Here is a 56036-nt window from a genome sequence, read left to right on the forward strand (position 1 = left end):
GACGTGGGCGGCGCAAGCCAAAGTGGGCCAGTATCTCGGTGTCGGCGGCCCGCGCGGTTCGCTCGTGATACCCAAGGGCTTCGACTGGCATCTGCTGATCGGCGACGATACCGCGTTGCCCGCCATCGCCCGGCGTCTCGAAGAGCTGCCGGCCGGCACGCGCGTGGCGGCGGTGATCGAAGTGGCCGACCCATCGGCGCAGATCGAATTCACGACGCAGGCCGAGTTGCATCTCGTCTGGCGCTATCGCAGCGAAGCGGATGTGCGCGGCGAGGCCTTGCTGCAGGCGGTACGCGATACCTACCTGCCCGAGGACGGCGAAGGCTACGTATGGGCAGCCGGCGAATCCGCGACAATGCGTGCCGTGCGCTATCACCTGTGCACGGAACGCGGCGTCGAAAAATCACGCATTCGCGCGGCCAGCTACTGGAAACAGGGCGCCGAAGCGGTGCACGAAACGCTCGACGATTGAGTGTCGGCCGTCTGCGGGATCGCATGCGCCTTAAGGCGTGTGCGAACTTGCGGCGGCGCGGGCCGCGCAAGCGGCGTGCTTCCAAAAACAACAACAAGGAATCGATCGATGTACTCAATAAGCGCAAAGCACGAACGCCGCCTGCTGTGGCTGCTCGCGCTGACGCAGTTCACCATCATCATGGACTTCATGGTGATGATGCCGCTCGGCCCGCAGATCATGCACGCGTTCGCCATCACGCCGGCCGCGTTCGCGACGGCCGTGTCGGCGTATTCGTGGTGCTCGGGACTGTCGGGACTGTTCGCGGCGACCTATATCGACCGCTTCGACCGGCGCCGTCTGATGCTGACCATGTACGCGCTGTTCGCGCTGTCGAACCTGGCGTGCGCGCTGGCGAGCAGCTTTCCGTTGCTGCTGGCCGCACGCGCGTTCGCGGGCATCACGGGCGGCGTGTTGGGCTCGGTGATCATGGCGATCGTCGGCGACGTGATCCCGGTTCAGCGCCGTGGCGCCGCCACCGGCACGATCATGACCGCCTTCTCCCTCGCGGCGATCGCGGGCGTGCCGGCCGGCGTGATGCTCGGCGCGCACTTCGGCTGGGCCGCGCCGTTCTTCCTGCTGGTGGCGTTGTCGCTGCTCGTGTGGACGGCGGGACGGCAACTGGTGCCGTCGCTGGCGGAGCATCTGAGCCGCCGTCAGCCGCCGCTCGCGGAAGTGCTGCCGGATTTGTGGCGGCTCCTGAGCAACCCGCGGCATCTGAATGCGTTTGCGCTGACCTTCATGATGATGGTCGCGCACATGCTGGTGATTCCGTTCATTTCGCCGGTGCTGGTCGCCAATCATGGCGTGGCGCCCGAGCAATTGTCATGGCTCTACATGGCCGGTGGCGCGGCGACATTCTTTACTTCGCGCCGCGTGGGCAAGCTCGCTGACAAGTACGGCACGCGGCGCGTGTTCCGGATCGCGGCGGTGCTCGCGTTTGTGCCGGTGTTGTTCGTCACGCATCTGCCGAGTCTGCCGTTTTACGCGCTGGTGATGTTCTTCCCGGTTTTCATGGTGCTGATGTCCGGCCGGATGGTGCCGATGCAGGCACTGCTGACCACCGTGCCTGAGCCTGCCCGGCGCGGCGCTTTTCTCAGCGCGAATAGTGCGCTCCAGGCGTTGGGGACGGGATGCGGCGCGTGGATCGGCGGCTTGATGCTCAGCAGTTCGCCGAGCGGGCAGATCATGGGTTACGGGACGGTCGGCTGGGCCTCGGTTGCGGTGGCGCTGGCCGGCGTGTTCTGGGTTTCCCGCGTGCGCGGCGCGCAAGGCGATGCGCACGCGCCGGGGATGTTGCATGGCGAAGCGGTCGGCGAAAGTTGATTGAGTGTTTCGCGCGGCGCCCGCCCCACTTCACCCCTGCTGCGCGCCCAACGCAACCAGCGGATGCGCCTCGCTCTTCCACGGCGAAGCGAGGAAATGCCGGACGCGCTCCGGCCGCACCTCGGCGAGCGTGGCAGGCGCCCAGCGGGCTTTACGATCCTTGTCGATCAACTGGGCTCGCACGCCTTCACAGAAGTCGCCCTCTTCGATTACACGTTTGACGATACCCAGTTCCATGCGGAAGCACTCCGCCAAGGTCATCTGCCGGCCGCGCAAAAGCGCCTCACGCGTGACGTAAAGCATGGTGGGCGAATGACCCGTCAGCGCGTCGTAGGTGGACTGCAACCACTGCTTCACCTCGCGCGGCGGCTCGCGCTCCAGATCGTGCCGCACCGTCGCGACCATCCGCTCGACGCTCGAACGCCGGTCGAAATGCCGCAAGATCAGTTGCGTGAACGCAGCCAGCGGCGCGTGCGGAATGATGTTGCACGGCGGCTCGAACACGCCGCGCAAGGCGGCCATCAGATCGCCATCGAGCGGCATGCGCTGTAGACGCTCTTCGAAACTGGCGAGCCATTCGGCCGGCACGCACAGATCCGCCAGTTGCAGGCGCAACGCATCGGCGCCGGACAAGGTCGCGCCGGTCAGCCCGACATATAGCTCGAGTTCCGCCGGCATCACGCTCAGAAAGCGCGTCGCGCCGACGTCGGGCAGAAAGCCGATGCGCGTCTCCGGCATCGCGATCTTGCTGCGCTCGGTCACGATGCGCAGCCGCGCCCCTTGGCCGAGCCCCATGCCGCCGCCCATCGCGATGCCGTCGAGCAACGCGACCACCGGCTTCGGAAACGTGTGCAGCGCATAGTCGAGCCGGTATTCGTCGACGAAGAACGCCAGCCACCGGCAGTCGCCGTTCTTCGCGAGCCGCTGCACTTCGCGCACGTCGCCGCCGGCGCAGAAGCCCTTGGTGCCCGCGCCTTTCAGCACGAGCCCGACGATGCCGTCGTCGGTGCGGCAATGTTCGACCAGCACGGCAAGCTCGCGCACCATCGCGTGCGAAAGCGCATTGAGCGCGGCCGGACGGTTCAGCGTGATGATCGCCACGCGATTCACCACGCGAAACAGGATCTCGCGTTCCCCTTCGAGGTTCGTATCGCGTATGACGCTTTGCAATGCGCTCATCAACGCGTCTCCTGCTGCGAGGAGTCTGGCTGCGCGGTCTGCGTCACCTGCCAGCGCGGCGTGCGCTTTTCGAGGAACGCGTTGACGCCTTCGCGCTGATCGGCGCTGTCGAACAGATCGACAAAGCGCTCGCGTTCCAGCGCCAGCGCCGCCGCGCGCGGCACGCCGTTACGCCCCTGGTGAATCAGCGTCTTGCTGAAGCCGACCGCCTGCGGGCTCAACGTGGCGACGCGCGCCGCCATGGTCAGCGCGGCTTCGCGCGCCGCGCCCTTCTCCACCACTTCTTCGACCAGACCGATGCGCAACGCCGTCGCCGCATCGACGCGCTCGCCGGTAAGAATCATCCGCTTGGCCCAGCCTTCGCCGACCAGCCACGGCAGCGTCTGCGTGCCGCAACCACACGGCAGCAAGCCGACTGCCGTCTCGGGCAACGCCAGCAACGCATGCTGTTCAGCGATACGAATATCGCAAGCCAGCGCGCATTCGAGCCCGCCGCCCATCGCATAGCCGTTGATCGCCGCGATCACCACCGGCCGCGCGTTCTGCAAAGTCTCGAACGCCGCGCCGAAGCGCGCCGCCGCCGTGCGCGCGACTTCGCGGTTGCCGTCGGCGAAGGTGTTCAGGTCGGCACCCGCGCTGAAGAACTTGGGGCCGTCGCCGGTAATCACGATTGCCCGCACGCGCGCCTCGCCGTTCAAACGCTCGACGGTCTGCTGCAATTGCAACAAGCCTTCGGGCGTAAACGCGTTGGCAGGCGGCCGCTTGAGCGTGAGTTGCGCGACGGCGCCGTCGTGCGCGTAGTCGAGTTCGATCATGCCGCGCCTCCGTCCTTGCTGTCCTGACGATAGAGCTTGATGACCGCGGAAAAGTCGAGACGTCCTGCGCCTTTCGTGCTCATCGTCTGATAAAGCTGTTGAGCCAATGCCCCGAGATAGAGCGGTTGACGCGCGGATTTAGCGGCGTCGGTGGCGAGGCCCAGATCCTTGAGCATCAGATCCGTGCCGAAGCCGCCGGTGTAACCGCGCGTGGACGGCGCCGTCTCGATCACGCCGGGCATCGGGTTATACGTGTCCGAACTCCAGCAACGCCCCGTCGATGTATTGATGATGCCGCCCAGCACTTTCGCGTCGATGCCGAGCGCCTCGCCGAGCGACATGGCTTCGGCCACGCCCGCCATCGTGATGCCGAGCACGAGGTTGTTGCAGATCTTCGCGACCTGGCCCGTGCCGGTATCGCCGCAATGGACGATGTTCTTGCCCATCGCCGAGAGCACCGGCTTGACCTGCTCATACGCGCTCGCGCTGCCGCCGACCATGAAGGTCAGCGTGCCCGCCGCCGCGCCGCCGGTGCCACCGGACACAGGCGCATCGACGAAAGTGTTGCCGTGTTGCTGCGCGAGTTCGGCGAATGATTTCACGCTCGCGGGATCGATCGTGCTCGAATCGATGATGGTCACGCCCTTCGCGATGCCGGCGAAGATGCCATCGTCCGCGGTCAGCACGCTGCGCACATGGGCCGCGGCGGGCAGCATGGTGATCACGCATTCCGCGTCGGTCACCGCTGCTTTCGGCGAACCGGCGGCTTTCGCGCCCGCATCGACGAGCGCCTGCACGGCTTGCGCATTGAGGTCGAACACGTTGACCGCGTGGCCCGCCTTGAGCAGGTTGTGCGCCATCGGCGCGCCCATGTTGCCGAGTCCGATAAAGCCTATTTTCATGATGTCGTCTCCAGTCTCCAGAAACCGCGTGGACTCAGCGCAGGCTGATGGTCGTGTTGACGCCGTCGTTGACGGTGTCGTCGTCGAACCAGCGGGCGGTGACGGTCTTGGTCTGCGTGTAGAACTGCACGACCTGTTTACCATAGGGACCGAGATCGCCGAGCTTCGAGCCGCGCGAGCCGGTGAAGCTGAAGAACGGCACCGGCACCGGAATCGGAATGTTGATGCCGACCTGGCCGATATCGATCTCGCTCTGGAATTTGCGTGCCGCCGCGCCGCTCTGCGTGAAGAGGCCCACGCCGTTGCCGAACGGATTGCGGTTGACCAACGCAATTGCGTCATCGAGCGTGGCCGCGTTCAGCACCACCAGCACCGGGCCGAAAATTTCCTGACGGTAGATTTCCATCTCGGTGGTGACGTCGGTAAAGACCGTCGGGCCGATGAAATTGCCTTGCTCGTAGCCCGCAACCTTGACGCCGCGACCATCGAGCGCCAGCGTCGCGCCTTCTTTCTCGCCGGTTTCGATCAGGCCGAGAATCCGCTGCTTCGCCGCGCGCGAGACCACCGGGCCAATGTCCGTGTTCGGTTCGTTACCCGCGTTGACCTTGAGCGTCTTCGCCTTTGCCACCAGGTCCGGCAACCATTGCTGCGCGGCGCCCACCAGCACGACCACCGAGGTCGCCATGCAGCGCTGCCCGGCCGCGCCGAATCCCGCGCCGGCCAGCGCATTCAGCGTTTGCTCGCGGTTCGCATCGGGCAGCACGACGGCGTGATTTTTCGCGCCCATCATCGATTGCACGCGCTTGCCGTGCTCGCTGCCGAGGCGGTACACGTGCGTGCCCACGGCTGTCGAGCCGACGAACGAAATCGCCTTGACCAGCTCGTGCGTGCAAAGCGCGTCCACCACGTCCTTGCCGCCGTGCACGACGTTCAGCACGCCCTTCGGCACGCCGGCTTCGAGCGCGAGTTCGACCAGTTGCATGGTCGAGAGCGGATCCTGTTCCGACGGCTTCAGCACAAACGTATTGCCGCAGACGATCGCCATCGGGAACATCCACAGCGGGATCATCGCCGGGAAGTTGAACGGCGTGATGCCGGCGCACACGCCGATCGGCTGACGCAGCGTGTACGTATCCACACCGCCCGCCACGTTCTCCGCGAATTCACCCTGCTGCAACGTGCCGATCGAGCACGCATGTTCGACCACTTCGAGGCCGCGGAAGATATCGCCCTCGGCATCCGGAATCGTCTTGCCCTGTTCCGCGCTCAAGGTCTTCGCGATACGCGGCATATGCTCGCGAATCAGCGCCTGGTACTTCAGCATGATGCGCATGCGTGCGCCGATCGGCGTGTCCTTCCACGTCCTGAACGCGGCGTGGGCGGAACGGATCGCTTCGTTCACTTCATCGGCGGTGGCGAACGGTACGCGCGCCAACACCTCTTGCGTGGCCGGATTGACGATGTCGCGCCATTCGGTGGTCTTCGATTCGACGAACTCGCCGTTGATCAGCAACTTGACGGTGGCAACGGCAGCAATTGCGTTCATGCTCAAACTCCTCTGCAGTGGCCGCGAGGCGGCCGGACAGTGACTGGGAACAAAAAAGAATCAACGCAGATCCGGGAAATCTTCTTCCCAATACTCATCAGGCAGGCGCGCAGGCTCGGCCTCGCGTTCCATTTCGCGGCGCCGCAATTCGACGCGGCGAATCTTGCCGGAGATGGTCTTGGGCAATTCGCTGAATTGCAGGCGGCGAATCCGCTTGTACGGCGCGAGCTTTTCGCGCGAGAACGCGAACACGGCGCGCGCGAGTTCGGGGCCGGCTTCGTAGCCCTGGCGCACGGTGACGAACGCCTTGGGCACCGACAGACGCAGCGCGTCGGCGCTCGGCACCACGGCGGCCTCGCCGATCGCCTCGTGTTCGATCAGCACGCTTTCGAGTTCGAACGGACTCAGGCGGTAATCGGACGATTTGAAGACGTCGTCGGCGCGACCGACATAGACGTAGTAGCCGTCATCACGGCGCAGCGCGACGTCGGACGTGCGGTAGAAACCGTTGCGCATGGCCTGCGCGGTGGCGTTGGCGTTATTCGCGTAGCCGGTCATCAAACCGAGCGGCCGTTGGGCCAGCGGCAGCGCGATTTCGCCTTCGGTGACGGGCTGGTCGTCGGCATCGATGAGCTCGATTGTGTAGCCCGGCAGCGGACGCCCCATCGAACCGGCCACGACCGGCTGGCCCGGCGAATTGCCGATCTGGCAGGTGGTTTCGGTCTGGCCGAAACCGTCGCGAATCGTAATGCCCCACGCGTGCTTCACGCGCTCGATGACCTCGGGATTCAACGGCTCGCCGGCGCCGACGATTTCTCGCAACTTGACCGGATAGTCGGTCAGATGCTCCTGCACCAGCATGCGCCAGACAGTCGGCGGCGCGCACAGCGTGGTGATGTTGAAACGCACCAGCGCGTTCAGCGTGTCTTTCGGCACGAAGCGCGGGACGTTGAAAACGAACACGCAGGCCTGCGCGTTCCACGGCGCGAAGAAGCAACTCCACGCGTGCTTGGCCCAGCCCGGTGAGCTGATATTCCAATGGATGTCGTTCGGTTGCAGACCGATCCAGTACATCGTCGACAGATGGCCGACCGGATAGCTTTGATGCGTGTGTTCGACGAGCTTGGGCTTCGAGGTCGTGCCCGAGGTGAAGTACAGCAGCATCGGGTCGGTGGCCTGCGTGACGCCCTCGGGCGTGAATTGCGGCGATGCGTCATAGGCCGCGGCCAGGTCGATCCAGCCGTCGCGCGGCGTGCCCACTGACAGGCGCGTGAGCGGCGCTTCGAGCGCATCGAATTTGGCCAGCTCCGCGCTATCGACCACCGCGAAATTCGCGCCGCCGATCTGCACGCGATCGCGCACGTCGTCGGCGGAAAGCTGAGTGGTGGCGGGCAGCACGATCGCGCCGAGCTTCATGGCCGCGAGCATCACGTCCCACAGTTCGACGCGGTTCGGCAGCATCAGCAGCAGACGGTCGCCGCGGCCCACGCCCACGCCGCGCAGGAAATTCGCCATGCGCGCCGACCGCTCCGACATCTGCGCGTACGACAGGCGCAGGCCGTCGGTGGCGGGATCGTCGACGATCCACAGCGCTGGGTTGTCGTTATTGCGCGCGATTACGTCGAAGTAGTCGAGCGCCCAGTTGAACTCGCCTAATGCCGGCCACGCGAATTCGCGGTACGCGCGGTCGTAGTCGGTTCGATGGCGCAATAACAGGTCGCGCGCGTCGAAAAAGGCTTTCGCTGCAGTCATCGTCGTCTCCTGATCCCATCCAACATGGTTGCTGGTGGCGCGGTATGGACTCCGCTTTTTTGTCCCGCTGTTGCACTGCTTTCTACTCGGCGGGCAAGCTATTTTGCACTCAAAACCAGCCTCGCTTCTATTTACACATGCCGCGCGATCAGCATGCGCTGCACTTCGCTGGTCCCTTCGTAGATCTGCGTGATGCGCGCATCGCGGTAGTGGCGCTCCACCGCGTAGTCCTCCAGATAACCATAGCCGCCGTGAATCTGGATCGCGTTCGAACAAATTTCCTCGGCCAGTTCCGACGCGAACAGCTTGGCCTGCGACGCTTCCGACAAACACGGCTTGCCCGCCGTGCGCAGCCGCGCCGCGTGATGCACGAGCAGACGCGCGGCGTTCAGGCGCGTAGCCATGTCGGCGAGCATGTTGGCGATGGTCTGATGCTCTTTCAACGCCTTGCCGAACTGGATGCGTTCGTTCGCATAGAGACGCGCGGCATCGAACGCGGCTCGCGCGATGCCGACCGCCTGCGCGGCAATCCCGATGCGCCCGCCTTCGAGGTTCGACAGGGCGATGCGCAATCCTTCTCCCGGTTCGCCGAGCAGATTGGCTTCCGGCACGGCGCAGTCGTCGAGCGAAATCGGACAGGTGTCGGACGCGCGAATGCCGAGCTTGTGTTCCGGCTTGCCCACGTTGAAGCCCGGCGTATCGGTCGGCACGATGAAGGCCGACAGACCGCGTTTGCCGCGCTCGGGATCGGTGACGGCGAAGACGATCGCGAGATCGGCGCGCGAGCCGTTGGTCACGAACTGCTTGCTGCCATTGAGAATCCACTTGCCGTCGCGCAGCACGGCGCGGGTGCGCAGGTTATTCGCCTCGGAGCCGGCCTGCGGCTCGGTCAGGCAGAATGCGCCGATGCGGCGGCCGGTCGCGAGGTCCTGCAAATAGCGGTCTTTTTGTGCTTCCGTGCCGAAGTTGAGGACCGGCCCGCAGCCGACCGAGTTATGCACGCTCATCAGCGTGGCGCAGGCGGCGCAACCCGCGGCGATCTCTTCGAGCGCGAGCGCATAGGCTACGTAGTCCGTGTAGGAGCCGCCCCACTCCGCCGGCACGATCATGCCGAGAAAGCCGAGTTCACCCATCTGCTTGACGACTTCGGCGGGTAGTTGCGCGTCGCGGTCCCATTGACCCGCGTGCGGCGCGAGCCGCTCGGTGGCGAAGTCGCGAGCGGCGTCGCGGATCATCCGTTGTTCGTCGGTGTAGAAGCTGTCCATGGCGCTCGGTCCTGTGCTGTGCGTTTGATCGCGGCGGCTTCGCCGCCTCGCGTTCGTGTCTGTCGAGGCAAGCGGAGCGCGATCGGTTGAGGCCAAGTGTAGGCAAGCCGCTGGACACGTTCGATGCTCAGCCCGATCATTCTGACTGAGCGCATTTGCCATACTGGTACGATACGAGGCTCTATATATCCACGATTTCAGGCACTTGGCGAACCGCCACAAGGAAAACGTTGAGCGCTTTTGCCAGCTTGACTCTTAAGCCGGACACTCATGAAAAATGATAAAGGCACGATTTCCGTCAGCATGGTCGAGGAAGCGCTCGCGCTGGCGCGCTCGCGCGGCCTCGACGCGCTGCCGCTTGCCGAAGCCGCCGGCATCGCGGCGCCGATGCTGGCGTCGCCGAAAAGCCGGGTGTCGTCGGCGCAATACGGGGCGCTGTGGGCCGCGATTGCGCGCGCGCTGGACGACGAGTTTTTCGGCCAGGATTCGCATCGCATGAAAAGCGGCAGCTTCATCGCCATGACGCAAACCGCGCTGACCGCGCGCAACGGCGCCCAGGCGCTGGCGCGCGCGGTCGGTTTCATGCGGCTGGTGCTGGACGATCTCGGCGTACGGATCGAAACCGATGCGCAGCGCGTACGCCTGCGTTTCCTGGAAAACGCCGGCGCACCACCAACCATGTTCGCCTACGCAACCTACTTCATCCTCGTGTACGGGCTGTTGTGCTGGCTGGTCGGGCGGCGCATTCCGTTGCTCGAAGCGCGCTTTCGCTGCGCCGAGCCTCCCGCCGCCCATGAGTACCGGCTGATGTTCTGCGATCACATGAGCTTCGATCAGGCCGAGTCCTACGTCGACCTCGCGCCGGCGTTTCTCGACCTGCCCGTGATCCAGACGACCAAATCGGTCAAGCCCTTCCTGCGCGATGCGCCCGGCAGCTTCATCGTCAAGTACCGCAATCCCGGCTCGCTCGCGGCGCGCGTGCGCAAGATGCTGCGCGCCATGCCGATGCCCGGCTGGCCCGCCGCCGATCAGATGGCCGAACGCCTGCACGTCGCCGAGGCCACCATGCGGCGGCGTTTGAAACACGAAGGCTATACGTATCAGTCGATCAAGGACGACCTGCGGCGCGACATCGCGATCGGCGAACTGCAGGACACCGACCGCACCATCGCCGACATCGCGACGTCGGTCGGCTTTGCCGAACCGAGCGCGTTTCACCGCGCGTTTCGCAAGTGGACCGGCATGCGGCCGACCGACTACCGGCCGGCGCGTGCGGATTTCACGCGCCGGACGGAATCGGACTAAGCTGTAAGGAGCAGGCCAGCCTTCTTTTGGGGTATCGGCCCGCGCCAGTCGATACGCATCGGCACGGCGCGGCAGCCGTCAGCGATGAGCACGTATCCACGTCTCCCGTTCCGGCAGTCTGGCTCGCGCATGTCGCTTATCCGTGGCGATGTCGTGGGCCGGTTGATGCGCGGCATGACCGTGCTAGGCGTGCTTTTGGCATTTGGATTCGCGTCGTGCGAATCGAATGTTCCGCTTCGTGCCGCCGTGGCATCCAACAGCGTCGTGGTGATTCCGGTAAATGGGGCGATCAGTCCGGCCAGCGCCGACTTCATCGTGCGCAGCCTGCAGCGCGCCGCTGAAGATCGCGCGCAGCTCGCCGTGCTGCAACTCGATACGCCGGGCGGGCTCGACACGTCGATGCGGCAAATCATCAAGGCGATTCTTGCCTCGCCCGTCCCGGTCGCCACGTTCATTGCGCCGAGCGGCGCGCGCGCGGCGAGCGCCGGCACGTATATCGTCTATGCAAGCCACATCGCGGCGATGGCGCCGGGCACCAATCTCGGCGCTGCGACGCCGATCCAGATGGGCATCGGCGGCGCTGAACCGCCGGCGGGCGGTGGAGCGCCGGCGTTGCCCGGTATCGGCGGTGGCAGCAGCGGCTCGGCCAAACCCGCGGCATCCGCGCCCACCGATTCCGCCAGCGCCCTGCCGCTCGATACCCAATCGACAGAGCTGCGCAAGCAGGTCCACGACGCCGCCGCCTACATCCGCGGCCTCGCGCAGATGCGCGGGCGCAACGCCGACTGGGCCGAGCGCGCGGTTCGCGAGGCCGTGAGCCTATCGGCGGCGGACGCGCTCGCCCAGCACGTCGTCGATCTGAATGCGCGCGACGTGCCCGACCTGCTGCGCCAACTGGACGGCCGCACGGTCGTCACGAGCACGGGCAACGTCAAGCTCAACACGGCCAGCGCGCCGATCGTCACGCTCGAAGCCGACTGGCGCAGCCACTTCCTCGCCGTGATCACCGATCCGAACGTCGCGCTGATCCTGCTGATGATCGGCATGTACGGCCTGTTCTTCGAATTCGCCAATCCGGGCTTTGTGCTGCCCGGCGTGGTCGGCGCGATCAGCCTGCTGCTCGGCCTGTTCGCCATGCAGATGATGCCGATCAACTACGTCGGCCTCGGCCTGATCTTTCTCGGCATTGCCTTCCTGATCGGCGAGGCGTTTCTGCCGACCTTCGGTTCGCTCGGCTTCGGCGGCGTGGTCGCGTTTGTGATCGGCTCGCTGATGCTGATCGATACCGACGTGCCCGGCTACGGTATCCCTCTGCCGATGATCGCCGCCGTGTCCGTATTCAGCGTGGTGTTCGTGCTGGGGGTGTCGCGGCTCGCGTTGCGCGCGCGGCGCCGGCCGGTGGTGACGGGTTCGGAAGCAATGATCGGAAGTGTCGGCGTGGTGCTCGACGGCGGCCTCTCGCCAGCGGACGTCACAGCGGACGGCGCGCTGGGCGGCTGGGCACAAGTGCATGGGGAACGCTGGCGGGTGTCCAGCACGGCCCCGGTCGCGGCGGGCCATGCGGTGCGCGTCACCGCGCGGCGCGGCCTGACGTTGACCGTGGTGCCCGCGGAAGCACGACAACAAGGAGAAAGCTCATGATCGGTTTCACATTCGGCTTCAGCAGCATTCTGATTCTGCTGGTGGCCGCGCTGATTGCTTCATCGATACGGATTTTTCGGGAGTACGAACGCGGCGTCGTGTTCATGCTCGGGCGCTTCTGGAAGGTCAAGGGGCCGGGCCTCGTCCTCATCATTCCGATCGTGCAGCAGGCCGTGCGTATGGATCTGCGCACCGTCGTGTTCGACGTGCCGCCGCAAGACGTGATCACGCGCGACAACGTCTCGGTGAAGGTCAACGCGGTGGTGTATTTCCGCGTGGTCGATCCGGAGAAAGCGGTGATCCAGGTGGCGCGTTACTTCGAGGCGACCAGCCAGTTATCGCAGACGACCTTGCGCGCGGTGCTCGGCAAACACGAACTCGACGAACTGCTGGCGGATCGCGAACAACTGAACGCCGATATCCAGAAAGTGCTCGACGCCCAGACGGACGCGTGGGGCATCAAGGTGTCGATCGTGGAAATCAAGCATGTGGATATCAACGAAACGATGATCCGCGCGATTGCCCGTCAGGCCGAGGCCGAGCGCGAGCGGCGCGCCAAGGTGATTCACGCGGAAGGCGAATTGCAGGCCTCGCAGCACCTGCTGGAAGCGGCGCAGACGCTATCGCGCCAGCCCCAGGCGATGCAGTTGCGTTATCTGCAAACCCTCACGACGATTGCCGCCGACAAGAATTCGACGATCGTTTTCCCACTGCCGATCGACCTGCTGAGCGCCGTGCTGGACCGTTTCACCAAGCCGTCGCCACCCTGAGTCACAGGATCATTCAGCCCGGTTTGATTCACTGGGCGAAATGGTGCATTGCCTTCAATCGCCTTACTCGAAATGCATACCAAAACTAAAATGCCGGGGTCGTTTTTAACCGCTCCATAGGAGCTCGTCATGAAAATCGTTTCTTTAGTTGGACTCGGCGCGCTGTTGGCCGCCGTGAGTATGAGCACCGCGTTTGCGCAGTCTTCGGCGCGGCCTTACGATCCGTCGGCGCCGAAAACGCGCGCCCAGGTGAAGGCCGATCTGGCCGAATGGCGTGCCGCCGGCTACGATCCGCTCGACTGGATCGACTATCCGTGCAATGCGCAACGCGCGGGCCGCATCGTCGCGGCACGCCGGGCGCAGGAATCGGGCGGGACGATGACGCAGTAACACGAGCCACCGCACGGCGTGCGGGGCTGCCTGCGACTGCAACGGTCGCGGGCGAAGTTGGGCCCGCATGCCTTTTCCGCTTTCCGCTACATCGTAAATTCGCTTGCCGCGCCGCCCCGCGCGCTGGCAAGGTATCATCTCGCCCCTTCGACAACCCGCTGCCGGAATCCGAACCATGTCAATCTGGGTTGACGCCGACGCCTGTCCGGTCGTGATCAAGGACATGCTGTACCGTGCCGCGCGCCGCACCGGCATGACGCTGACGCTGGTCGCCAATTCGTTTCTGCGCGTGCCGCCCTCGCCGCTGATCCGCGCGATCCAGGTGCCGGCCGGTTTCGACGCCGCCGACGACCTCATCGCCGAACGTGTCGCCGCCGGCGATCTCGTGATTACCGCCGACATCCCGCTGGCTGCCGCCGTGCTGGCCAAAAACGCGCAGGCGCTCGATCCGCGCGGCAACTGGTACACGCCGGGCACGATCGAAGAACGGCTGCGCATGCGTTCGATGCTCGACCAGTTGCGCAGCAGCGGCGTCGATACCGGCGGCCCTTCGGCCTTCAGCCAACGCGACAGTAAGAGCTTCGCGGGCGAACTGGACCGCTGGCTGGCGCGTCAACGGCCGCAGCCTGATGCATCGGCGCCACAATCTCCCGACGAACCGCCCGTCGTATGAGCCTTTACACAGCCGCTCAGCCACACAATGCGGCACGCCGCCGCCAATCCTGACTACAATCCGCCCGTAACCCCAGCGCTCGCAGCCACGCCGACGCGGCGCCTTCACCGCCCCAATCACAACAAACGCTTTCTGAACGACGAGAGACCCGCCTCATGGACTCCATAAAACGCTACTTCGGCTTCGAAGCCGCCGGCACCAACCTGCGCACCGAAGTGCTCGCCGGACTGACCACCTTCCTGACGATGGCCTACATCATCTTCGTCAACCCGGCGATTCTCGGCGACGCCGGCATGCCGAAGGACGCGGTGTTCGTCGCGACCTGCATCGTGGCCGCCCTCGCCTCGCTGATCATGGGTCTCTACGCGAACTATCCGATCGCGCTCGCACCGGGCATGGGCCTGAACGCGTACTTCGCGTACACCGTCGTCAAAGGCATGGGGTTCACCTGGCAGGCCGCGCTCGGCGCGGTGTTCATTTCCGGCTGCCTGTTCCTGATCGTCACGCTGTTCCGCGTGCGTGAGGTGATCGTCAACGGCATTCCGCATTCAATACGCATTGCCATCACGGGCGGTATCGGCCTCTTTCTCGCGATCATTTCGCTGAAGTCGGCCGGCGTGGTGGTCGGCAGTCCCGCCACGCTCGTGACGCTCGGCGATCTGCACAACCCGCATGTGATTCTCGCGGTGATCGGCTTCTTCGCGATCGTCACGCTGGACCATCTGCGGGTGCGCGGCTCGATCCTGATCGGGATTGTCGGCGTGACGGTGCTGAGCTTTTTCTTCGGCGGCAATCAGTTCCACGGTATCGTCTCGGCGCCGCCGTCCATCTCGCCGACGCTGTTCCAGCTCGACATTCGCGGCGCGCTGTCGGGCGGCGTGCTGAACGTGATCCTCGTGTTCTTCCTCGTCGAGCTGTTCGATGCGACCGGCACGCTGATGGGCGTGGCCAACCGCGCCGGGCTGCTGGTGGAAGGCAAGATGCACCGCCTGAACCGCGCGCTGCTCGCCGACAGCACCGCCATTCTGGCCGGCTCGATGCTGGGTACTTCGTCGACCACCGCTTATATTGAAAGCGCGTCGGGCGTGCAAGCCGGCGGACGCACGGGCGTGACGGCCATCACCGTGGCCGTGCTGTTCCTCGCAGCGCTCTTTTTCGCACCGCTGGCAGGCGTGGTGCCCGGCTATGCGACGGCTCCGGCGCTGCTGTACGTGTCGTGCCTGATGCTGCGCGAAATGCTCGACCTGCCGTGGGACGACGCCACCGAAGTCGTGCCGGCCGCGCTCACCGCGCTGCTGATGCCCTTCACCTATTCGATCGCCAATGGCGTCGCGTTCGGCTTCATCTCGTACGCGGGCCTGAAGCTGTTGACGGGCCAGGCGCGCAAGGTGAAGCTGGTGGTGTGGATCATCGCGGCGATTTTCCTGTTCCGCTATTTCTATCTCGGCAGCGAGTAGGCGCGGCGCGGACGCTCGTCGGCCAAACCCGGATCTGAATCAACGGCGGTTTTGTTCGCGGTGCCCTTTCCGGTCGGGCACCGTTTATCATCTGACGATTGATAAAAACGATCGACCTGGACACGGGAGTCCCTACATGTCTTACAGCCGCACCTCGGACCGCTATACGGCGCCCGCCATTTTCTTTCACTGGGCGATGTTTCTGCTGATCGCGCTGGCTTACCTGGCGATCGAGATTCGCGGGCCCAAGGGCAGCGACAGTCGCGCGTTCTGGAGCAGCGTGCATTTCTGGTGCGGCACGCTGGTGCTGGGGCTAGCCTGTTTGCGTCTGCTCTGGCGATTGTGGGCCGGGGCGCCCGCCGAAGTCGACAGCAACCGGCTGCTCGCCTTTCTGGCGCGGGCCGCGCATCTCGCCTTGTATATTTTCATCTTCGTCCAACCGTTGCTCGGCATCCTGATGATTAACACCGGCGGACATCCGGTCACGCTGGCGTGGGTCAACATCGATTACACGCTGGTCGGCGCCGATCCCGTCGCGCGGCCGTTGCTCAAGACGGCGCATGAGTGGCTCGGCAATGCGTTCTACTGGGTGATCGGTTTGCACGCGTTGGCCGCGATCGCGCATCACGTGGTGTTCAAGGATCGGACGCTGCGACGGATGATTTGAGCGCGCTCGCGCTCAAGTTCGGACGCCGGCGGCACGGCTGGCCGCGGACGGTTTGAATGATCGATGCCGCGCGTGGGTTTCCTGGGCTTCTGCTTCTTGCGCGGCTTTCCTGCTTGCGGCGTTGACCGACCGGACGTCGGAAACGCCCTCAGTCAATTACGCCAGTTGGCTTCGTAGAAGCGCACATAGCCGCTTCTCAGCACGAGACATTGCGCTCTCGTTTCCGATATCAGGCGTCGCGTGGCCGCTTCGATCCTGGCGCGGTGCGTATCGAATGCGCCGACCATGTCCTCCAGACGCGGCGATGCGGCGCCGTAGTGGTCTTCCAGTGCCTCCGCCGTGATCATGCATTCCACCCTCTGCCCATCGACCATCGCCGGGAACGCCAAGGTGAGCTCGCGACCTGAATATTCAGGAGTTTCATTCGGGAATAGGATCTGCATGGGTGTTCACCTGGAAGGTAGGTGCTGCGCATGGTGAAGCCTGTTAGTGCGCACGCCGGTTGCGTCTGATCGCGTCGCTAGCGCCAACCTCCTTGTCCAATGCTGACGACGCGGGCTTGTCACCTGATTGCAGCGGCGGAATAGTTCGCGGCCCGCGGAGGTGATTTGATTCACTTTAGACGAGTTCGGGCGCGGCGCAAGTTTTCCTTTCCGTTTGCCTGATTTTGGTGCTGCGCGCGGTTTTTTGAGGCATAGCGCGCCGCGCGTCTCCGTTTTTTCCCTTCCGTGCGTGGCGCGATTCGTCCTGTAATATCAGTGTTCGACCGCAAGCGCAGTATGTTGCGCTGCGGCATCGAGCGGAGGGCAACGTACCCGCCGTGTCCGTTCCACCGGAGACAAGCCTTGACCCAACGGTCCGCCACGCCGCCCACTTTCGGTCGGCCCGATGTCATCGCGCAAGCTCACGCCCGCTCGCTCGAAATCGGCTTGCGCGCGTCGGAAACGCCGGACTTTCATCCGCTTCCGCGGCCGGCGCTGCGTGAGCTCGTCGATCGCAATCAATCGCTTTTTACGCATGCGCGTCCCGTCATGGAGACGCTGCATGCGCAGATCGTCGATACGCAAAGCATGGTGCTGCTCACCGACAATCACGGCGTGATCCTGCACAGTCTCGGCGACAGCGACTTCGTCGAAAAGGCCAATCGCGTCGCGCTGTGTCCGGGCGTGTCGTGGGCCGAAGCGGATCGCGGCACCAACGCGATCGGCACCGCGCTCGTCGATGGCCAGCCGACCGTCGTGCACGCGGGCGAACACTTCCTGCACGCCAACCGGATCCTCACCTGCTCATGCGCGCCGATCGCCGATCCGTTCGGGCGCACCATCGGCGCACTCGACGTGAGCGGCGACACGCGCGGCTTTCACAAGCACACGCTCGCGCTCGTCAGGATGTCGGCGCAGATGATCGAGAATCATCTGTTCTCCAATCAATTCGTCGACGCGATTCGCGTGCACTTTCACGCGCGCGCGGAATTCATCGGCACGCTGTTCGAAGGGCTCGCGGCGTTCGCGCCGGACGGCACGTTTCTGTCGGCCAATCGCAGCGCGCTGTTTCAATTTGGGCAGCCGCTCGCGGAGCTGCAACGACAACCCTTCGATGCGTTGTTCGGCGTGGCCTTCGCGAGGCTGCTGCAGCAGATTGCGCGCGCGCCCGGCGAGAGCATTCTGCTGACGCTGCCGAGCGGCGTGCGCGTGGTGGCGCGCGGCGAATATACGCCGCCGCGTTATGTCGGGCCGACGGAAAGCCTGGCCGGTACGGTGCGCGCGCCATTGTCCGGCGACGCGCGTCATGTGTCGCGCTGCATCGATCCCACGCCGCTAGCCACACTTGAAACGCTCGACACCGGCGACGCGCAAGTCGCCGCGATTCTGCGGCGCGTCGCCAAACTGCGTGGCCGCGATATTCCGATTCTCGTGCTCGGCAAGACCGGCACCGGCAAGGAGTGGCTGGCGCGTGCCATCCACCACGACTCGCCGCGCCGGGCCGCGCCCTTTATCGCGCTGAATTGCGCGTCGTTGCCGGATACGCTGATTGAAGCGGAGTTGTTCGGCTACGAAGACGGCGCGTTCACCGGCGCCAAGAAACGCGGCAGCGTCGGCAAGATCGTGCAGGCTGACGGCGGCACGCTGTTCCTCGACGAAATCGGCGACATGCCGCTCGCCCAGCAAATGCGCCTGATGCGCGTGCTGCAGGAGCGCAACGTCGTGCCGCTTGGCGGAACCCGGGCGATTCCGGTGGATTTGCGCATCGTCTGCGCGACCCACCGCAACCTGCGCGAGATGATCGAAGCCGGTACGTTCCGCGAAGATCTGTATTACCGGATCAATGGGCTTGTCGTGACCTTGCCGGCGCTGCGCGAGCGCACCGATCTTCGCGCGCTGGTCACGCGCATGCTGGAATTGCAACCGGATGGCGAACGCCTGCCGCGGCGCGTGTCCGCCGAAGTGCTCGAACGATTCGCGCAATGCCGCTGGCCGGGCAATCTGCGGCAACTGGCCAACGTGTTGCGCACCGCGAGCATCATGGCCGAAGGCGTGGAGCAGATCGAACTCGACGATTTGCCCGAGGACTTCTTGCAGGATTGCGTCGACGCCGCGGCTGAGCCATCCGTGCGGCCGCCGGCGGCGCGTGCGGGTTCAGAGTCCTGCGATGAGGTCCGCGCTGCGGCGCAAACGCAAGGGCAACCGGCGTCCAGCAAGATGGAGGCATGGCAGGCCACGCTGATTGCGCAAACGCTCGAACGGCTCGACGGCAATGTGTCGGCGGCGGCGCGCGAGCTGGGATTGGCGCGCAATACGGTGTACCGCTATTTGCGACGCAACGGCACGACCCATTGAAGAGGCAACGGAAGCGGCAACGGAAGCGGCAACGGAAGCGGCAACGTGTAAAGTGTGGCGCAACCCGTCACAGGCTCACACGATGTCCGACTCTACCCGCCCGCCTCTCGTTCGTGTCGAGCCGCTCGGCCACAGCTTCGAAGCGCCCGATTCGCTCACGATTCTCGAAGCTGCCGGCTTCGCGAATTTGCGTTTGCCGCGCTCGTGCCGTAATGGGACGTGCCGCACGTGCATCTGCCGTTTGATCAGCGGCACCGTCTCTTACACGATCGAATGGCCCGGACTGAGCCGGGAAGAGAAGGCGGAAGGCCTGATCCTGCCTTGCGTTGCGGTCGCAGAGACCGATCTGGTTATCGATGCGCCAGACGCCTCAGAAGCTTAAGCGTAAAACGCCGATTCCAAAATCATCCAGAATCCCGCGTTCTTCCGCCATCAGCGATGGAGCGTGGGCGACGATCTTTAAGTGGTTTCTGATCGCCCTCGCCCTCCACCCTTTCAGGCAGCAATTTGCGATAATCCGACACCGACCCAAACTCAATATACCGGTACGAAAACCAGGCAATAAGATAGGTAATGCTCAAATACGCAACGTACGTGGAAACCGAATAAGCCGAACTTCGGAAATGAGAAATAATAGGGGCATGCCACAGATAAATGCTGTAGCACATAAGCCCTGACATTTGCAGGGGCCAGATGCTCACCACACGCACGATCGGTTTGCAGCCGACGACCAGCGCATTGACCGTCAACAGCAAGCCGGCGTCGAACGGCATGCTGAAGAGCGCTGCAAGTGGTTCCGCGAACGTTCCGCGATACCACAGTGACCACAGCACAGACGACAATGCGAGAAGAGCGACTCCGCCCACGAGTTGAACCGCCGGTCGCCAAAGCATCAGGCGACGCGAGAACAACCATGCACCCAACATGCCGAGAACAAATTCATCAAGCCGGCCAAACAACGAATCCGAAACGAAATTCAGAACTCGTCGCGGATTAGTCGGGACGATGAGCTGACCTGCAAAACGAACACTCAGCGCCGTGATAATCACGATTACCAGTACTTTTCGCCAGCCGAACCGGTCGATCGCGATGACCACGGCTGGAAACAACAGCGAAAACCATAGTTCAACTCCAAGCGACCAAAGCGCCCAGTTGATTGAAGGGAAAAACGTCTCCCTGCTAAATACAAATGTCGCAAATGCGTACTGAACGAGCGCCCGGTATAGCGACGAATCGTTGAGCTGATATTGTGTCGTAAATAGCAACAGGATCAATGCTGAGGTGTAATACACCGGCAACAACCGGCGCGCTCGATGACCGTAGAAGCCGGTCAGCGATTGAAGTCCCGCAAACGAGCGCTGCCCGGTTGCGTACGGAAGGTACAGAACGAAACCTGACAGAAAGAAAAAAAGGTTCACCCCTAGCCAGCCACTGGATCCGAGCACGGTCAAAGGGGTGAGGGTGACGGATCCAGCCGCGTTGAAAAATGCCGAAAACGAGTGGTGAAATACCACTGCAATGATCGCCATTCCGCGCAGCCCGTTTAGAACGGGAATTCGTCTCATTTGCTTGCCGAGGGTAGGCAAACATCTTAACAGTAGTTTCCTGGCGCGTACTAAACGTAAGATTCCGGGGGAAACGGCAACATTCTGAAATTCTTCCGTGCGGGTACAGCCCATACTGCGTTGCCGCTAGCGCGTGCCCTTCCGTGGCTGGGTTCGATCACCGTCAGCGCTCGCATAGGATCGAAGCACCCGCCGCGGTCGCATTGCCGCCGCTCAGGTGACGCACGGCGCCCACGCTGCTCAGCGCCAGCCTTAACGCCCGTTACCCATCGCCCGGGCGATTTTCTTGTCGGTGTTGTACTGGCTTAGCGCATACACCGACCAGATCGCGGCCGGAATCCAGCCGATCAGCGTGATCTGCAGAATCAGACAGATGATGCCCGCGACCGGACGGCCAATCGTGAAGAACTGAAACCACGGCAGAATGATGGCAAGCAGTAGACGCATGCAGATTTCCCGTTGTTGATAATGGCTAGTTGATCGGTGCGAAGCGCGGCACCTCGGCGCCGTCGACCTCGACGAGTTCGAAAAATATCGAAGCCGGACGCGTCCAGATCGTACCATTGCTCGCTTTGTAGACGATCATCGTGACCGTGGGGTCGGACTCGAGCGTGGCCTCGCAAATCAGTTCGTAAATCCCGCCTTTGTAGTGCCGGTAACGCACCATTCTCATCCTCCCTGAATTGACCAATCTCGGCGGTTAAGCAACGGTCGAACCGTCAGCCGCCCTCTTTCATCTGCTTGAGAATCTTGTAGACGGTGGCGCGTCCCATCGTCAGCACGGCGGCCACGTAGTTCGCGGAACTGCGGCCGCGAAACGCGCCTTGTGCGTGCAGTGCCTCGACGATTTCCCGCTTGTGTTCGCGCGTGAGCGCATTGATGCCGATCTGCCGTTCGCGCAGCCACGTGTGCAGGTACGTGTTGATGCGGTCTTGCCAGTCGTCGCGGAACAGTTCTTCCGCGGGCGCGTCCGTCAGATTGCCGCCTTTGATGAACAGGTCGAGCGTGGAACGCACATCTTCGAACACCGCGATATTGAAGTTGATGCACAGCATGCCGGCCGGCTTGCCGTCGTCGTCGAACAGGATGTTGCTCACGCAACGCATGCGCCGGCCGTCCCAGTTGAGCTTTTCGTACGGGCCGATGGTCTGGCCGCGCGCCGCGTAATGGACTTCGTCCAGCACCGACGGGCCGCCGACTTCGAGCTTCGACAGGTTGTTCACGAGGTACGCGATGGTCTGATCGCGCAGATCGTGAATCACCACTTCGGCGCACGGATAGAAAAGCGCCGCGATGCCGTCGGCGATGGGAGCGTAGCGCTCGAGCAGCAGGTCTTTCACAGGAGACACGTTTGGGTTGCGCATGGGCAGTCGCAATGTTCGAAGGATGCGGCAACTCGCCATTGTAGCCACCCGGCCCGGCCACGGCGACCGCGGCGCCGGCCACGCCGTCAAAAAAGCGAACGCTGACGCCCCTCGTCACGCGGCGATTTTTGTCCGCTTGGCGAGCGATTTTTTTTCGTGCGATAAAAGACCCATCTATTTCACGGAGCAACAGATGGCCACGCTTGAAGCGTTTCGCGCCGTGCTCGATGACGACGGCACGCCGGAAATCATCCGCAATCACATCATTGATTCGTTGCAGTACACGCTGCGCAATCACGGACAGATCTTCACGTCGAAGGAAGTCGAATGGCTGGCCGGCTGGGATGACGCCCGCATTCCGCTGGCGGCGTCGCGCGAGTTGCAGAAGCGCGTCGCCGAAACTTCCCGCTGAAGCACGAGTCTGTTGATCGTCCAGCGCCCCGCGCCGTCACGGCGCAACCCCTCACCCGGCGTGCCGCTCATGCCCCGGCACGCCGTTCGCGACGAGCGCGTCGCTCGCAAAACCCCGCCGGCCGGGCGGTTTGTCCCTGCGTGGAACTTTTTGCTATCCAATTAGCCCCATTTAGTGCATCATATTGGAATAGCTGTATCCCGCATTTGCCGCATTCGCGTTACCAGGCAACAACCGGCTTGATCAGGCAACACCGGGCGGTCTAAAACCGGCGTCTGCGCACCACCCCCGACTGTTCGACCGCCGCCTGTCGGCGATCCCGTCACTCCGGCAATGCGCCGCATGCATTCGCCGTCGCGAGTTGTGCAGCTGAGTGTTCAGCTTTACGCGCCTGATGTCCGCGCGACATCAGCGTGTTTCTTCTCCATCGAATCCGCGATTTTTGCGCGGCTGCGCTCAAGCCCTTGCCATCGGGCCTGTGCCAATCTTTTTCCATGGCGGCGCGCCCCAAAGGTGCTGCGCTGCCCGGCCTGTCGTGCCGCGCGTAACACGCGTGACACGCCGGCCACGTATTACAGGACACGTGCTTCATGAATTCAGTTGTCAAGACGTACAAGGGTTATGAAATTCACCCGCTCGTCTATCCGCGCCGCCCGGCGGACGGTCAGACGAGCCGCAATCCGGACGCCGGCTACGACGCGTCGGTGCGCATTTGCCGAGTGGGCGCCAATCCGGCCGCCGACGGGCGTGTGTTCCGTCTGCAGTACCTGTTTCCGTTCGACGGCACGGGCAAGGCGCGCATTGCGTGCATGGCCCACGCCGAGCAATTGATCGACGGCCGTGTAGACGGCCAGTCCGTCGCCGATCTTTGAGCGGTACTATCAGCGCATAGGCTGATGCCGCAGGACAGCGGGCTCGAAAAGCCCGCTTTTGCCCCCATCTGATGTTGTGCTGCCCGGCGTGGGCGACCAACACCCCTTATCCCATCGACCAGGAGTTATGCATGGCGAAAGAAGAACTGCTTGAACTTGACGGTATCGTCGACGAAGTACTTCCGGACAGCCGTTACCGCGTGACGCTCGACAACGGCGTCGTGGTTGGCGCTTACGCGTCCGGACGCATGCGCAAGAACCACATCCGTATTCTCGCGGGCGACCGCGTGACGCTGGAACTGTCGGTCTACGATCTGACCAAAGGCCGGATCAATTTCCGTCACAAAGACGAGCGCGCCACCGGTGGCGGCGGTGCTCGCAACACGCAATTCCGTCGCCGTTAAGGCTGGCGGCACGCTGACCGCGCCCCGCCCGGTCCTGGCGTGATCCATTGCGATTAAGTTGTACGCGAAGCCATTCGCGCGCCTTCTCCGGCTCGACTCGCTGATCCATTGACTCGAGCCTGAGCGGCGCGCTGCGGCATCGCCTCGCTGCAGCCTGGTTTTCTTCAGCGCCTGGCGCTTTCTGTTGCCAGCGGGCGTTTCACCGCCTTCCTCGCTTCCTCCATACCCGCGCTTAAAGCCCGAACACCGTCCCGAGATCCTCTCCGGCGGCGCTCTTGCGCACCTGCTCGACTACTCGCTCCTCCAGTTCCGCCAGATGCTCGCGCATAGCCGCCAGTGCAACGTCGAGGTCACCGGCGTCGAGTGCGTCGATGATTTGCGTGTGTTCGTCCGCGGAGCAGGTTGAACCCTTCGAGGGGTCGAACAGCGCCTTATACAGCTCCGTCCTGGCGACCAGTTGCCCGACCAGCCCGAGCAACTCCGTGCCGCCCGCCAACTCCGTCAGCAGCACGTGGAACTGGCCGGCAAGACGCACGGACTCTTCGACGGCGCCCGCGCTCAAGGCCTTCTCCTCGCTGCGCACGTGCGCGCGCAAGCGCCGCTTGTGCGCAGCGCTCAACGCCCCGCACAAAGCCGCGACGATGCCCGCCTCGACGATCTGCCGCGCGCGATACACCTTGCGAATGTCCTCTTCCGACGGCGACGGCACGAACGCACCGCGATTCGCCTCCAGCACGAGCTTGCCCTCGAAGCCCAGCCGCGCCAGCACCTTGCGCAGCGCGCCGCGCGTGCAGCCGAACGCGGCGGCGAGATCGCGTTCGACGAGTTGCGCGCCCGGCCGCAGGCGCCCCTGCAACAGCGCGGCAGTGATAGCCGCATAAATACGCTCTTCGACGCTGATCGAATCGTCGTCGCGTACAGACTGAATGGGCGTTTCGGTGTCGGCAGACGACGAACGCCGGGGACGTGGAGCCATGAATGATCTAATCGGGAATGGAGCGATATCGGCAGGCATTCTAGCGCGGCGGACAGCCTGCGCCATCGTCTACGGTGCGGGGAAGCAGATGCCCGTGTGGTGCTCGCGTTGAATCTTCGCCGCGCGCGGACGATCGATGGACATCGCGAGCGCAGTCCGTTGAAGATAAAGCACTCGCGCTCAGCGCCTTGCATTTTCAATGGGAACGCCGAAGCGAAGCGCCGCGCGATGCTGCTGCGGCGGCACTTCGTGGTTTCGTTGAAGAGACGGAGGCTTCCGGCTTCGCAGCGGACTTTCTATCGGGGCGTCGACCGCACCGACGTGAAGGCCTCGAACCCGGTCGCCGGTCGCGCTTTTATTGTCCCGTGTTGAGCACAACCCTGAACCGCGCAGCGCCGCTCATCATCCGGTCGTAGGCATCGGCAGCTTTCGTTAGCGGGAATTCTTCGATCATCGGTTTGACGCCCGATAGCGCGCTGAAGGCGAGCGTGTCCTGAGAATCCGCCGACGTGCCCGACGGCCAGCCTTGCACCGAATTTCGCCCCATGATGAACTGCGCGATCGGCACCTCGACGGGCTCTTCGGACAGTCCAACCATGATCAGCTTGCCGTTCAATCCCAAGCCGCCCAGGACGGCGCTCATCGCTTTGCCGCTGGTAACGGTTGCCAGAATCACGCGAGCGCCGCCCAAAGCCTGCAATGCTTCTGCGACGTTCACCGCCGTGCTGTCGATGTAGTGATGGGCGCCAAGCTCTTTCGCCAGACTGGCCTTGTCCTGCCCGCGCGCGATGGCAACCGTGACAAATCCCATCTTTCGCGCGAACTGCACGCCGAGATGGCCGAGTCCGCCAATGCCCAGCACGGCAACCACATCCCCGGCACGCGCGCCGCTGTTGCGCAGCGCGTTGAATGTCGTGATGCCTGCGCACAGAAGCGGGGCGGCATCGACATCGGAAAGATCGTCCGGAATGCGCGCCAGTGCTTCGACCGGGGCCACCATGTACTCGGCATAGCCACCGTCGTAGCTGATGCCAGGCACGAGTGCGCGCTGACACAGAACAAAATCGCCTCGACGACAATGCTCGCACCGTCCGCAATGTCCGCCGTGCCAGCCGACACCGACGCGCTGCCCCGCCTGCCATCCCTCGACGCCCGCGCCGACCGTATCGATGACGCCCGCAATCTCGTGCCCGGGCACCCTCGGATATTCCAGGCCCGGCCACTGCCCTTCTTTTGTCAACACGTCACTATGGCAGATACCGCACGCCTGGATCTTGATGAGCACCTGTCCAGCACCGGGTTCCGGCACGTCCCGTTCGACGAGTTCCAGGGGTCCGCCAGCCTTGGCCACCTGCACTGCCTTCATCGTCCGCATCGCTTTCCTCCTTGTGAAAGAGACGAACGCGAGTCGACCGAACCCGGTTCGCAGATTTTGCCGCCGACGTCACCCTCCGGTCGAGCGCTCAGCTTACGCCATATTTACGGCCGCGCGACCCGCCCTCGCCAATCTGGCCATGAGCGTTTGACTCTGTTTCGAAGGGGTCTTGCAAGCGGGATCATGGTGGCGAATGGCGCATGAGGCAGGGGGCACCGGGCATGGCCGCCGTTGGAGAAAGCCGGTTTCCAGGTCTGCGAACCGCATCGGGTTCCAGCCTGTGGCCGTGGGAACGAGCATTCAAGCGGATCACCAAGGGGGCGGATGCATTGAAGCGATGAGCTCAGCCCCCGGCCCTCTTCGCGCTGTGGCCATACTTTTTTAGCGCCTCGATGACTCGCTCGCAATGGTCACCCTGCACTTCGATCACGCCGTCCTTGACCGTTCCGCCAGAACCGCAGACCGTGCGTAACTGCTTGCCTAGCAAGGTCAAGGCAAGAGGATCGAGCGCCAGCCCTTTAACCAGCGTCACGCTCTTCCCGCCCCGGCCCTTGGTCTCGCGAGTCACTCGCACCACGCCATCACCCACCGCTCGTGTTCTGGCCAGCGTCTTGCAGACACATTGCGCGAGCACCTGGCCGCATTCGGGACACATCCGCCCGCCATCGGTGGAATAAACAAGGCCGCCTTTTGAACTACTCTTCATGATTGGCTTACTCAAAGACACTTAAGTCGGGAATCACGACGAGTTTAGCAGGGGCGCCTTGCAGCTCTTACCCAAGTCCGGTCCCATGCCGAACTTTCGACGCCGGCGCATAGGGCACTAAACGCGCCTTCGGGCCCCGCTCTTCGCGCATGCAATAGAGCCCAGTCGGTGCGTGGGTCGCCAATGCAGTAGAAATAGCCGCGAATCCGGTGACAGCCGTCCTTGCCGCCCGCTTTAAATGATGAGCGCGCCCGGCTCGGCTCACCGGGCCACGGGCATCGCGAATTCCGCACCTTTGGCGATGCTGTCGGGCCAACGCTGCATGACGCTCTTGTAGTGCGTGTAAAAGCGCACGGCTTCCTCGCCGTACGCGTGATGATCGCCGAACAGCGATCGCTTCCAGCCCCCGAACGAATGCCACGCCGGCGGCACCGGACTCGGCACGTTGATGCCCACCATGCCGATGTGAATCTGCCGGGAGAATGCGCGCGCCGCGCCGCCGTCGGATGTAAAAAGCGATACGCAGTTCCCCAGTTCGTGCGCGTTGACGAGTGCTATCGCATTCGCGAGATCAGGCACGCGGACAACCGACAGCACCGGCCCGAAAATCTCTTCCCGATAGATGCTCATATCAGCCTTTACGTCGTCAAAGAGCGAGCCGCCGAGAAAGAAACCCTCTTCGTGGCCGGGCACGCTATGGCCGCGGCCATCGACGACGAGCCTGGCACCTGCCGCGACGCCGGCGTCGATATAGCCCAGCACCTTGGCGCGATGCGCGGCGCTGATGAGCGGCCCCATGTCCAGATCGGGCTCCATGCCGCCGCCAATCCTGAGCGAGCGCACGCGCGGCGCGAGACGCTCGATCAGCTCATCGCCGATACGCCCTACCGCCACCGCGACCGAGGTCGCCATGCAGCGCTCGCCGGCCGAGCCATATGACGAGGCGATCAGCGCATCGACCGCTTGATCGAGATCGGCGTCGGGCATGACGACCAGATGGTTTTTCGCACTACCCAACGCCTGCACGCGCTTACCGCGCTTTGCGCTTTCGCTGTAGATGTATTCCGCGACCGGCGTCGAGCCGACGACCGATATCGCGGCCACGTCGGGGTGCTCGATCAGCGCATCGACGACGGCCTTGTCGCCATGCACGACATTGAACACGCCTTTGGGAAAGCCCGCCTCGATGAACAGCTCGGCAAGCCGGATCGATGCCGACGGCGTGCGCTCCGAGGGCTTGAGCACGAACGTGTTGCCGCACGCTGCTGCCATCACGAACATCCAGCACGGCACCACCATCGGGAAATTGAATGGCGTGACGCCTGCCGCCACGCCGAGCGGCTGACGTAGATTCCAGTTGTCGATGCCGCCGCTGATCTGATCGGTGAAATCGGTCTTGAGCAGGTTCGGAATCCCACATGCGAATTCGACGATTTCGATACCGCGCACGACTTCACCCTTCGCGTCCGAAAACAGCTTGCCGTGGTCGCGCGTAATGAGCTCGGCGAGTTCGTCCGAATGCGCCTCGAGCAGTTCCTTGAACTTGAACATCAAACGCGCGCGCTTGAGCGGCGAGGTTTCGCTCCAGGCCGGGAACGCGGCTTTCGCAGCGGCGACGGCGGCGTCGACTTCGGCTGCGCTTGCGACCGGCACGCGGGCCGCCACCCGGCCTTGCGCCGGATCGAATACCTCGCCAAACCGCCCGCTCGCGCCAGCGGCGCGTCGGCCGTCGATGAAATGACTCAGCTCGCGCACTGCGCCCTGATTTGCTTCGCTCATGTGTACTCCTATGGCGGAATGCGAGCGCTGCCAGCGCCACGCCTCCCGATGTCTTCGAACATCGGTTGTCCGGCTTCAATGCCGATCGGGCCGACGGCTCCAATAGAGGGCAATGTAGGCGCATTGATTCGGATTTCGAACACCCGCACCCGACAAACAGTCTTGCGCAGCAGGAACAAATCGGAATTTAGCGGGAAGGCTGGGCAGGCCGGAGTGAACGGTGACGTTCTGTGCAGCGTAGCCGCGGGACTCGCTGAATGGTGGGCTCAGACCCAACAGCTGAAGAGGCTATGTCGGACTACGACCGACCGCTCAAGGGGACCAGGAAGCGAGCATCGCATCCTCGCGAGGACGCTTCTGGTTTTGCGTTACTGGCACATTCGTTGCAACTGAATGAGCGTGAACCCGAACTGTTCACAAGTCGCCAACAGGCGATTCCTCACGAACGATGTGCAACAGCATGGAGAAACGTCATGAACACCCTTACCGTTAAAGACATCAACGATTGTGTGCCGATGGACAGCGAGGCAATGGCCAAAGTGTCCGGGGGCGCTGGACGCAAGACCGTTAATGAGGCCATTGCCGACACGATCCGTTTGTTGAACGGGATTCGTGACGGCTCAACCACCGTTGGGGATCACGGTGGAATCACCGTGGAACACGGACCAGACTGATTACGCTCGCCCCTGCGCGTCGCAGCTCGTCTGGCCGACGCGCACACGTTGCCCTACACGGCCCCCCCGCTATTTGTTCCCGTCTCTCATGAAGCCCAAGAGCTGGTCATGCTTGAGCGCCAATTGACGGCACCGAGTTGAGCGCTCGCCGGCCTGCATCACGTCGCGTCTTCGAGAAAGTCCGTAATGGCGTCACGTCCCGGGGTGAGGCCCTTCAATTGAAGAACGGCACCCGCATTGCCCCGGTGATAAGTGCCATGCAGGCACACATGCAGAATGATTTCGCCTCGCCGCATGCGGGCGGGCTTTCCGCTAGTGAAGACGAAATCGACGGGCTGCTCGAAGTCGCTCTCCGTCAAACTGTCCACGTACTCCGCATACCAGTCGTCGACCTTTCGCGCACTGCTCGCCAGCGCCTGGAGTTCCGGCATGCTCTCCGATCGCGGCGCCTGAAACGTGTGCGACAGTCCCTGCAGATGATGCTGAAAGATTCTGTCGACCACATGGATATGATCGAGGATGCGGAGCATGATCGAGGATTCCTCACTGCTCAGCCGGTCGAAATTCTGGCTGACAGCATCGTAGAGGCCGCGATCGGCCCACTGTTTGACGGCAACAAGTTTTGAGTACGGCTGATAGATCATAAGACGTCTCCTTTCAGCGTCGAGGGTTACGATTCGCGTTCGATCCGGCGTGGCTTGTGCGTTGCTATTCGATTCGCGAGATGCATAATACGAGCGAAAACCCGTACTTACCTACTCGCATTTGGAGCGCGAGAAATGGCGCGAAAACCGCTCACGAAACCCCGGAAACACGCGTCTCAAGGCAGATCGCGCGTGACCGTCGATGCTTTGATCGAAGCAACCGCTCGCATTCTGGTCAGGGACGGGTTCGACAAAGCCAGCACCAACCGTATCGCCGAAAGAGCGGGCGTGAGTGTTGGTTCGCTCTACCAATATTTCCCCGGCAAAGAAGCGCTCGTGAGCGCCGTCATGGAGCGCCATAGCCAGGAAGTCATGCAGGTCGTCCGTGGCGCGCTGGCAGCGGCGGCGGCACTGCCGACGGAGCAAGCGGTGCGCACGCTCGTCGCCGCATCGATCGAGGCGCATCGCATCGATCCGGAGCTGCATCGCGTGCTCTCGGAACAGACTTCACGCACAGGGCGGCTTGAAAACACGGCGCTGCTGAACGGGGAAACCTATGCGCTGTTCAGGGCCTTCCTCGAGGCGCACCGCGATGATTTTCGCGCACTCGACCTCGAGCTTGCGGCGTTTGTGTGCGTGACATCCATCGAGGCGCTGACGCACACGGCGGTCGTGCATCAACCTGAAAGTCTCTCGGACGAAGCGTTTGCAGCGCTCATCGACGAGGCCACGCGGCTCATAGTCCGGTATCTGCAGTAGTCGCCGTGATTGGCGGGAGAGCAGCGAGCACTCGCGGAGAGTTTCCCGCGAGTGCGTGTCTCTTTTCCGGCTAACGCATCGCCTTTCCTTCGCTCACTCATTCACCAGGAACCAAGGCCCGAGCGACTGTCTGTCCGTCCGACGCACGACGCCTCACAGGTTGCCCGGATGTCGTCATGCCCCGCACCGTGAGCGGCGCAAACTGAACCTGCGCGAGCAGTTCCGCGAACACATATTGCGCTCGGCACGCAACGTCGAGAACTGCCCCCTATGCCATGTGCTATACCCGACATTATGATAATGGTTAACCATTTTTTGTTATTATGGTTGACCAAAACCGAGCCTCGCACGGTCTTTTCAGGCTGCCCATCCCTCGCCACCAGGACCATTGTGAATTCGCCCTCCAGCGCCAGCCGGCCCCGTACTCCCGCCCACCACGCCGCCACGGCGCTGAAGTGGCAGGACGTCGTGTGGCTGGCTGCGATCGTCGCGATCGGCATCAATCTGCGCCCGCTGCTCACTTCGATCAGCCCTTTGATGACGACGATCCGCGACGCGACCGGTCTCAGTTTCTACGGCGCGTCGCTGCTGACCAGCCTGCCGGTCGTCGCGATGGGCATCGGCGCATTCGGCGCGGGCGCGCTGACCCGTACGATCGGCGAAACACGCGGTGTCGCGCTCGGCTTGCTGGCCATCGCGCTGGCCTGCGCGGCGCGGTGGACGGCGTCGAGCGGCGCGGCACTGCTCGCCACGGCGTTGCTCGCGGGCGTGGGCGTCGCGGCAATCCAGGCGCTGCTGCCCGCCGTGATGAAGCAGCGCTTTCATGCGCGCGTGCCGCTCGCGATGGGCGTGTTCTCCGCGTCCATCATGGGCGGCGGCGGGTTGGGCGCGAGTTTGAGTCCGTGGGTAAGTCGCGCGACGCAGTCGTGGCATGCGGGACTCGCGGTGTGGGCGATTCCGGCTTGCATCGCGCTGGCCTGCTGGTGGGCATTGAACCGGCAGGCTTCCGAGAGCGGCGTCACGGCAAAGGTTGCTGCCGCCAACACCGTTACCTTTTCACTCTGGCGCACGCGGCGCGCGTGGACGCTCGGGCTCTTCTTCGGCATCGTCAACGGCGGCTATACGAGTCTCGTCGCATGGTTGCCCGCGTTTTATCAGCAGCGCGGCGTAAGCGTCGCGGCAAGCGGTTCGCTGCTGGCAGGCATGACGGTGTTCCAGGCCACCGCGGCCCTGTTGCTGCCGCTCGCCGCGGCGTCGTTCCGGGATCGGCGGCCGTGGCTCACGCTCGGCCTCGCGGCGCAACTGTTCGGATTGCTTGGTTTGGTCGTCTGGCCCGACGCCGCGCCCTTGCTGTGGGTCGGTGTCGCAGGCGCGGGACTGGGCGGAACTTTCTCGCTGACGCTCGTGACCGCCATGGATCATTCGGCCGACCATCGCGTGGCCGGCAAGCTCGTCGCGTTCACCCAGGGCGTCGGCTTCATCGTGGCGGCTATCGCACCGGTCGTGGCCGGCCTCGTGCGCGCCTGGAGCGGAAGCTTCGGCGTCGCGTGGATCATGCTGGCCGGCTGCGTCGTGGCGATGATCGCGGTGAGTTTTCTGTTCTCGCCTCGCAGTTATAGCGCGTGGCGTCGATGAAGTAAGCGGCGCCGCCATGCGCCGCTTCGGTGCATCAGCCTCGCGTGCCCCGCGCAGGTGCAGCCGCGGCGGTCCATCCAGCCGCTAAGTCCGTGATTGCTTTCGTTTCACCTTCGCGCGTGTCGCCTGGCATAGCCGTTGCTTTATCCAAGGCTAGCCGTCGATAAAACCCCACTCCATGCTGCGCGTTCTCCTCGTAACCGACACCGATAAGCCCATCGGCGACCTCCGCGACGCCCTTGCCCGCCTCGGCTGCGAGATGCTGGCGGGCACCGCCACGCCGCAAGCGCTGCATCGCGTGGTGCAGTGCGAGCGGCCGGACGTCATCATCATCGATACGGAATCGCCGTCGCGCGATACGCTCGAACAGCTCGCCGTGATGAACGCCACGGCGCCGCGTCCGGTGCTGATGTTCAGCCACGACGCCAACCAGCAGTTGATCCGCGACGCCGTCAGCGCGGGCGTCACGGCCTATCTCGTCGAAGGACTTGCGACCGAGCGTCTCGCGCCCATCCTCGAAGTGGCGCTCGCGCGTTTTGCGCAGGAATCGCAGCTGCGCGAACGTCTCGCGCAAGTCGAAAACGAACTTGCCGAACGCAAGCTGATCGATCGCGCCAAGCGCATCCTGATGGATCAGCAGAAAATCACCGAACACGCCGCCTACGCCAACCTGCGCAAACGCGCGATGAACCAGGGCGTCAAACTCGCCGAGGTCGCGCGCGCCATCATCGCGGCGGCTGACTCGCTCAAATGAAGCGCCGTCCATGAACTCTCCTACTTCACTCGCCACCACGTCCACCTCGGGGCAACTCGAGAAGACCCATTTACGGCTCGGCTTCGTGGCGCTTTCGGACGCCGCGCCGCTCGTCGCCGCCAAGCTGCTCGAATTCGGCCATGCGCATGGCCTGACGCTGGAGTTGTCCCGTCAGCCGTCATGGGCCGCCGTGCGCGACAAACTGCTGTCGGGCGATCTGGATGCGGCCCACGCGCTCTACGGACTCGTCTACGGCGTGCAACTCGGCCTGGGCGGACCGCAAACGGATATGGCCGTGCTGATGGTGCTCAACCGCAACGGCCAGGCCATCACACTGTCGAACCGTCTCGCCGATGCGCTCGCCGAACACGGCACGCTGCCCAAGGCGCTCGCGACGCTCGGCCGCAAGCCGGTCTTCGCGCAGACTTTCCCGACCGGCACGCACGCGATGTGGCTGTACTACTGGCTCGCGTCGCACGGCGTGGACCCGTTGCGCGGGATCGAAAGCGTGGCGATTCCGCCGCCGCAAATGGTCGCGGCGCTCGCCGAAGACAAACTCGACGGCCTGTGTGTCGGCGAGCCCTGGAACGCGCAGGCCGAAGCGCAAGGTGTCGGCAGAACGATCGCTTATACGAGCGACGTGTGGCCCGATCATCCCGACAAAGTGCTGGCGTGCCGGCGCGATTTTGTCGGCGCGAATCCGAATACCGCGCGCGCGCTCGTGCAGACCATGCTCGAAGCGTGCCGCTGGCTCGACGGCGCGGGACATCGCGAGGAAATTGCGCGTTGGCTTGCGCGGCCCGAGTATGTCGGCATCGACGAGACGTTGATCGCGGCGCGCCTGGGCGACCAGATTGCCGCTTCCGCGCCCGGCGGACTACCCATGCGCTTCTTCGACAACGGCGCGGTGAATTACCCGCAAGCGTTCGAAGGCGCGTGGTTCCTGACGCAGTTCGAACGCTGGGGCATGATCGACGCGCGTGCGGATTATGCGGACATTGCCGCGCGGATCAACCAGACGCAGCTGTATCGCGAAGCGGCCACCGCTGTGAACGTGGCGGTGCCGGACGAAAGCGCTTCTCAGGTTTTGATCGACGGCGAAACGTGGAGCAGCGGCACTTCACCCACTGCGTATGCGCGGCGCTTTCCGATTCGCTGCTGAGTTGCTGAGTTGCTCGCCAACGTCACACCGTTTTCAACGGCGGAAACAACACGCTGACGACCAACCCGCCACCGTACGCATCGGTGAGCGCCACCTGTGCGCCGTGCACGCGCGCGATTTCCCGCACGATCGACAAACCCAGGCCGCTACCCTCGACCGCCTGCGTCGCTTCGCTGCGATAGAAGCGTTCGAACACCGCGTCGCGTTCGCCGGCGGCAATGCCCGGCCCGTTGTCGATCACCTGCAGCAACGCTTGTTCTCTTTCGCGCGCGACCCGCACGGTGATCACCGCGCCGTCGCCGGAATAACGGATGGCGTTGTCGATCAGATTGCCGACCAGTTCCGCGAGCAGATCGAGCTGGCCCATCACGTCGACACGCACGTCCTGTTCGAAACCGAGATCGATGCCGCGCGAGCGCGCCACCGGCGACCAGTCGAGCGTCACGCTGCGCGCCACCTTATGCAGCGGCACCGCCGCATGCTTGACCGTGTAGCCGCTGTCCGCATCGAGCCGCGACAGCGAGAGCAACTGCTGCACGATGCGCACCGCCTGCTGCACGGCGCGATTCAACCTCCGCAAATGCACCCCTTGCCGGCGATTGCCACCCGCACTTTCCTCCGCGACGTCGATATCGCGCAACGCCAGTTCGGACTCCGCCTGAATCACCGCGAGCGGCGTTTTCAACTGATGCGCGGCGTCGTTGAAAAAGCGCCGGCGCGACGACTGCATCAACTGCGTGCGGCCGATGTACTGATTGATCGAATCGACCAGCGGCGCCACTTCGCTCGGCAGACCGACGGTGTCGAGCGGCGTCGGATCGTCCTCGGCGCGCGCCGCCACTTTCGCCGACAGGCGGTTCAACGGCCGCAAGCCGCGCGCCACGCCCAACCAGACGATGCCGAGCGCGAGCACCACCAACAACCCTTCCTGTTGCAGCGATCCGGTCAGAATCTCGCGCGCCAACGCCTGACGCTGCTCGATCGTTTCGCCGACTCGCACCAGCACCACGCGCGTCTGCGCGGTCGGCACGTCGTGCACGGGCAGCCTGAGCATGGCGATGCGCAACGGACGGCCGCGAAACACGTCGTCGTAAAACCGCACGCTGTAGGGCTCGCCCGGCACCTTGCCGGGGTCCGGCAAGTCGGGATAGCCCGTCACGACGCGGCCGCCTTCCTCGCGAATCTGATAGTAGATGTTGCCGCCGCCGTTCGATTCGAACATCTCCAGCGCGAGGTACGGCAGATCGACTTCGATCTCGCCGTCGCGCAAACGGATGCCGTCGCGGATCGAGCGCAGCGAAAATTCGAGCGTGCGATCGAAGGCCGCGTGCGCCGCGTTCATCGCACGCTGATACGTGAGCCATGCGTCCAACGCGAGCAGCAGAAGCAGCGGCAGCAACAACCACAGCGCAATCCGTACGCGCAGATTCGGCCGCGTCATGCGCTTTTTGCTTCCAGCAGATAGCCGAGCCCGCGCAGCGTGACGATGCCCACCGAACTGTATTCGAGCTTCTTGCGCAAGCGGTGCACATAGATTTCGATGGCGTCCGCATTCACCGATTCGTCGAGCCCGAAGATCTTCTCCGACAGCGTGTCCTTGTTGATCGCGCGGCCGTTGCGCAGGATCAGCACCTCGAGCACCGAGCGCTCGCGCGGCGTCAACGCGAGCGCTTCGCCGTCGAGCGTGAAGCCGCGATCCACGCTGTCGTAAAGCAGCGTGCCGCATTGCGCATGCAACGGCTCCTGGCCGTGACTGCGGCGCAAGAGCGCACGCGCGCGCGCTTCGAGTTCGGTGAGCGCGAACGGCTTGGCGAGGTAGTCGTCGGCGCCGAGATCGAGACCGCGCACGCGCTCTTCCACCGAACCGTGCGCGGTCAGCATCAACACCGGCACTGCGTTGCGGCGCGCGCGCAAACGGCGCAGCACTTCGAGGCCATCGAGCTTCGGCAAACCGATATCGAGAATCACCAGCGCGTAGTCCTGCGTGCGCAAGACGTGGTCGGCGGACTCGCCGTCATGCATGCAGTCGACGGTGAGTTTCGCGCCGGTCAGCGCGTCGGTGAGCGAGCGGGAAAGGATCGGATTGTCTTCAACAAGGAGCACACGCATAGAACAGAATCCCAGGGAAATCCATGAGGTGAATTCGACCATTGTGACGCATTTCCTTCGAAAACTGAAAGCGTTCAGAAAGCATCAATCTCTTACCATTCGCCTACACAAAACCAACACGAAGTTTTCTGGAGGAAGACGTGCAAAACGCTTTGAAGGTTCTCGCAGCCGCTATCGCATTCGCCGCAAATTCAGCGTGGGCGGCCATTCCAGCCGGTTACCCAAGTGATTACCAGGCCACGGTCGACGGCGCGAAAAAGGAAGGCAAGCTGATCGTCTACTCGGTCACGGACACCGCACTCGTGCGCCCGCTCATCAAGGATTTTGAAAGCCTGTACGGCGTCAAGGTCGAGTACAACGACATGAACAGCACCGAGCTGTACAACCGCTACATCAGCGAAAACGCAGCCAGCAGCACCAGCGCCGACGTGCTGTGGAGCTCGGCCATGGACCTGCAGGTCAAGCTCGTCAACGACGGCCTGATGGCCACTTACGAATCGCCCGAAGCGAAGCAGTTGCCGCAATGGGCGCAGTACCAGAAGCAGGCTTACGGCACCACCTACGAGCCGCTCGCGATCGTCTACAACAAGCGCCTCGTGCCGGCCGGCGACGTGCCGCAAACGCGCGCAGATCTGATCAAACTGCTGCAAGCCAAGCCCGAGCAGTTCAAAGGCCGGGTCACCACTTACGACATCGAAAAGTCCGGCGTCGGTTTCAACTATCTGACCCAGGACGCGCGCGTCAATCCGCAGGTGACGTGGGATCTCGTCAAGGCCATGGGCGCCACCGGCCCGAAGCTGCAATCGAGCACCGGCGCGATGATGGAGCGCATTTCTTCCGGTGAGAACCTGATCGGCTACAACATTCTCGGCTCATACGCGCTGACCAAGGCGAAGAAAGATCCGTCGATCGGTTATGTCTATCCGAAGGACTACACGCTGGTGGTCAGCCGGCTCGTGACGATTTCGAAGAAAGCACAAAGCCCGAACGCCGCGAAGCTGTGGGTGGACTACCTGCTCTCGCAACGCGGCCAGACGCTACTGGCGAATCAGGCGAGCCTGTTCTCGATTCGCGCCGACGTGGAAGGCGAAACGTCGATGGCCGGCCTCACGAAGCAACTCGGCGATTCGCTCAAACCGATCCCGATCGGCGCAGGCCTGCTGGTCTATCTCGATCAGTCGAAGCGCCTCGAATTCCTCAAGCAATGGCAACAGTCGATCAAGCGCTAGCCCGTCGCGTTTGACTCGCAAGCGGCCGCACTGATACGCGCGGCCGCCGGCCCTTCCTTCCATACCTGTCGATATGCGGCCTGCGTGCCGCAGGGGGACCCTCATGCTTTCCACTAGCGCAACCGGACGCCGCGCCGCACCGCCGCACGCGACAGACGGCGGCTCCATCGGCGCGCTGCCGCGCGGCGGACTGCAGCCGTTCATGGGCTTGCTGCGCTGGCTCGTCATCGCGGTGCTGACCGTGGCGGTGGCGCTGCCGCTCGGCTTCATCCTGCTGCAGAGCGTGCTGAGCGCGCCGTTCTTCGACGCGAAACGCACGTTCGGCCTCACCGGCTTCGAATTCATTTTCAGCGATCCGGACTTCTGGTCCGCGCTGAAAAACTCTTTTGTCATCGCGGCCGGGATGCTGTTCATCTCGATTCCGCTCGGCGGCATTCTCGCGTTCCTGATGGTGCGCACCGACCTGCCCGGCCGCCGCTGGCTCGAACCGCTGCTGCTCACGCCCGTGTTCGTCTCGCCGATGGTGCTCGCCTTCGGCTACGTAGTCGCGGCCGGCCCGGTCGGCTTTTACTCGGTGTGGTGGATGGAACTGTTCGGCACCGCCGAAGCGCCGTGGACCGTCTACTCGGTGTTCGCCATCACCGTGATCGTCGGCCTCACACATGTGCCGCACGTGTACCTGTATTCGTCGGCGGCGCTGCGCAATCTCGGCTCGGACGTGGAAGAAGCGGCGCGTGTCGCCGGCGCGCGGCCGTTTCGCGTCGCGCTCGACGTCAGCCTGCCGATGACGCTGCCCGCGCTGCTGTTCGCCGGCGTGCTGGTGTTCTTCCTCGGCTTCGAAGTATTCGGCCTGCCGCTCGTGCTCGGCGATCCCGAAGGGCACCTCGTGCTGGCCACGTATCTCTACAAGCTCACCAACAAGCTCGGCGTGCCCTCGTATCACCTGATGGCCGCGGTCGCGATGTGCATCGTCGCGATCACGTTCCCGCTCGTGTTGCTGCAACGCCGGCTGCTGAAGAGCGCGAACCGCTTCGTCACGGTCAAGGGAAAAGCGGGACGTCAGACCGTGCTGCCGCTCGGCGCGTGGCGCTGGGTCGCGCTTGCGATCGTCGCGCTGTGGCTGCTGCTGACGGTGTTCGTGCCGATCTCCGGCATCACATTGCGCGCATTCGTCACCAACTGGGGGCAAGGCGTGCATCTCGCCGAAGTCCTCACGCTCGCCAACTTCACCGAACTGTTCGAGCAGGACAACCTGGTGCGCGCGATCCTGAACACGCTCGGCATCGGCGTGATCGGCGGGGCGCTGGCGGTGGGCTTCTATTCGCTGGTGGCATTCGCCGGCCATCGCCGCAACGACTGGGCCACGCGCCTGCTCGATTATCTCGTGCTGCTGCCGCGCGCGGTGCCGGGCCTGCTCGCCGGTCTTGCGTTCCTGTGGATCTTCCTCTTCGTGCCCGGCCTGAAGGAACTGAAGAACTCCATGTGGAGCATCTGGATCGCGTACACGGTCGTGTGGCTCGCGTACGGCATGCGTCTGATTCAGAGCGCGCTGCTGCAAGTCGGCCCCGAACTCGAAGAAGCAGGACGCAGCGTCGGCGGCACGCGCGCACGCGTCAGCCTCGATGTGACGCTGCCGCTCGTGCGCTTCGGGTTGCTCGCGGCGTGGCTGCTGATCTTCATGATCTTCGAGCGCGAGTACTCGACCGCCGTCTATCTGCTCTCGCCCGGCACGGAAGTCATCGGCGCGCTGCTGGTGTCGCTGTGGGCGACCGGCGCGGTCGATCAGGTCGCCGCGCTTTCTGTCATCAACATCGCGATGGTCGGCGCCGGACTTGGCGTCGCGCTGCGCTTCGGAGTGAAATTGCATGGATAAGCTCTCGGTCGACAACCTCTTTCTCAGCTATGGCGACAACCCGATTCTCAAAGGCGTGTCGTTCGAGCTGAATCCCGGCGAAGTGGTCTGCCTGCTGGGCGCGTCGGGCAGCGGCAAGACCACGCTGCTGCGCGCGGTGGCCGGTCTCGAACAACCGTCGTCGGGTCGCATCGAACTGGACGGCAAAGCGTTTTTCGACGGCGCCGCGCATGTCGATCTGCCGGTCGAGCAGCGCTCGCTAGGGCTCGTGTTCCAGTCGTATGCGCTGTGGCCGCATCGCACGGTGGCCGAGAACGTCGGCTACGGATTGAAGCTGCGGCGCGTTTCCGCCGCCGAACAGAAAAAACGTGTGCAGGCCGCGCTGGACCAGCTCGGCCTCGGCCACCTTGCCGCGCGTTATCCGTATCAGCTTTCCGGCGGCCAGCAACAGCGTGTGGCGATTGCGCGGGCGCTCGTCTACAACCCGCCGGTGATTCTGCTCGACGAACCGCTTTCCAATCTCGACGCGAAGCTGCGCGAAGAAGCCCGCGCCTGGCTGCGCGAGCTGATCGTGTCATTGGGCCTCTCGGCGTTGTGCGTGACGCACGACCAGACCGAAGCGATGGCGATGTCCGACCGCATCCTGTTGCTGCGCAACGGCCGCATCGAACAGGAAGGTACGCCGGCCGAACTGTACGGCGCGCCCCGCTCGCTCTACACCGCCGAATTCATGGGCAGCAACAACCGCATCGAGGCGCGCGTGGCCGCGGTCGACGGCGAACGCGTGACGCTTGCCGGCGACGGCTGGCAACTGCAGGCACAAGCGCGCGAAGCGCTCGTCGCCGGACAGCATGCGCAAGCCGTGATCCGCCTCGAACGCGTGCAGGTCGCCGACGGTCCCGGCGCGAACCGGCTCGAAGCCGAGCTCGTCACGTCGATGTATCTCGGCGACCGCTGGGAATACCTGTTCCATTGTGGCGACCTGCGGCTGCGCGCCTTCGGCCACGTGCCGCGCGCGGCCGGCCGTCACTGGATCGAATTTCCCGCCAACGACTGCTGGGCGTTCGCTCAGGCGAGTTGAAGCACGGCACCGAATCCCCAACCGAAGCAAAAAAGACCAACCATAGGAGACTATTGATGAAGTGGAGCATGAAGAAGGCGACTGTCAGCGTCACTTGCGCCGGGCTCGCCGGGTTTGCAGCGGGCGCGCACGCGCAGTCGAGCGTGACTTTGTACGGCATCGTCGACGCGGGTGTCGAATACGTGAACCATGCAAGCAAGGACGGCGGCGCCACGCGCCTCGTCTCGGGCGGCAAGAACACATCGCGCTGGGGATTGCGCGGCGTCGAAGATCTCGGCGGCGGACTGAAGGCGGTGTTCCAGTTGGAAAGCGGCATCAACATCGCCAACGGCCAGTTCGACGATGGCCCGGGCGCGATCTTCGACCGCCGCGCGACCATCGGCCTGAAAAACCGCTTCGGGCAAATCACGCTCGGCCGCAATTTCACGACCACCTACGATTACATGCTGCCGTTCGATCCAATGGGTTACGCGCCGAACTACTCGTGGGCGACGTCATCCACGGCGACGGGCGGACGTAAAGACGGTCTGTTCTCGCGCTCAGCCAACGCGGTACGTTACGACGGCACCTACGCCGGCTTCAAGTTCGGTGCGATGTATGGCTTCGGCAATGTGCCCGGCAGCATGAAGTCGAGTTCGAAGTACGACTTCGGTCTCGGCTACGAGAACGGTCCGTTCGCGGCTGTCGCGACCTTCGACCGGCAGAACGGCGCGAACGACAGCGTTACGCCAGCCGATACCACCAACTACATTCAGGGCATTCACGCGGGCTTGAGTTACGACTTCGGCTCCGTGAAGGCGATGGCGGGCTACCGGAACTACCGGCGCACGTTCCACACCAGCGCGCCGACGCTGCGCAGCGACATGTACTGGATCGGTGGTCAGTACGACGTGACGCCGTTCATCTCGCTGTTTGGCGCGGTCTACCATCAGGACATCAAGGACGGGAGCGACGCCGATCCGACGCTGTTCTCGCTGCGCGCGCAGTACGCGCTGTCGAAACGCACGGTGCTGTATATGGCAGGCGGTTATGCGATGGCCAAGCACGGCAATGCAGTGAGTCTGTCACGCGATCTGATCGGCGCGGCGGATACGCAAGCGGGCGTCACGGCGGGTATTCAGCATCGGTTCTGATTAAGCCCGGTTGGCCGCGCGATGCTTCAAACGACACGAGGCGCGTGGGCTGTTCATTGCCCGCGCGCCTCGTAGAACGCCTCGCCGCGCAACGTAGCGCGGCGAGCGTCGCCGGTCAGAAATTGAAGTTGTCGATATTGCTCGAATCGAACGTGGTCGGCGGTCCGAGAATGATTTCGCCTTGCGGTCCGATGGTGCGTTTTCCGAGCTTGCCGGCGTCGAACGATTCGCCTTCCTTACCGCTGATCGTGCCCGACGACAGCGCCGCCGCGGCATACGCGGCGAGGTAGCCGAGTTGACCCGGATCCCACAACTGGAACGCCTTCACGGTGCCGTTCTTCACGAATGCGCGCATCTGGTTCGGCGTGCCGAGACCCGTCACCGCCACCTTGCCTTTGCTCGACGAGGTCGAGATATAACGCGCGGCGGCGGCAATGCCGACCGTGGTCGGCGCGACGATCGCCTTCAGGTTCGGATACGCCTGCAACAAGCCCTGCGTTTCGGTGAACGATTTCTGATCGTCGTCGTTGCCGTAGGCGATCTTCACGAGCTTGATCTTCGAATACTCGGGCTTTTTCAGTTCCTCCTGCATCCACTTGATCCAGGTGTTCTGATTGGTCGCATTGGGCGTGGCCGACAGCACCGCGAACTCGCCCTCACCACCCATCAGCTTCGCGACCAGTTGAACCTGGCCGCGGCCGATGCCTTCCGCGTTCGCCTGATTGACGAACAGTTGCCGGCCCTCGGGTGCCGTGTCCGAGTCAAAGGTCACGACCTTGATGCCTTGCGACATCGCTTTCTTCAGATACGGCACCACCGCATTGGCGTCGTTGGCGGCGATCACGATCGCGTCCTGCCGCTGCGTGATCAGCGTATTGATGTACTGCACTTGCGACGACGCGCCCGCGTCCGACGGTCCCACCGCTTTGCCCACGCCGCCGAATTCCTTGATCGCGGCCATGCCGCCTTCGTCGGCGATCACTTCGTAGGGATTGTTGATCTGCTTCGGCACGAATGCGATTTTCAGCCCGCTTTTCAGGCCCGCGGCGGACGCGGCGCAACTGATCGCGATCAGCGCGACGCAGAGCGCCGCGGTGCCGGTGTGACGTAGAGGTTTGAACATGGAGTGTCTCCTGCCTTGTTGTTTGGACGTGCTGTTGTCCGGGTTATCGGTTGTTGGACTTTCTCTTCGAGAGACGCAGGCCTTGCTAGAAACGTTAGACGGAAGAAGCGGACTTCGCAATGAAACGCCGGTCGCGCGCCGCGCGCCAGCGCGCAACCAGATTCGGTATCAGCACCGATGCCAGCAGCAGCACGCCGGTGACGATGGTGAGCGTTTCGCTGGACACGTCGTCGAGCGTCAGCGCATTTTTCAGCACGCCGATGATCAGCAGCGACAGCAGCACGCCGATCATCGAACCGCGTCCGCCAAAAATACTCACGCCGCCGAACAGCACCGCCGCGATCACCGACAACTCGAAGCCTTCGCCGTTGTCGCCGCGCGCGCTGGTAAAGCGCAGGGTATAGACAATGCCCGCCAGCGCGCTCATCGCGCCGGACAGCACGAACAGACGCAAGCGGATCTTCGCCACTTCGATACCGGAGAACGCCGCGGCGGTCGGATTCGCGCCGATCGCGTAGAGACTGCGGCCGAACGCGGTGGATTGCAACAGCACGGTGAACACCAGCGCGCCGACGATCACGATGGCAAACGGCAACGGGATGAAACTCCCGCCGAGCGTGTCCATACCGAACGCTGTATAAGCGGGCGGGAAGTCCGCCACCGCCTGGTCGCCGAGCAACACGTAGGCGAGGCCGCGAAACAGCGCCAACGTGCCGATCGTGACCGCAAGCGAAGGCAGATTGAGCTTGACGATCACGAGGCCATTCAGCAAACCGGCCAACGCGCCGGCAACCAGCACCAGCACCATCACGAGCGGCATCGGCAAGCCCATGTGCCACAGCACGCCCATCAACGCGCTGGATGCGCCCAGCACCGAGGCCACCGACAGATCGATTTCTGCGGCGACGATGATCAGCGTCATCGGCAGCGCCATCAAGGCGATCTCGGTCAGATCGGCCAGTACGTTGCTCAGATTCGCGCCGGTCAGAAACACCGGCGACAGCAAGCGTCCGAGCGCGAGCGAGAGAATCAGCACGATCACCAGCAACACTTCCCATTGCAGCGGCGTTTCGCGTTTGCGCGTGAGCAGCGCGGAATCGGGTTTAGCCATGATCGCGTTTCCTCATCATGCGTTTGGCGACGGAGCGGGCCAGCAAGGTATCGGCGGTAATCGCGGCGACGATCAGCGCGCCTTCGATGGCCTGCTCCCAGAACGGCGATACGTGCAGCACCACCAGCGCGATGCTGATCACGCCGAGCACGAGCGCACCGAGCGTCGCGCCGAGAATCGTGCCGACGCCGCCGGTGATCGCGACGCTGCCCACCACGGCGGCGGCCACCACCTGCAGTTCGATGCCCTTCGCGGTACTCGCGTCCACGGTGCCGAAGCGGGCCAGCCACAACGCGCCCGCAAAACCGGCAATCGCGCCGGACAACAGGAAACCCGCCATCACGCGACGCTCGACATTCACGCCGGCCAGACGCGCCGCCTCCGGATTCGAGCCGATCGCGTAGTGTTCGCGACCGCCGCGAAACTGCTTCAGATAGACGGCAAGACCGATCAGCACGACGATCGCGATCAGCGCGAGCGTCGGGATGCCGAGCAAGGTGCCGGTGGCAAGACGGGAAAACGCATCGGGCAAGCTGGTGGCGTTGATCTGGCCGCCGTGCACCCACGCGTAGTCCGCGCCGCGAAAAATGTACAGCGTGGATAGCGTCGCGACGAGCGACGGCACGCGCCCTACCGCGACGAGCAGCGCGTTGATGGTGCCCGCCACCAGTCCGATGGCAAGCCCCGCTCCCAACGCGACGATCACCGGCATATGCGGAAATGCGACATACAGACTGCCGACCGCATAGGCGCTGATGCCGACCGTCGAGCCGACCGACAGATCGATATGCCGCATCAGGATCACGACGGTCATGCCGGCTGTCAGCAAGCTGATAATCGACACGTTCAGCAGCACGTCGCGCAGATTCTGCAGATTCAGGAATTGCGGCTTCGCGAGCCCGGTGCCCACGATCAACAGAATCAGCACGACGAAGAGCGTCGTCTCGCGACTCTTCGCGATGCTCGCGGCAAAGCCGCCCGGCGAACTCGCCGCGCGCTTCGGGACCGGCGCCTGCACCGGTGCGGGATGGGTGGAAGAATGGCGCATCATGCGGCGTGTCCCAGCGGTGGAAGCGGTTGGCCGGGTTGGCCGACGGGTTGGCCCAATGCCGCGCCCATGATGCGTTCCTCGTCGGCGTCGGCGCGCGCTATATCCGCGCTGATACGCCCCTCGTGCATCACCAGCACGCGGTCGGCCATGCCGAGGACTTCCGGCAATTCGCTCGAAATCATCAGCACCGCCATGCCATCGCGCACCAGTTCGGCGAGCGCGCTATACACCTCGGCCTTGGCGCCGACGTCGATGCCGCGCGTGGGTTCGTCGATGATCAGCACTTTCGGCCCGGTGGCCAGCCATTTGCCGAGCACGACCTTCTGCTGATTGCCGCCCGACAATGTGCCGACCGGCGCGTTCGGGTCGCCCGCTTTGAGACGCAGACGCGTGCCCCATTGATTGGCGAGTTGCGTCTCGCTGCGCGTCGAGATGAGGCCGTGTTTGACGAGCCGGCCGAGCACCGTCATCGAGGCGTTGCGCGCGATGCTCAATTCCAGCGCGAGCCCCTGCTGCCGGCGATCCTCCGGCACCAGCGCGAGTCCGGCGCGCACCGCGGCGGCGGGCCGGCCCGCCGTCAGACGCTCGCCGGCAATCCAGATTTCGCCCGAGTCGAGCGGATCGATGCCGAAGATAGCCCGCGCGACTTCGCTGCGCCCCGCGCCGACCAGTCCCGCCAGCGCGACGATTTCGCCCGCGCGCACGTCGAAGGAAATGTCTTTGAATACGCCGATGCGCGTGAGGCCGCGCACCGACAGCCGCACTTCGCCGGGCGGCCGGTCGGCCTTGGGATAGAAGGTTTCCAGATCGCGGCCGACCATTTTGGCGACGATCGATTCGGTGTTGAGATCGGCAGTGAGGCCGTCGAATACTTTCGCGCCATCGCGCATGATCGTCACGCGTTGTGTCAGCGTGAATACTTCGTCAAGACGGTGCGTGATGAAGAGGATCGCCACGTCACGCTCGCGCAACTTGCGCACGATGGCAAAGAGCCGTTCCACTTCGGGCAGCGACAATGCCGCCGTGGGCTCGTCCATGATCAGCACGTTGGCGTTCAGCGACAACGCCTTGGCTATTTCGATCACCTGCTGATCGGCAATCGACAAACCGCGCACCAGTTGATCGGCGCGCAGATCGACACCGAGCGACGCCAGCAAGCCGTCTACTTCGCGGCGCATCGCGTCGTACTGAATCCGGCCGATGCGGTCGACCGGCTGCCGTCCCATGAAGATGTTCTCCGCGATCGACAGATCGAAGAACAGCGTCGGTTCCTGGTAGATGACCGCGAGCCCGGCGTCGCGCGCTTCGGCGGGCGTCGCGAAGCGGCGCGCCTCGCCGTCCACCAGCAGCTCGCCTGTGTCCGGTTGATGCACGCCCGCGAGAATCTTCACGACCGTCGATTTGCCCGCGCCGTTTTCACCGAGCAAGGCATGCACTTCGCCGGGCCAGAGCGCGAGATCGCCATCGGATAGCGCGCGAACCCGCCCGAACGATTTACTCGCATGCCGCAATTCGAGCCTCGGCACAGCGGATGTGGGTTGCTGCACTGCGTGTCTCCTTCTTTTTCGTGTTCCAATCTTTCAAATGCGGTAGCAACGTTCGGCATTACCGCAAAACAGTGCTTCCTTTTCGGCGATGCTCGCGCCCTCGACAATCGACGCATACGCATGCCACAAATCCGCGTAAGAGCCGAACAGCCGGTCGACCGGAAAGTTCGAGGCGAACATCGCGCGTTCGACGCCGAACGTATCGATGGTTTCGAGCACGTAGGGCCGCAGGCTTTCAACCGTCCACCGATGATCGAACATCGCGAGCCCACTGATTTTCACCGCAACGTTGCGGCAGCCTGCGAGCAGGCGCATGCCGTCGCACCATGCGCGATAGCCGGCCACGCTGTTGCGGTCGACGAACATGCCCGCATGGTTGATCACGAACTGCGTGTCGCCGTGCGCTCGCGTCAACGCCGCCGCCTCTTCCATCTGCGACGGATACAGTTGCAGATCGAACGACATGTCGTAACGGCGCAGCAAGGCGAAGTGCTCGCGCCATTGCGGCTCGCGCATGAAATGGCGGCCGACGTAATCGAACAGTTTGTTCTCGTGCACGTTCAGAATCTGCCGGATGCCACGGGTATTGGCGAACGACGCATGCGCTTCGAGCAACGCCGGCGCATTCGGCGCGGACAGATCCACTGCGGCGACGATCGCGTTCGGCATGCCGCGCGATTCCTTGCGATCCGCAATGGACTGCAGCCAGCGCGTTTCTTCGACCGGATCGGCGGGATCGTGATTCGCTTCGACGTGCACGAGTTTCAGCACGTCGATATCGCCCGCTTCGCCCAATAGATCGTCGAGCAGGTAATCGTGCTTCAGATCACGCGCGTCCCCCACGAACGACACGCCCGGGTTTTCCAGCCACGGATAGCGATGCGTTTTCAAATCCCACAAATGGATATGCGAATCGACCACCTGCATGCGACACCCTCCGTCCGGTGAAGATCGTTTCGAGGTTTGAGATCCAGTCGAATCGGATCAGCTCAGCGAATTCAAATGAAAGACCGGTTCGAGCGGCTGCTGCACCGGCGTGTGATCCGGGGCCGTCTGCATGATGTCGGCCATGTAATCCCACCATTTGCGCATCACGTCGAGTTGCGGCAGTTCGTCCATGGTGTGGTGGGTGTTTCGCGTCAACACGGCGAAAAGATGATCCGAGTCCGGATCGAAGAAAATCCGATAGTCGCGCACACCGGCGTTGTGCAATGCATCAACCAGCTCGGGCCAGATTTGCGCGTGACGTCGTTCGTATTCCTCGCGCATGCCGGGGTTGAGCACCATCCGGAAAGCGATTGTTTCCATTGCGGCCTGTCTCCCGTCGTATCCGGGCGCTTTTCCAGCGAAACGTGGAAGCGTCTGGAACGACTATAATTCCTGCGTCGATAGCATCTCAATCCGTTGTTGGGATTGGGCGATCCACAAACCGAATCGCACCCGCCCCATGAGCCAACACTCAGCAACCGTCGCACTCGTCAACCGGCTCAAGTTCAAGCACCTCGCGCTGCTCGTCGCACTCGACGACGCGCGCAATCTCCATCAGGCCGCCGAGGCCGTCAACGTGGCCCAGCCGAGCGCGAGCCGCATGCTCGGCGATATTGAAGAAGCGTTCGGCTTTCTGCTGTTCGAGCGCAACGCGCGCGGCATGACGCCCACGCCGCTCGGCGTCGTGACGCTGGCTTATGCGCGGCGCGCGCTGGCCGAGCTGACCCGTTTCGCCGAAGACCTCGACGTGAAACGCCGTGGCGGTCATGGGCAATTGACAGTCGGCGCGATCATGGGCGCCGCGCCCGATCTGCTGGCCATGGCGGTCGCCGCGCTGAAAACCGAAAGCCCGCTGCTGAACGTGCGCATTCTCGGCGAAACCAGCGACCAGGTCGTGCAATTGCTGCATCGCCGCGAAGTCGACCTGGCGCTCGGACGCCTGACCAGTCCGCTGCAACACAACGATTTCAGTTTCGAGCCGCTCGCGCGCGAGACTTTGCTGCTGGTGGTGCGTTCGGTGCATCCGCTCGCGCAGCGCGCGCGCCTCAGCTTGCGTGAACTGATCGACTGGCCGTGGGTGGCGCAACCCGTCACCAGTCCGGCGCGCGTGCTGTTTGAAGAGGAACTCGCGCGCGCGGGACTTGCGACGCCAGTGAACCTGACCGAATGCGCATCGATCTTCGCCACGCTGCAATTGCTCGAGAATTACGACGCGGTCGCGATGCTGCCCGAGTCGGTCGTGCGCGATCATTTGCGCGGCAAGCTGCTGGTCGCGCTGCCGCTCGAAATCGGCAAGAGCCTCGCCGGCTTCGGTATTCTCACGCGCAAGGAAGAACCGCTCGCTGAACCGGCGTTGCGCTTCATCGACCTGTTGCGCGGTTTCTCGCGCAAGCTCAAGCGCGACGACACCGCCGCCTCCTTGATCGCGTCTTCGGCTCCCGTGAACTGAAATCGGCATCGCCGCGTTACTGCAGGTTGACGAAGAGACCGCCGTCCACCAGCAACGCCGCGCCTGTCACATAGCGCGCACGGTCGGAAGCGAGGAACGTCACGCAATCGGCGACATCTTCCGGGCGGCCCAGTCTGCCGAGCGGAATGCGTTTTTCGAAGTAGGCTTTTTTGGCTTCGTCGGCGAGGTCTTCGGCGTTCAGATCGGTTGCGATGGTGCCCGGCATCACCGAGTTGCAGCGAATGCCGTACGGGCCCAATGCCACCGCGCAGGATTGCATCAGCGAATGCACGCCCGCCTTGGTCGGCGTGTAATGGGTTTGCATGCCGCCGCCCACCAGCGCGCTAATCGAACTCGTCGCCACGATCGCGCCGCCCGTGCCCTGCAACTTCATCTGTTGCGCGGCGGCTTGCGTGACGTAGAACGCGCCGTTCAGATTGACCGCCACCGTCGACTCCAACACTTCAGGCGGCATGTCGAGAAACGCGTGGAACGGACAGATACCGGCGTTGCTGGCGAGCACATCGACTTTGCCGAAAGCTTCGACCGTATGGCGCACCAACTGCTGACCAGTTTCGCGCGCGGCGACGTTGCCCTCGATTGCAATCACGCGCCGCCCCAGCGCCTCGATTTCGCCGATCACTTCCGCGACGGCGGAGCGGCGTCCATATGATGCGTCGTTATCGCCCCAGTAGTTGATCGCCACGTCCGCGCCTTCGGTTGCGCACGCAACCGCTATCGCGCGGCCGATGCCGCGCGAGCCGCCGGTGACGATCACGACCTTGTCCTTGAGCAGCACGTCATTCTCCTTTTATGTTTCGACCTTGCGACGGGTTACGCGCAATCACCGCGGATAAGGCCGCACCAACGCACATTCCGGATTCAGCCTCACGCCGAAACCCGGCGTGTCCGGCACCTTCATGCGTCCATTCACCGGCACCGGTTCGTCGAGCAACAGCGGCGTGAACATCGGCACGACCTCGTCGGCTTTCGGCGCCATCATCAGAAACTCGGCGAACGGCGAGTTATGCCGCGTGACCACGAAGTGATAGCTATACACCGATGAACCGTGCGGCACCACCATCACATTGTGCGCATCGGCGAGCGCGGAGATCTTGATCAGTTCGGTGATGCCGCCGCACCAGCCGACATCCGGCTGAATCAGATCGCAGCATTGCATCTCCAGCAGCATGCGAAAGCCCCAGCGCGTCGCTTCGTGTTCGCCGGTCGACACCATCATGCCGCGTGGCACGTTGCGGCGCAGTTCGGCGTAACCCCAGTAGTCGTCGGGTGGCAGGCACTCTTCGATCCATTTCAGGCCGTATTCGTGCGCTGCTTGCGCGAGCCGCGTTGCATACGGCACGTCGAGGCTCATCCAGCAGTCGTACATCAGCCAGAAGTCGTCGCCGACACGGCTGCGCATGTCCGCGAGCTTCTCCAGATTCTGCTTGAGGCCCGCTTCGCCTTCGGCCGGACCGTGCTGCAACGGCAGCTTACCGCCGATGAAGCCCATCTCCTTCGCGAGATCGGGCCGCGCGCCGGTGGCATAGAACACGAGTTCGTCGCGCACCGGACCGCCCAATAGCTGATACACCGGTTCCTTGCGTACTTTCGCGAGCAGATCCCACAACGCGAGATCGACGCCCGAGATCGTATTCAGCACCACGCCTTTGCGGCCGTAGTACAAAGTGGAGAAGTACATCTGATCCCACATCTTCTCGATGTCGGTCACGAGTTGGCCTTCGAGAAAACGCGCCAGATGTTTCTCGACGATGAACGCGCCGATCTCGCCGCCCGTGGTCACCGCGAAACCGACGGTGCCGTCGCTCGCTTCGATCTCCACCACCAGCGTGCCGAGCACATTGATACCGAACGACTGGCGGCTCTGGCGATACTCGGGATAACGCGCCATCGGCGTGGAAATGTGATCGTCGATCCAGTGTCCGCCGGGTTGGTCGTGATAATCCGCACCGCCGCCGCGGACGATGAAGGCACGCACGTGCCGGATGGTAGGCATGGCCATGAATGGGGCTCCGTTATGAGTGCGTCGAGCGAGCGCCTAGCGGGCGCGATGCAGTAAGGTTTCGAAAGTGGTGTGCGGCTGGGCGGGATCGCGGCGCAACAGCGTGCCGATCAGCAGCGCGGCGAGCAGGCTCGACACGCCGAGCACGACCAGTCCCGCCGACGTCGACGAAAACGCGCGTTCCGCCGCGGTGCGCAAGCTTGGCGCAATGAAGCCGCCGAGTCCGCCGAGCGAATTGATCAGTGCGATGCCGCCGGCCGCGGCAGCGCCTGTGAGGTAACGCGTGGGGAAGGTCCAGAACAGCGGCTGCGCCGCGATGAAACCGCTCGCCGCGCAACACAGCGCGAGCAGGCCGAGCAGCGGACTATGCACGAGTCCCGACACGCCGATGCCCAGCCCCGCGACGATCAGCAACGCCACCGCCCAGCGCCGATGCTCACCCGTGCGATCCGCGCGGCGCGGCACATACCAGGTCACGGCCAACGCGCACAACCACGGCAACGCGGCGACGAGTCCCACACGCAAACCGACCGTCGTGCCAAGGAATGCGGCCACCTGTTGCGGCAAATAGAAGATCACGCCGTACACGCTCATCTGGATCAGCAGATAGATCGCCGACAGCAGCAACACGCGACGGTCCACCAGCGCCGCGAGAATGCGATGCGGACCGTGCGCGGACGCAAGCAGCGCGTCGTCGTCGAGAGCCGCGCGCAAGCTGGCGCGCTCTTGTGGTTCGAGCCAACGGGCGTCTTCGGGACGATTGTCGAGATACCAGAAGGCCCACACGCCCACCACCGAAGCCAGTGCGCCTTCCACCAGAAAGAGCCATTGCCAGCCGGTCAGGCCAAGTGCACCGTGCAATTCGAGCAGCGAGCCCGACAACGGGCTGCCGAAAATAAACGCCAGCGGCGCGCCGAAATAGAACACGCCCACCGCGCGCGCCCTGGACGATTGCGGAAACCAGTGCGTCAGGTAATAGATCACGCCGGGAAAGAAACCTGCCTCGGCGACACCGAGCAGAAACCGCAGCGTGTAGAAGGCCGTCGGCGTATGAGCGAGGCACATGGCCGCCGACACGAGCCCCCATGTCACCATGATCCGGCACATCCACACACGCGCGCCGACCCGATGCAACAGCAGATTGCTCGGGACTTCGAACAATGCATAGCCGACGAAAAACACACCCGCGCCGAATGCAAACGCCGCATTCGACAGACCGGTATCGTGCTGCAAGGCCTTCTGCGCGAAACCGATATTGGCGCGATCGAGAAACGCCAGCACGTACATCAGCAGCAGAAACGGCAGCAGCCGGCGCATTACCTTGCTGTTGATCGCCTCGAGTGAAACGGGCGCATGCGGGTCCATGTCGTCTCCTTCGCAGAGCGCGCGGGCGGCGGCTCTGCGTTTTCCTGTCTTGTGTACCGCTACCGAGGTCAGGCATCGCGTGATGCGGCGGCCCCTCAGTACGTTGCGCGACCGCCAGACAGGTCGAATACCGAACCGGTGCTGAACGCGCAGTCCTCGGACGAGAGCCACAGAATCAGCGACGCCGCTTCTTCCGGCAACAGGAAACGGTTCATCGGAATCTTCGAGAGCATGTAGTCGATGTGTTGCTGCGACATTGAATCGAAGATCTCGGTTTTGGCCGCGGCCGGCGTGACGGCATTGACGAGAATGTTCTTCGTCGCAAGCTCTTTACCGAGCGATTTGGTCAGGCCGATGAGGCCCGCCTTCGAGGCGCTGTAGTGCGAGGCGTTCGGGTTGCCTTCCTTGCCGGCCACCGACGCGATATTGACGATCCGGCCATAGCCCTGCTTCAGCATTTGCGGCACGACCGCGCGGCAGGTGAGATATGGGCCGATCAGGTTCACGTCGATCACGCGGCGCCAGACGTCGGGCTCCAGCTCCCACGTGGCGCCGTTGCCGCCGGTGATGCCGGCGCAGTTGATCAGCACGTCGATCGCGCCGTGATCGGCGACCGTTTGCGCCACGGCTTGCGCGACGACGGCTTCCTGTGTGAGTTCGACGGTGACTGCCGTGACTTTGCCCAGTTCGCTGAGCTCGCGCTGGCTGCGCGCGAGGCGTTCGGCGTCCACGTCCCATAGGGCGACGGACGCGCCCGAGTTCAGCGCCCGTTGCGCCACCGCGTAGCCGATGCCACGCGCGCCGCCGGTAATGGCGACTACGCGCCCCTCCAGATCGATTCGATTCATCGCTGTCTCCTGTGGCAGGCCTGAGCGGCGTGCCTTCGTGTTGTTGTATGCCGGCTGGTGTGCTGTCAGTGCTGCTTGTGCTGACGGTTCAGTCAATATACGAGCGCTGCGATGCACTAACAATTCGAGTATTGGAGGGGGTGATAACAAAAGTGGATCGCGAAGCGCGGGGCAAACCCTGGTAGTAAACCGCCCTGGTTGCTCGTAAATCAAACCTGTCCTGGCGATATTTTGCAATTACAACTGCCAGACTCCACGGGCGCAAGGTTGGCGTTCGCAAATAGATATGGCCTGGCAACCGTCTGTCCGTTGCCTGGCATGACGTGTACGACATCAATGCTTGAGTCATTTCACTCATTCAACGACATCAACGTCGCGTCGAAATTCTTACAAGTCCGAGGTCTATGGCTGCAGCTTATCAACCCGAAAACTGCCGCCTTATAAATCAATCACCTACCGGTCCCGTATGCAATTGAATCTGTCCCACACAATCGGCTTTCGCAAACGAATCTGTCCTCTGTCACATGAACCTAACACCATGATTTTTTAACTGATTCCACAAATCAAGGCGAAGTGCGCTGGCAGTTTCCTGACGGGCTTCTGCTACCCACCGATTCCGAGTGTGGCAAAAGGTTTTTCAGCGCTTTTGAGGGTTTGCGGTGTCGCCCACGTCAACTTCGGCACCAACTCCCGCTTCCAAGTTGCCACGATTGAAATCGGCAGAGCTTGCAACAAATGCCGTACCGTCGGAACAGCGACCTTGCCAAGAGTCCATTGTCACCATCAATCCTTTATGTCGAAGAAAAATCGGTTGGCATACTATCCCTCGCTAGCGAGAAGAGCGATCATTTTGTTTATACTTTCGCCACAGAAACAATAAAGTTCGGGGGCAGTAAATGAGCGCAAGAGAGCCGGCTTCGGCGCGGCAGAATATCCAGCTAACGAGATCGACGCCGTCCAGCTTGGTGTGAAATGCGCACGACGTCGGTATCTAGCTGAAACACGACATTCTCATATAGCCTACAGTCGCGCGAGAGACGACTTTAATTATGTCAAATTGCAGCAGCGGTCGGACCGCAGTTCGTTCTGCCTTAGGCGCGTCCTTAGAGCCCTCTTAGGGTCGCCGGTTAGGGACCAGGTTGACGCAATCCGCCGGACGACGAGCCGGTGACAGATGTGCCGGTCTTCCGCCTCTCGACTGGCAGGCACAAATCGAGGCATCAAATGATGCTATAATCGTGCCATTGATAAACGGAGGCTGCTATGCGAACCACCATCGCGCTGGATGATGATCTGGTCGCTCGGGCTCAGGACTACACCGGCTTGAGCGAGAAGTCGGCTCTTGTGCGCGAAGCGCTGAAAGCACTTATCGAACGTGAAGCCGGGCGCAGGCTCGTCGCGTTGGGCGGCAGCCAACCAGGTATCACTTCTGCGCCGCGCCGTCGGCAGAAGGTTGAATGATCCTCGTGGACACGTCTGTGTGGATCGATCACATCGGGCGGTCGGAGCCGATTCTGGTCGAGCTGCTGCTCCATGACCGTGTCCGGATCCATCCATATGTGATCGGCGAAATATCGCTGGGCAGTTTGCGCGACCGCCCTGCCGTGCTTCGTGCTCTGAACGATCTGCCTCGCGTGCCCGTGGCTACGCCAGACGAAGTCCTATTTCTGGTTGAGCGACAGCATTTGTTTGGCCGTGGGATCGGCTACGTCGATGCGTCGTTGCTCGCATCCGCGAAGCTCCAGCCTGGTGTGACGATCTGGACGCGGGACAAGCGGTTGAAGAAAATCGCCGACGAGCTTGCGCTGAGCGCGGTTCTCGAGCACTAGAAAGCGAAAACAAAAAAGTGATGGACGCGTCCGCGATCGGCGACATTATCGCGATCGCGGAAAAGATCCCCGGCTACAGCTATCGGCAGACGATCATGAAGCAGGCCCGTGAAGTACGCAATTCCAGCTCGGCTTGCGAAAGCGCCATTCCTCGCTGATCCGTGTTCGACGATTGTGCGTCGGAGCCAAGGCGATATCCGACCCTGTACGCCACCTCCCCACAGCCGGACATGACGGCCGCACGGCCCTTCCCTCCAACTGGTTGCGGGTTTTGAGGGTGATCGACTGCCTATAGGTCGGAGGAGCGGATTAGAAAATCTGGATGACGGGAATCAGAGGTGAGAAGCGACGAAGCGAGTGGTTTTGCGAATTCGACGGCATGCTGCAAACGAGCGCAACCACGGCGCAACGCGCCGCGAGAAAACACGAGTGTCGGGTGCGCGAGCTTAACTGCGGCAGTAGTGCCGCAGATTGATTAGTGTTTAGGCGAGCGTCTTGAACGCATAGGGCACCTGACTAATCTGCTCAAAGCGAAGTAGCAGGCGCCGAAACTTGTCCTACCAGGCGAACACGCGCTCGATCGTGCGAAAGCGCTCCTCGAAGATCGCCGCGTCGAAGTGCCGCTTGCGGCCTCGTTTGGGTGTTTTACGGCCCCGCCGATTTTCGGGAATATTGGGACGCATGTTCCGGTTGAAGATGGACTTACGATTGGCCCGGCGGTCGTAGACGCCGTCCAGGCTCACCGTTGAACCGCGTAGATCCATGCCGATGGCGCGGGCCATCTCACTCAGTTTGGGCAGCGCATCACGCAGCAATGGCGATTCATTGCGATTGCCCGCAGCGAGTTGTCGCCGCCTTTCTTGGCCGCGATGGTGGTGCCGTCGCCGAGAATGACCGTGAGATCCAGCCGCCCGTCCTGGTAAAGTTTGCGCACCGAGCCGGCGAAAATCCTCTCGATGCAGCCATCGGCCTGCCAGCGTCGCAGTGCCCGATAGAGGCGCGTGTAGTGAATCTCGGGGACGCCTCGGGCGGTCATCTTGATCGCCAGTGCTTGCCACTGGCAGCCGGTGTACAGCAGCTGCAGGATGTAATTGAAAGTCGTGTGCAACGCCAGCGCTGGAGCGGGCCCACGCCTGCCTCGGCTCAGATGCGGCACGGCAAATTGTTCAAACTGCTCAAGG

At 63.3% G+C, this 56036-nt stretch carries 57 protein-coding genes (2 of these 57 running past the window's edge); 27 read left to right on the forward strand and 30 right to left on the reverse strand.

From position 1 onward, the window contains the following. A protein-coding gene (locus PQR32_RS08510; RefSeq protein ID WP_408224414.1) for a siderophore-interacting protein crosses the window boundary here: on the forward strand, positions 1 to 472 show its 3' portion. Its footprint begins 368 nt before the window's first position; 472 of the gene's 840 nt are visible here — the last part of the coding sequence; its start codon lies off the left edge, out of view; it ends in the stop codon at positions 470 to 472. 108 nt (positions 473 to 580) lie between these two features. Continuing rightward, on the forward strand, positions 581 to 1837 hold the full coding sequence (locus PQR32_RS08515) for an MFS transporter (RefSeq protein ID WP_408224417.1): 1257 nt from the start codon (positions 581 to 583) through the stop codon (positions 1835 to 1837). Positions 1838 to 1867: 30 nt separating this feature from the next. Here PQR32_RS08515 and PQR32_RS08520 read toward each other — a convergent pair whose 3' ends face one another. The 6 genes from PQR32_RS08520 to PQR32_RS08545 all read right to left on the reverse strand — a co-directional run bounded on the left by PQR32_RS08520 (position 1868) and on the right by PQR32_RS08545 (position 9296). Beyond that, entirely contained in the window at positions 1868 to 3016 is a 1149-nt protein-coding gene (locus tag PQR32_RS08520) for an enoyl-CoA hydratase/isomerase family protein (protein ID WP_408224420.1), read from the reverse strand. Then, a complete protein-coding gene (locus tag PQR32_RS08525; protein ID WP_408224423.1) occupies positions 3016 to 3831 on the reverse strand; it encodes an enoyl-CoA hydratase in 816 nt (271 codons plus the stop codon). Before PQR32_RS08525 ends, PQR32_RS08520 begins: the two co-directional genes overlap by 1 nt. After that, positions 3828 to 4733 (reverse strand): 3-hydroxyisobutyrate dehydrogenase, encoded by a 906-nt coding sequence (gene mmsB, locus PQR32_RS08530; protein ID WP_408224426.1) that lies wholly within the window; start codon positions 4731 to 4733, stop codon positions 3828 to 3830. Before mmsB ends, PQR32_RS08525 begins: the two co-directional genes overlap by 4 nt. A gap of 34 nt (positions 4734 to 4767) precedes the next feature. Then, positions 4768 to 6279, reverse strand: coding sequence for a CoA-acylating methylmalonate-semialdehyde dehydrogenase (locus tag PQR32_RS08535; protein ID WP_408224429.1), 1512 nt, complete (start codon positions 6277 to 6279; stop codon positions 4768 to 4770). A 60-nt stretch (positions 6280 to 6339) separates the two neighbouring features. Then, complete coding sequence (locus PQR32_RS08540; protein WP_408224432.1) at positions 6340 to 8031, reverse strand: AMP-binding protein; 1692 nt, start codon at positions 8029 to 8031, stop codon at positions 6340 to 6342. Between the two features lie 131 nt (positions 8032 to 8162). Beyond that, on the reverse strand, positions 8163 to 9296 hold the full coding sequence (locus PQR32_RS08545) for an acyl-CoA dehydrogenase (RefSeq protein WP_408224435.1): 1134 nt from the start codon (positions 9294 to 9296) through the stop codon (positions 8163 to 8165). Positions 9297 to 9566: 270 nt separating this feature from the next. On the opposite strand from PQR32_RS08545, the gene PQR32_RS08550 reads away from it, so the two are divergent. The 7 genes from PQR32_RS08550 to PQR32_RS08580 all read left to right on the forward strand — a co-directional run bounded on the left by PQR32_RS08550 (position 9567) and on the right by PQR32_RS08580 (position 16199). Further along, positions 9567 to 10601, forward strand: coding sequence for an AraC family transcriptional regulator (locus PQR32_RS08550; RefSeq protein WP_408224438.1), 1035 nt, complete (start codon positions 9567 to 9569; stop codon positions 10599 to 10601). A gap of 84 nt (positions 10602 to 10685) precedes the next feature. Further along, positions 10686 to 12242, forward strand: coding sequence for an NfeD family protein (locus PQR32_RS08555; RefSeq protein ID WP_408224441.1), 1557 nt, complete (start codon positions 10686 to 10688; stop codon positions 12240 to 12242). Next, entirely contained in the window at positions 12239 to 13012 is a 774-nt protein-coding gene (locus tag PQR32_RS08560; protein ID WP_408224444.1) for a slipin family protein, read from the forward strand. Before PQR32_RS08555 ends, PQR32_RS08560 begins: the two co-directional genes overlap by 4 nt. Positions 13013 to 13141: 129 nt before the next feature. Continuing rightward, positions 13142 to 13402, forward strand: coding sequence for a DUF4148 domain-containing protein (locus PQR32_RS08565; protein ID WP_408224447.1), 261 nt, complete (start codon positions 13142 to 13144; stop codon positions 13400 to 13402). 175 nt (positions 13403 to 13577) lie between these two features. Then, complete coding sequence (locus PQR32_RS08570; RefSeq protein WP_408224450.1) at positions 13578 to 14075, forward strand: YaiI/YqxD family protein; 498 nt, start codon at positions 13578 to 13580, stop codon at positions 14073 to 14075. Between the two features lie 155 nt (positions 14076 to 14230). After that, positions 14231 to 15532: an NCS2 family permease gene (locus tag PQR32_RS08575; protein ID WP_408178107.1), complete on the forward strand. Its 1302-nt coding sequence runs from the start codon at positions 14231 to 14233 to the stop codon at positions 15530 to 15532. 136 nt (positions 15533 to 15668) lie between these two features. After that, positions 15669 to 16199 carry a cytochrome b gene (locus PQR32_RS08580; protein WP_408224453.1) on the forward strand — a complete coding sequence of 177 codons (531 nt, stop codon included), beginning with the start codon at positions 15669 to 15671 and terminating at the stop codon, positions 16197 to 16199. A gap of 152 nt (positions 16200 to 16351) precedes the next feature. On the opposite strand, the gene PQR32_RS08585 is transcribed toward PQR32_RS08580, so the two are convergent. Further along, positions 16352 to 16642, reverse strand: a complete 291-nt coding sequence (locus PQR32_RS08585) for a DUF1488 family protein (protein ID WP_012427513.1) — start codon at positions 16640 to 16642, stop codon at positions 16352 to 16354. A gap of 402 nt (positions 16643 to 17044) precedes the next feature. Between PQR32_RS08585 and PQR32_RS08590 the strand changes: the two genes are divergently transcribed. Further along, positions 17045 to 19036 carry a sigma-54-dependent Fis family transcriptional regulator gene (locus PQR32_RS08590; protein ID WP_408224456.1) on the forward strand — a complete coding sequence of 664 codons (1992 nt, stop codon included), beginning with the start codon at positions 17045 to 17047 and terminating at the stop codon, positions 19034 to 19036. Between the two features lie 82 nt (positions 19037 to 19118). Then, positions 19119 to 19418 carry a 2Fe-2S iron-sulfur cluster-binding protein gene (locus tag PQR32_RS08595; protein WP_408224459.1) on the forward strand — a complete coding sequence of 100 codons (300 nt, stop codon included), beginning with the start codon at positions 19119 to 19121 and terminating at the stop codon, positions 19416 to 19418. A 22-nt stretch (positions 19419 to 19440) separates the two neighbouring features. On the opposite strand, the gene PQR32_RS08600 is transcribed toward PQR32_RS08595, so the two are convergent. The 4 genes from PQR32_RS08600 to PQR32_RS08615 all read right to left on the reverse strand — a co-directional run bounded on the left by PQR32_RS08600 (position 19441) and on the right by PQR32_RS08615 (position 21965). Beyond that, positions 19441 to 20601, reverse strand: a complete 1161-nt coding sequence (locus tag PQR32_RS08600) for an acyltransferase family protein (protein WP_408224462.1) — start codon at positions 20599 to 20601, stop codon at positions 19441 to 19443. A gap of 252 nt (positions 20602 to 20853) precedes the next feature. Then, positions 20854 to 21048, reverse strand: a complete 195-nt coding sequence (locus PQR32_RS08605; RefSeq protein ID WP_408224465.1) for a YqaE/Pmp3 family membrane protein — start codon at positions 21046 to 21048, stop codon at positions 20854 to 20856. A gap of 25 nt (positions 21049 to 21073) precedes the next feature. Beyond that, positions 21074 to 21268 (reverse strand): DUF1653 domain-containing protein, encoded by a 195-nt coding sequence (locus PQR32_RS08610; RefSeq protein ID WP_408224468.1) that lies wholly within the window; start codon positions 21266 to 21268, stop codon positions 21074 to 21076. 52 nt (positions 21269 to 21320) lie between these two features. After that, the gene (locus PQR32_RS08615; protein ID WP_095421107.1) at positions 21321 to 21965 is read right to left on the reverse strand and encodes a helix-turn-helix transcriptional regulator; all 645 of its coding nucleotides are present in this window, start codon (positions 21963 to 21965) and stop codon (positions 21321 to 21323) included. Positions 21966 to 22158: 193 nt separating this feature from the next. On the opposite strand from PQR32_RS08615, the gene PQR32_RS08620 reads away from it, so the two are divergent. From PQR32_RS08620 to infA, 3 genes are all read left to right on the forward strand, one after another. Then, positions 22159 to 22377, forward strand: coding sequence for a hypothetical protein (locus tag PQR32_RS08620; protein WP_408224471.1), 219 nt, complete (start codon positions 22159 to 22161; stop codon positions 22375 to 22377). 590 nt (positions 22378 to 22967) lie between these two features. Next, positions 22968 to 23249 carry a hypothetical protein gene (locus PQR32_RS08625; RefSeq protein ID WP_035557986.1) on the forward strand — a complete coding sequence of 94 codons (282 nt, stop codon included), beginning with the start codon at positions 22968 to 22970 and terminating at the stop codon, positions 23247 to 23249. Between the two features lie 131 nt (positions 23250 to 23380). Continuing rightward, positions 23381 to 23653 carry a translation initiation factor IF-1 gene (infA, locus tag PQR32_RS08630; RefSeq protein ID WP_012427521.1) on the forward strand — a complete coding sequence of 91 codons (273 nt, stop codon included), beginning with the start codon at positions 23381 to 23383 and terminating at the stop codon, positions 23651 to 23653. Positions 23654 to 23885: 232 nt separating this feature from the next. On the opposite strand, the gene PQR32_RS08635 is transcribed toward infA, so the two are convergent. The 4 genes from PQR32_RS08635 to PQR32_RS08650 form a co-directional block, all read right to left on the reverse strand. Continuing rightward, positions 23886 to 24629 carry a GntR family transcriptional regulator gene (locus tag PQR32_RS08635; protein WP_408224474.1) on the reverse strand — a complete coding sequence of 248 codons (744 nt, stop codon included), beginning with the start codon at positions 24627 to 24629 and terminating at the stop codon, positions 23886 to 23888. A gap of 355 nt (positions 24630 to 24984) precedes the next feature. Then, on the reverse strand, positions 24985 to 26004 hold the full coding sequence (locus PQR32_RS08640) for an alcohol dehydrogenase (protein WP_408224477.1): 1020 nt from the start codon (positions 26002 to 26004) through the stop codon (positions 24985 to 24987). A gap of 343 nt (positions 26005 to 26347) precedes the next feature. After that, the gene (locus PQR32_RS08645) at positions 26348 to 26710 is read right to left on the reverse strand and encodes a translation initiation factor Sui1 (protein WP_408224480.1); all 363 of its coding nucleotides are present in this window, start codon (positions 26708 to 26710) and stop codon (positions 26348 to 26350) included. Positions 26711 to 26971: 261 nt separating this feature from the next. Continuing rightward, positions 26972 to 28489, reverse strand: coding sequence for a CoA-acylating methylmalonate-semialdehyde dehydrogenase (locus PQR32_RS08650; RefSeq protein ID WP_408224483.1), 1518 nt, complete (start codon positions 28487 to 28489; stop codon positions 26972 to 26974). A gap of 473 nt (positions 28490 to 28962) precedes the next feature. Here PQR32_RS08650 and PQR32_RS08655 point away from each other — a divergent pair, with 473 nt between their 5' ends. Next, positions 28963 to 29163 (forward strand): hypothetical protein, encoded by a 201-nt coding sequence (locus PQR32_RS08655; RefSeq protein WP_408224486.1) that lies wholly within the window; start codon positions 28963 to 28965, stop codon positions 29161 to 29163. A 158-nt stretch (positions 29164 to 29321) separates the two neighbouring features. Here PQR32_RS08655 and PQR32_RS08660 read toward each other — a convergent pair whose 3' ends face one another. Next, positions 29322 to 29807 (reverse strand): DinB family protein, encoded by a 486-nt coding sequence (locus tag PQR32_RS08660; protein WP_408224489.1) that lies wholly within the window; start codon positions 29805 to 29807, stop codon positions 29322 to 29324. Positions 29808 to 29999: 192 nt separating this feature from the next. Here PQR32_RS08660 and PQR32_RS08665 point away from each other — a divergent pair, with 192 nt between their 5' ends. From PQR32_RS08665 to PQR32_RS08680, 4 genes are all read left to right on the forward strand, one after another. Next, positions 30000 to 30566, forward strand: coding sequence for a TetR/AcrR family transcriptional regulator (locus tag PQR32_RS08665; RefSeq protein ID WP_408224492.1), 567 nt, complete (start codon positions 30000 to 30002; stop codon positions 30564 to 30566). 390 nt (positions 30567 to 30956) lie between these two features. Next, the gene (locus PQR32_RS08670; RefSeq protein ID WP_408224495.1) at positions 30957 to 32201 is read left to right on the forward strand and encodes a cyanate transporter; all 1245 of its coding nucleotides are present in this window, start codon (positions 30957 to 30959) and stop codon (positions 32199 to 32201) included. A gap of 178 nt (positions 32202 to 32379) precedes the next feature. Next, positions 32380 to 32955 carry an ANTAR domain-containing response regulator gene (locus tag PQR32_RS08675; RefSeq protein ID WP_408224498.1) on the forward strand — a complete coding sequence of 192 codons (576 nt, stop codon included), beginning with the start codon at positions 32380 to 32382 and terminating at the stop codon, positions 32953 to 32955. A 10-nt stretch (positions 32956 to 32965) separates the two neighbouring features. After that, a complete protein-coding gene (locus PQR32_RS08680) occupies positions 32966 to 34117 on the forward strand; it encodes a CmpA/NrtA family ABC transporter substrate-binding protein (RefSeq protein ID WP_408224501.1) in 1152 nt (383 codons plus the stop codon). Positions 34118 to 34139: 22 nt separating this feature from the next. Here the strand turns inward: PQR32_RS08680 and PQR32_RS08685 are convergent, their stop codons facing one another. After that, positions 34140 to 35558 (reverse strand): sensor histidine kinase, encoded by a 1419-nt coding sequence (locus tag PQR32_RS08685; protein ID WP_408224504.1) that lies wholly within the window; start codon positions 35556 to 35558, stop codon positions 34140 to 34142. Continuing rightward, complete coding sequence (locus PQR32_RS08690; protein WP_408224507.1) at positions 35555 to 36226, reverse strand: response regulator; 672 nt, start codon at positions 36224 to 36226, stop codon at positions 35555 to 35557. Before PQR32_RS08690 ends, PQR32_RS08685 begins: the two co-directional genes overlap by 4 nt. Before the next feature lie 140 nt (positions 36227 to 36366). Between PQR32_RS08690 and PQR32_RS08695 the strand changes: the two genes are divergently transcribed. The 4 genes from PQR32_RS08695 to PQR32_RS08710 all read left to right on the forward strand — a co-directional run bounded on the left by PQR32_RS08695 (position 36367) and on the right by PQR32_RS08710 (position 41521). Continuing rightward, positions 36367 to 37455: an ABC transporter substrate-binding protein gene (locus tag PQR32_RS08695; RefSeq protein ID WP_408224510.1), complete on the forward strand. Its 1089-nt coding sequence runs from the start codon at positions 36367 to 36369 to the stop codon at positions 37453 to 37455. Positions 37456 to 37558: 103 nt separating this feature from the next. Continuing rightward, a complete protein-coding gene (locus tag PQR32_RS08700) occupies positions 37559 to 39328 on the forward strand; it encodes an ABC transporter permease (protein WP_408224513.1) in 1770 nt (589 codons plus the stop codon). After that, complete coding sequence (locus tag PQR32_RS08705) at positions 39321 to 40388, forward strand: ABC transporter ATP-binding protein (RefSeq protein ID WP_408224516.1); 1068 nt, start codon at positions 39321 to 39323, stop codon at positions 40386 to 40388. Before PQR32_RS08700 ends, PQR32_RS08705 begins: the two co-directional genes overlap by 8 nt. A 56-nt stretch (positions 40389 to 40444) precedes the next feature. Then, complete coding sequence (locus PQR32_RS08710) at positions 40445 to 41521, forward strand: porin (RefSeq protein WP_408224519.1); 1077 nt, start codon at positions 40445 to 40447, stop codon at positions 41519 to 41521. 115 nt (positions 41522 to 41636) lie between these two features. Here the strand turns inward: PQR32_RS08710 and rhaS are convergent, their stop codons facing one another. The 6 genes from rhaS to rhaM form a co-directional block, all read right to left on the reverse strand. After that, entirely contained in the window at positions 41637 to 42644 is a 1008-nt protein-coding gene (gene rhaS / locus PQR32_RS08715) for a rhamnose ABC transporter substrate-binding protein (protein WP_408224522.1), read from the reverse strand. A gap of 94 nt (positions 42645 to 42738) precedes the next feature. Continuing rightward, positions 42739 to 43755: an ABC transporter permease gene (locus PQR32_RS08720; protein WP_408224525.1), complete on the reverse strand. Its 1017-nt coding sequence runs from the start codon at positions 43753 to 43755 to the stop codon at positions 42739 to 42741. Beyond that, entirely contained in the window at positions 43748 to 44806 is a 1059-nt protein-coding gene (locus PQR32_RS08725) for an ABC transporter permease (RefSeq protein WP_408224528.1), read from the reverse strand. Before PQR32_RS08725 ends, PQR32_RS08720 begins: the two co-directional genes overlap by 8 nt. After that, a complete protein-coding gene (locus tag PQR32_RS08730; RefSeq protein WP_408224531.1) occupies positions 44803 to 46353 on the reverse strand; it encodes a sugar ABC transporter ATP-binding protein in 1551 nt (516 codons plus the stop codon). Before PQR32_RS08730 ends, PQR32_RS08725 begins: the two co-directional genes overlap by 4 nt. A gap of 33 nt (positions 46354 to 46386) precedes the next feature. Further along, positions 46387 to 47280, reverse strand: a complete 894-nt coding sequence (locus tag PQR32_RS08735; protein WP_408224534.1) for an amidohydrolase family protein — start codon at positions 47278 to 47280, stop codon at positions 46387 to 46389. A gap of 57 nt (positions 47281 to 47337) precedes the next feature. Continuing rightward, positions 47338 to 47661: an L-rhamnose mutarotase gene (rhaM, locus tag PQR32_RS08740; protein WP_408209476.1), complete on the reverse strand. Its 324-nt coding sequence runs from the start codon at positions 47659 to 47661 to the stop codon at positions 47338 to 47340. Positions 47662 to 47800: 139 nt separating this feature from the next. On the opposite strand from rhaM, the gene PQR32_RS08745 reads away from it, so the two are divergent. Further along, positions 47801 to 48790 (forward strand): LysR family transcriptional regulator, encoded by a 990-nt coding sequence (locus PQR32_RS08745; protein WP_408224538.1) that lies wholly within the window; start codon positions 47801 to 47803, stop codon positions 48788 to 48790. Between the two features lie 16 nt (positions 48791 to 48806). Here PQR32_RS08745 and lra1 read toward each other — a convergent pair whose 3' ends face one another. The 4 genes from lra1 to PQR32_RS08765 form a co-directional block, all read right to left on the reverse strand. Next, entirely contained in the window at positions 48807 to 49589 is a 783-nt protein-coding gene (gene lra1, locus PQR32_RS08750; protein ID WP_408224541.1) for an L-rhamnose 1-dehydrogenase Lra1, read from the reverse strand. A gap of 45 nt (positions 49590 to 49634) precedes the next feature. Continuing rightward, positions 49635 to 50813: an L-rhamnonate dehydratase gene (rhmD, locus tag PQR32_RS08755; RefSeq protein ID WP_012427543.1), complete on the reverse strand. Its 1179-nt coding sequence runs from the start codon at positions 50811 to 50813 to the stop codon at positions 49635 to 49637. Between the two features lie 36 nt (positions 50814 to 50849). Then, positions 50850 to 52178, reverse strand: a complete 1329-nt coding sequence (locus PQR32_RS08760; protein ID WP_408224545.1) for an MFS transporter — start codon at positions 52176 to 52178, stop codon at positions 50850 to 50852. Positions 52179 to 52273: 95 nt separating this feature from the next. Further along, positions 52274 to 53026 carry an SDR family NAD(P)-dependent oxidoreductase gene (locus tag PQR32_RS08765; RefSeq protein WP_408224548.1) on the reverse strand — a complete coding sequence of 251 codons (753 nt, stop codon included), beginning with the start codon at positions 53024 to 53026 and terminating at the stop codon, positions 52274 to 52276. A gap of 1263 nt (positions 53027 to 54289) precedes the next feature. On the opposite strand from PQR32_RS08765, the gene PQR32_RS08770 reads away from it, so the two are divergent. Genes PQR32_RS08770 through PQR32_RS08780 form a run of 3 tightly spaced genes read left to right on the forward strand, consistent with a single transcriptional unit; the run spans position 54290 to position 55013 of the window. After that, positions 54290 to 54487 carry a type II toxin-antitoxin system VapB family antitoxin gene (locus PQR32_RS08770; RefSeq protein ID WP_408224551.1) on the forward strand — a complete coding sequence of 66 codons (198 nt, stop codon included), beginning with the start codon at positions 54290 to 54292 and terminating at the stop codon, positions 54485 to 54487. Next, positions 54484 to 54855 (forward strand): type II toxin-antitoxin system VapC family toxin, encoded by a 372-nt coding sequence (locus tag PQR32_RS08775; protein ID WP_408224554.1) that lies wholly within the window; start codon positions 54484 to 54486, stop codon positions 54853 to 54855. The genes PQR32_RS08770 and PQR32_RS08775 overlap by 4 nt, the downstream gene beginning before the upstream one ends. Positions 54856 to 54875: 20 nt before the next feature. Next, the gene (locus PQR32_RS08780) at positions 54876 to 55013 is read left to right on the forward strand and encodes a hypothetical protein (protein ID WP_408224557.1); all 138 of its coding nucleotides are present in this window, start codon (positions 54876 to 54878) and stop codon (positions 55011 to 55013) included. Between the two features lie 399 nt (positions 55014 to 55412). Here PQR32_RS08780 and PQR32_RS08785 read toward each other — a convergent pair whose 3' ends face one another. Both PQR32_RS08785 and PQR32_RS08790 read right to left on the reverse strand, forming a co-directional pair. Then, entirely contained in the window at positions 55413 to 55637 is a 225-nt protein-coding gene (locus PQR32_RS08785) for a hypothetical protein (RefSeq protein WP_408224560.1), read from the reverse strand. Positions 55638 to 55642: 5 nt separating this feature from the next. Further along, positions 55643 to 56036: the 3' portion of a hypothetical protein gene (locus tag PQR32_RS08790; RefSeq protein WP_408224563.1), read on the reverse strand. It continues 53 nt past the right edge of the window; only the last 394 of its 447 coding nucleotides appear in the window; its start codon lies beyond the right edge, outside the window; the stop codon is at positions 55643 to 55645.

The sequence above is a fragment of the Paraburkholderia dipogonis genome (assembly GCF_046027395.1).
In the GTDB taxonomy this organism is placed as follows: Bacteria; Pseudomonadota; Gammaproteobacteria; order Burkholderiales; family Burkholderiaceae; genus Paraburkholderia; species Paraburkholderia dipogonis_A.

Coding starts and splice junctions, on each gene's coding strand:
- PQR32_RS08515 (WP_408224417.1), top strand. CDS start 581: ATGTACTCAATAAGCGCAAAGCACGAACGCCGCCTGCTGTGGCTGCTC.
- PQR32_RS08520 (WP_408224420.1), bottom strand. CDS start 3,016: ATGAGCGCATTGCAAAGCGTCATACGCGATACGAACCTCGAAGGGGAA.
- PQR32_RS08525 (WP_408224423.1), bottom strand. CDS start 3,831: ATGATCGAACTCGACTACGCGCACGACGGCGCCGTCGCGCAACTCACG.
- mmsB (WP_408224426.1), bottom strand. CDS start 4,733: ATGAAAATAGGCTTTATCGGACTCGGCAACATGGGCGCGCCGATGGCG.
- PQR32_RS08535 (WP_408224429.1), bottom strand. CDS start 6,279: ATGAACGCAATTGCTGCCGTTGCCACCGTCAAGTTGCTGATCAACGGC.
- PQR32_RS08540 (WP_408224432.1), bottom strand. CDS start 8,031: ATGACTGCAGCGAAAGCCTTTTTCGACGCGCGCGACCTGTTATTGCGC.
- PQR32_RS08545 (WP_408224435.1), bottom strand. CDS start 9,296: ATGGACAGCTTCTACACCGACGAACAACGGATGATCCGCGACGCCGCT.
- PQR32_RS08550 (WP_408224438.1), top strand. CDS start 9,567: ATGAAAAATGATAAAGGCACGATTTCCGTCAGCATGGTCGAGGAAGCG.
- PQR32_RS08555 (WP_408224441.1), top strand. CDS start 10,686: ATGAGCACGTATCCACGTCTCCCGTTCCGGCAGTCTGGCTCGCGCATG.
- PQR32_RS08560 (WP_408224444.1), top strand. CDS start 12,239: ATGATCGGTTTCACATTCGGCTTCAGCAGCATTCTGATTCTGCTGGTG.
- PQR32_RS08565 (WP_408224447.1), top strand. CDS start 13,142: ATGAAAATCGTTTCTTTAGTTGGACTCGGCGCGCTGTTGGCCGCCGTG.
- PQR32_RS08570 (WP_408224450.1), top strand. CDS start 13,578: ATGTCAATCTGGGTTGACGCCGACGCCTGTCCGGTCGTGATCAAGGAC.
- PQR32_RS08575 (WP_408178107.1), top strand. CDS start 14,231: ATGGACTCCATAAAACGCTACTTCGGCTTCGAAGCCGCCGGCACCAAC.
- PQR32_RS08580 (WP_408224453.1), top strand. CDS start 15,669: ATGTCTTACAGCCGCACCTCGGACCGCTATACGGCGCCCGCCATTTTC.
- PQR32_RS08585 (WP_012427513.1), bottom strand. CDS start 16,642: ATGCAGATCCTATTCCCGAATGAAACTCCTGAATATTCAGGTCGCGAG.
- PQR32_RS08595 (WP_408224459.1), top strand. CDS start 19,119: ATGTCCGACTCTACCCGCCCGCCTCTCGTTCGTGTCGAGCCGCTCGGC.
- PQR32_RS08600 (WP_408224462.1), bottom strand. CDS start 20,601: ATGAGACGAATTCCCGTTCTAAACGGGCTGCGCGGAATGGCGATCATT.
- PQR32_RS08605 (WP_408224465.1), bottom strand. CDS start 21,048: ATGCGTCTACTGCTTGCCATCATTCTGCCGTGGTTTCAGTTCTTCACG.
- PQR32_RS08610 (WP_408224468.1), bottom strand. CDS start 21,268: ATGGTGCGTTACCGGCACTACAAAGGCGGGATTTACGAACTGATTTGC.
- PQR32_RS08615 (WP_095421107.1), bottom strand. CDS start 21,965: ATGCGCAACCCAAACGTGTCTCCTGTGAAAGACCTGCTGCTCGAGCGC.
- PQR32_RS08620 (WP_408224471.1), top strand. CDS start 22,159: ATGGCCACGCTTGAAGCGTTTCGCGCCGTGCTCGATGACGACGGCACG.
- PQR32_RS08625 (WP_035557986.1), top strand. CDS start 22,968: ATGAATTCAGTTGTCAAGACGTACAAGGGTTATGAAATTCACCCGCTC.
- infA (WP_012427521.1), top strand. CDS start 23,381: ATGGCGAAAGAAGAACTGCTTGAACTTGACGGTATCGTCGACGAAGTA.
- PQR32_RS08635 (WP_408224474.1), bottom strand. CDS start 24,629: ATGGCTCCACGTCCCCGGCGTTCGTCGTCTGCCGACACCGAAACGCCC.
- PQR32_RS08640 (WP_408224477.1), bottom strand. CDS start 26,004: ATGCGGACGATGAAGGCAGTGCAGGTGGCCAAGGCTGGCGGACCCCTG.
- PQR32_RS08645 (WP_408224480.1), bottom strand. CDS start 26,710: ATGAAGAGTAGTTCAAAAGGCGGCCTTGTTTATTCCACCGATGGCGGG.
- PQR32_RS08650 (WP_408224483.1), bottom strand. CDS start 28,489: ATGAGCGAAGCAAATCAGGGCGCAGTGCGCGAGCTGAGTCATTTCATC.
- PQR32_RS08655 (WP_408224486.1), top strand. CDS start 28,963: ATGAACACCCTTACCGTTAAAGACATCAACGATTGTGTGCCGATGGAC.
- PQR32_RS08660 (WP_408224489.1), bottom strand. CDS start 29,807: ATGATCTATCAGCCGTACTCAAAACTTGTTGCCGTCAAACAGTGGGCC.
- PQR32_RS08675 (WP_408224498.1), top strand. CDS start 32,380: ATGCTGCGCGTTCTCCTCGTAACCGACACCGATAAGCCCATCGGCGAC.
- PQR32_RS08680 (WP_408224501.1), top strand. CDS start 32,966: ATGAACTCTCCTACTTCACTCGCCACCACGTCCACCTCGGGGCAACTC.
- PQR32_RS08685 (WP_408224504.1), bottom strand. CDS start 35,558: ATGACGCGGCCGAATCTGCGCGTACGGATTGCGCTGTGGTTGTTGCTG.
- PQR32_RS08690 (WP_408224507.1), bottom strand. CDS start 36,226: ATGCGTGTGCTCCTTGTTGAAGACAATCCGATCCTTTCCCGCTCGCTC.
- PQR32_RS08700 (WP_408224513.1), top strand. CDS start 37,559: ATGCTTTCCACTAGCGCAACCGGACGCCGCGCCGCACCGCCGCACGCG.
- PQR32_RS08705 (WP_408224516.1), top strand. CDS start 39,321: ATGGATAAGCTCTCGGTCGACAACCTCTTTCTCAGCTATGGCGACAAC.
- PQR32_RS08710 (WP_408224519.1), top strand. CDS start 40,445: ATGAAGTGGAGCATGAAGAAGGCGACTGTCAGCGTCACTTGCGCCGGG.
- rhaS (WP_408224522.1), bottom strand. CDS start 42,644: ATGTTCAAACCTCTACGTCACACCGGCACCGCGGCGCTCTGCGTCGCG.
- PQR32_RS08720 (WP_408224525.1), bottom strand. CDS start 43,755: ATGGCTAAACCCGATTCCGCGCTGCTCACGCGCAAACGCGAAACGCCG.
- PQR32_RS08725 (WP_408224528.1), bottom strand. CDS start 44,806: ATGATGCGCCATTCTTCCACCCATCCCGCACCGGTGCAGGCGCCGGTC.
- PQR32_RS08735 (WP_408224534.1), bottom strand. CDS start 47,280: ATGCAGGTGGTCGATTCGCATATCCATTTGTGGGATTTGAAAACGCAT.
- rhaM (WP_408209476.1), bottom strand. CDS start 47,661: ATGGAAACAATCGCTTTCCGGATGGTGCTCAACCCCGGCATGCGCGAG.
- PQR32_RS08745 (WP_408224538.1), top strand. CDS start 47,801: ATGAGCCAACACTCAGCAACCGTCGCACTCGTCAACCGGCTCAAGTTC.
- rhmD (WP_012427543.1), bottom strand. CDS start 50,813: ATGGCCATGCCTACCATCCGGCACGTGCGTGCCTTCATCGTCCGCGGC.
- PQR32_RS08760 (WP_408224545.1), bottom strand. CDS start 52,178: ATGGACCCGCATGCGCCCGTTTCACTCGAGGCGATCAACAGCAAGGTA.
- PQR32_RS08765 (WP_408224548.1), bottom strand. CDS start 53,026: ATGAATCGAATCGATCTGGAGGGGCGCGTAGTCGCCATTACCGGCGGC.
- PQR32_RS08770 (WP_408224551.1), top strand. CDS start 54,290: ATGCGAACCACCATCGCGCTGGATGATGATCTGGTCGCTCGGGCTCAG.
- PQR32_RS08775 (WP_408224554.1), top strand. CDS start 54,484: ATGATCCTCGTGGACACGTCTGTGTGGATCGATCACATCGGGCGGTCG.
- PQR32_RS08780 (WP_408224557.1), top strand. CDS start 54,876: ATGGACGCGTCCGCGATCGGCGACATTATCGCGATCGCGGAAAAGATC.
- PQR32_RS08785 (WP_408224560.1), bottom strand. CDS start 55,637: ATGGCCCGCGCCATCGGCATGGATCTACGCGGTTCAACGGTGAGCCTG.